This is a genomic window from Brachybacterium atlanticum, from assembly GCF_025669985.1.
Classification (GTDB): Bacteria; Actinomycetota; Actinomycetes; order Actinomycetales; family Dermabacteraceae; genus Brachybacterium; species Brachybacterium conglomeratum.
The window spans coordinates 1-42,366 of sequence record NZ_JAKJJW010000032.1 but is presented as its reverse complement, the minus strand read 5'-3'; the positions used below and the strand labels follow the sequence as shown (position 1 = coordinate 42,366).

At 73.0% G+C, this 42,366-nt stretch carries 38 protein-coding genes; 16 read left to right on the top strand and 22 right to left on the bottom strand.

Translation table 11 applies throughout. The annotated features are described in order from the left end of the window. Positions 1 to 193 precede the first annotated feature (193 nt). The 9 genes from L3K22_RS13660 to L3K22_RS13620 form a co-directional block, all read right to left on the bottom strand. Complete coding sequence (locus L3K22_RS13660) at positions 194 to 1,333, bottom strand: sialidase family protein (protein WP_263311868.1); 1,140 nt, start codon at positions 1,331 to 1,333, stop codon at positions 194 to 196. Beyond that, on the bottom strand, positions 1,330 to 2,562 hold the full coding sequence (locus L3K22_RS13655) for a sialidase family protein (protein WP_263311867.1): 1,233 nt from the start codon (positions 2,560 to 2,562) through the stop codon (positions 1,330 to 1,332). The genes L3K22_RS13660 and L3K22_RS13655 overlap by 4 nt, the downstream gene beginning before the upstream one ends. A gap of 99 nt (positions 2,563 to 2,661) precedes the next feature. Next, positions 2,662 to 3,357 (bottom strand): N-acetylmannosamine-6-phosphate 2-epimerase, encoded by a 696-nt coding sequence (locus tag L3K22_RS13650; protein ID WP_263311866.1) that lies wholly within the window; start codon positions 3,355 to 3,357, stop codon positions 2,662 to 2,664. Positions 3,358 to 3,472: 115 nt separating this feature from the next. Beyond that, a complete protein-coding gene (locus L3K22_RS13645) occupies positions 3,473 to 4,453 on the bottom strand; it encodes an ROK family protein (protein ID WP_263311865.1) in 981 nt (326 codons plus the stop codon). Further along, on the bottom strand, positions 4,446 to 5,393 hold the full coding sequence (locus L3K22_RS13640) for a dihydrodipicolinate synthase family protein (protein WP_263311864.1): 948 nt from the start codon (positions 5,391 to 5,393) through the stop codon (positions 4,446 to 4,448). Before L3K22_RS13640 ends, L3K22_RS13645 begins: the two co-directional genes overlap by 8 nt. A gap of 137 nt (positions 5,394 to 5,530) precedes the next feature. After that, complete coding sequence (locus L3K22_RS13635) at positions 5,531 to 6,355, bottom strand: ABC transporter ATP-binding protein (RefSeq protein ID WP_263311863.1); 825 nt, start codon at positions 6,353 to 6,355, stop codon at positions 5,531 to 5,533. Further along, complete coding sequence (locus L3K22_RS13630; protein ID WP_263311862.1) at positions 6,352 to 8,466, bottom strand: dipeptide/oligopeptide/nickel ABC transporter permease/ATP-binding protein; 2,115 nt, start codon at positions 8,464 to 8,466, stop codon at positions 6,352 to 6,354. The genes L3K22_RS13635 and L3K22_RS13630 overlap by 4 nt, the downstream gene beginning before the upstream one ends. A 1-nt stretch (position 8,467) precedes the next feature. Beyond that, positions 8,468 to 9,433: an ABC transporter permease gene (locus L3K22_RS13625; protein ID WP_263311861.1), complete on the bottom strand. Its 966-nt coding sequence runs from the start codon at positions 9,431 to 9,433 to the stop codon at positions 8,468 to 8,470. Positions 9,434 to 9,633: 200 nt separating this feature from the next. After that, positions 9,634 to 11,268, bottom strand: coding sequence for an ABC transporter substrate-binding protein (locus L3K22_RS13620; protein ID WP_263311860.1), 1,635 nt, complete (start codon positions 11,266 to 11,268; stop codon positions 9,634 to 9,636). 371 nt (positions 11,269 to 11,639) lie between these two features. Between L3K22_RS13620 and L3K22_RS13615 the strand changes: the two genes are divergently transcribed. Then, positions 11,640 to 12,362, top strand: coding sequence for a FadR/GntR family transcriptional regulator (locus L3K22_RS13615; protein WP_308445946.1), 723 nt, complete (start codon positions 11,640 to 11,642; stop codon positions 12,360 to 12,362). Between the two features lie 40 nt (positions 12,363 to 12,402). Here the strand turns inward: L3K22_RS13615 and L3K22_RS13610 are convergent, their stop codons facing one another. Then, the gene (locus L3K22_RS13610) at positions 12,403 to 12,993 is read right to left on the bottom strand and encodes an LURP-one-related/scramblase family protein (RefSeq protein ID WP_263311859.1); all 591 of its coding nucleotides are present in this window, start codon (positions 12,991 to 12,993) and stop codon (positions 12,403 to 12,405) included. A gap of 84 nt (positions 12,994 to 13,077) precedes the next feature. On the opposite strand from L3K22_RS13610, the gene L3K22_RS13605 reads away from it, so the two are divergent. Next, the gene (locus L3K22_RS13605) at positions 13,078 to 13,587 is read left to right on the top strand and encodes an arsenic metallochaperone ArsD family protein (protein WP_263311858.1); all 510 of its coding nucleotides are present in this window, start codon (positions 13,078 to 13,080) and stop codon (positions 13,585 to 13,587) included. A 142-nt stretch (positions 13,588 to 13,729) separates the two neighbouring features. Here L3K22_RS13605 and msrA read toward each other — a convergent pair whose 3' ends face one another. Further along, complete coding sequence (gene msrA / locus L3K22_RS13600; protein WP_263311857.1) at positions 13,730 to 14,422, bottom strand: peptide-methionine (S)-S-oxide reductase MsrA; 693 nt, start codon at positions 14,420 to 14,422, stop codon at positions 13,730 to 13,732. Between the two features lie 387 nt (positions 14,423 to 14,809). Here msrA and L3K22_RS13595 point away from each other — a divergent pair, with 387 nt between their 5' ends. After that, a complete protein-coding gene (locus L3K22_RS13595; RefSeq protein ID WP_263311856.1) occupies positions 14,810 to 16,279 on the top strand; it encodes an HNH endonuclease in 1,470 nt (489 codons plus the stop codon). A gap of 53 nt (positions 16,280 to 16,332) precedes the next feature. On the opposite strand, the gene L3K22_RS13590 is transcribed toward L3K22_RS13595, so the two are convergent. The 7 genes from L3K22_RS13590 to L3K22_RS13560 all read right to left on the bottom strand — a co-directional run bounded on the left by L3K22_RS13590 (position 16,333) and on the right by L3K22_RS13560 (position 23,081). Further along, the gene (locus tag L3K22_RS13590; protein ID WP_263311855.1) at positions 16,333 to 16,887 is read right to left on the bottom strand and encodes a hypothetical protein; all 555 of its coding nucleotides are present in this window, start codon (positions 16,885 to 16,887) and stop codon (positions 16,333 to 16,335) included. Next, positions 16,887 to 18,146, bottom strand: coding sequence for a DUF58 domain-containing protein (locus L3K22_RS13585; RefSeq protein WP_263311854.1), 1,260 nt, complete (start codon positions 18,144 to 18,146; stop codon positions 16,887 to 16,889). The genes L3K22_RS13590 and L3K22_RS13585 overlap by 1 nt, the downstream gene beginning before the upstream one ends. Positions 18,147 to 18,376: 230 nt before the next feature. Continuing rightward, positions 18,377 to 19,384, bottom strand: a complete 1,008-nt coding sequence (locus tag L3K22_RS13580) for an AAA family ATPase (protein ID WP_263311853.1) — start codon at positions 19,382 to 19,384, stop codon at positions 18,377 to 18,379. Beyond that, positions 19,381 to 19,884: a hypothetical protein gene (locus L3K22_RS13575; RefSeq protein WP_263311852.1), complete on the bottom strand. Its 504-nt coding sequence runs from the start codon at positions 19,882 to 19,884 to the stop codon at positions 19,381 to 19,383. Before L3K22_RS13575 ends, L3K22_RS13580 begins: the two co-directional genes overlap by 4 nt. Continuing rightward, the gene (locus L3K22_RS13570; RefSeq protein ID WP_263311851.1) at positions 19,881 to 20,765 is read right to left on the bottom strand and encodes a DUF4129 domain-containing protein; all 885 of its coding nucleotides are present in this window, start codon (positions 20,763 to 20,765) and stop codon (positions 19,881 to 19,883) included. Before L3K22_RS13570 ends, L3K22_RS13575 begins: the two co-directional genes overlap by 4 nt. Further along, positions 20,762 to 22,039 (bottom strand): class I SAM-dependent methyltransferase, encoded by a 1,278-nt coding sequence (locus tag L3K22_RS13565; protein ID WP_263311850.1) that lies wholly within the window; start codon positions 22,037 to 22,039, stop codon positions 20,762 to 20,764. The genes L3K22_RS13570 and L3K22_RS13565 overlap by 4 nt, the downstream gene beginning before the upstream one ends. A gap of 55 nt (positions 22,040 to 22,094) precedes the next feature. Further along, entirely contained in the window at positions 22,095 to 23,081 is a 987-nt protein-coding gene (locus L3K22_RS13560; protein WP_263311849.1) for an NADP-dependent oxidoreductase, read from the bottom strand. Between the two features lie 206 nt (positions 23,082 to 23,287). On the opposite strand from L3K22_RS13560, the gene L3K22_RS13555 reads away from it, so the two are divergent. After that, entirely contained in the window at positions 23,288 to 24,598 is a 1,311-nt protein-coding gene (locus tag L3K22_RS13555; RefSeq protein WP_263311848.1) for a molybdopterin molybdotransferase MoeA, read from the top strand. A 14-nt stretch (positions 24,599 to 24,612) separates the two neighbouring features. Here the strand turns inward: L3K22_RS13555 and L3K22_RS13550 are convergent, their stop codons facing one another. Next, positions 24,613 to 24,930, bottom strand: a complete 318-nt coding sequence (locus L3K22_RS13550) for a hypothetical protein (RefSeq protein WP_263311847.1) — start codon at positions 24,928 to 24,930, stop codon at positions 24,613 to 24,615. Positions 24,931 to 25,197: 267 nt separating this feature from the next. Here L3K22_RS13550 and L3K22_RS13545 point away from each other — a divergent pair, with 267 nt between their 5' ends. From L3K22_RS13545 to L3K22_RS13525, 5 genes are all read left to right on the top strand, one after another. Then, entirely contained in the window at positions 25,198 to 26,190 is a 993-nt protein-coding gene (locus L3K22_RS13545; protein WP_263311846.1) for an ABC transporter permease, read from the top strand. Positions 26,191 to 26,194: 4 nt separating this feature from the next. Further along, entirely contained in the window at positions 26,195 to 27,211 is a 1,017-nt protein-coding gene (locus L3K22_RS13540) for an ABC transporter permease (protein WP_263311845.1), read from the top strand. A 10-nt stretch (positions 27,212 to 27,221) separates the two neighbouring features. Then, complete coding sequence (locus L3K22_RS13535) at positions 27,222 to 28,985, top strand: ABC transporter ATP-binding protein (protein WP_263311844.1); 1,764 nt, start codon at positions 27,222 to 27,224, stop codon at positions 28,983 to 28,985. Between the two features lie 359 nt (positions 28,986 to 29,344). After that, positions 29,345 to 31,084, top strand: coding sequence for an ABC transporter family substrate-binding protein (locus L3K22_RS13530; RefSeq protein WP_263311843.1), 1,740 nt, complete (start codon positions 29,345 to 29,347; stop codon positions 31,082 to 31,084). 198 nt (positions 31,085 to 31,282) lie between these two features. Further along, positions 31,283 to 32,458 carry a ThiF family adenylyltransferase gene (locus L3K22_RS13525; RefSeq protein WP_263311842.1) on the top strand — a complete coding sequence of 392 codons (1,176 nt, stop codon included), beginning with the start codon at positions 31,283 to 31,285 and terminating at the stop codon, positions 32,456 to 32,458. 94 nt (positions 32,459 to 32,552) lie between these two features. Here L3K22_RS13525 and L3K22_RS13520 read toward each other — a convergent pair whose 3' ends face one another. Beyond that, positions 32,553 to 32,948, bottom strand: a complete 396-nt coding sequence (locus tag L3K22_RS13520) for a MoaD/ThiS family protein (protein WP_263311841.1) — start codon at positions 32,946 to 32,948, stop codon at positions 32,553 to 32,555. Positions 32,949 to 32,958: 10 nt separating this feature from the next. Continuing rightward, positions 32,959 to 34,059 carry a GTP 3',8-cyclase MoaA gene (moaA, locus tag L3K22_RS13515; protein ID WP_263311840.1) on the bottom strand — a complete coding sequence of 367 codons (1,101 nt, stop codon included), beginning with the start codon at positions 34,057 to 34,059 and terminating at the stop codon, positions 32,959 to 32,961. 251 nt (positions 34,060 to 34,310) lie between these two features. On the opposite strand from moaA, the gene L3K22_RS13510 reads away from it, so the two are divergent. The 4 genes from L3K22_RS13510 (at position 34,311) to L3K22_RS13495 (ending at position 38,369) form a co-directional block, all read left to right on the top strand. Then, the gene (locus L3K22_RS13510; RefSeq protein ID WP_263311839.1) at positions 34,311 to 35,624 is read left to right on the top strand and encodes a molybdopterin molybdotransferase MoeA; all 1,314 of its coding nucleotides are present in this window, start codon (positions 34,311 to 34,313) and stop codon (positions 35,622 to 35,624) included. Further along, on the top strand, positions 35,621 to 36,139 hold the full coding sequence (gene moaC / locus L3K22_RS13505) for a cyclic pyranopterin monophosphate synthase MoaC (RefSeq protein WP_263311838.1): 519 nt from the start codon (positions 35,621 to 35,623) through the stop codon (positions 36,137 to 36,139). Before L3K22_RS13510 ends, moaC begins: the two co-directional genes overlap by 4 nt. A 116-nt stretch (positions 36,140 to 36,255) precedes the next feature. Next, positions 36,256 to 37,461, top strand: a complete 1,206-nt coding sequence (locus tag L3K22_RS13500) for a molybdenum cofactor biosynthesis protein MoaE (protein ID WP_263311837.1) — start codon at positions 36,256 to 36,258, stop codon at positions 37,459 to 37,461. A 53-nt stretch (positions 37,462 to 37,514) separates the two neighbouring features. After that, a complete protein-coding gene (locus L3K22_RS13495; protein WP_263311836.1) occupies positions 37,515 to 38,369 on the top strand; it encodes a metallophosphoesterase family protein in 855 nt (284 codons plus the stop codon). 130 nt (positions 38,370 to 38,499) lie between these two features. Here L3K22_RS13495 and L3K22_RS13490 read toward each other — a convergent pair whose 3' ends face one another. Then, positions 38,500 to 38,664 carry a hypothetical protein gene (locus L3K22_RS13490; protein WP_263311835.1) on the bottom strand — a complete coding sequence of 55 codons (165 nt, stop codon included), beginning with the start codon at positions 38,662 to 38,664 and terminating at the stop codon, positions 38,500 to 38,502. A 629-nt stretch (positions 38,665 to 39,293) separates the two neighbouring features. Here L3K22_RS13490 and groES point away from each other — a divergent pair. The 3 genes from groES to L3K22_RS13475 all read left to right on the top strand — a co-directional run bounded on the left by groES (position 39,294) and on the right by L3K22_RS13475 (position 42,233). Further along, the gene (gene groES / locus L3K22_RS13485; protein ID WP_010551191.1) at positions 39,294 to 39,590 is read left to right on the top strand and encodes a co-chaperone GroES; all 297 of its coding nucleotides are present in this window, start codon (positions 39,294 to 39,296) and stop codon (positions 39,588 to 39,590) included. A 3-nt stretch (positions 39,591 to 39,593) separates the two neighbouring features. Beyond that, positions 39,594 to 41,183, top strand: coding sequence for a chaperonin GroEL (gene groL, locus L3K22_RS13480; protein WP_263311834.1), 1,590 nt, complete (start codon positions 39,594 to 39,596; stop codon positions 41,181 to 41,183). 348 nt (positions 41,184 to 41,531) lie between these two features. Then, positions 41,532 to 42,233 carry a hypothetical protein gene (locus L3K22_RS13475; RefSeq protein WP_263311833.1) on the top strand — a complete coding sequence of 234 codons (702 nt, stop codon included), beginning with the start codon at positions 41,532 to 41,534 and terminating at the stop codon, positions 42,231 to 42,233. The last annotated feature ends 133 nt before the right edge of the window (positions 42,234 to 42,366 follow it).

Genomic DNA, 42,366 nt, shown 5'->3' with positions numbered 1-42,366 from the left:
GGGTGGGGGGGGGGGCCCCGCCCTGGGGCCCCCCGCCCCTCTCCTCGTCGTGCTGGATGGTGGTCTGCGGGATCGTCGTCCTGCCGGACCGGCTGCCCTCGGGCCTGCTGCCGTCGTGTTGGTCGATCCCGGGCCGGTCCTCGTCCAGCCGGCCGCTGTCGAACCGGCCCCGACGAGCAGTCGGCCCCCGCGCTCACGCGTCGGGCAGGTCCTCCGCCTCCAGCCGGGTGAAGCGGATCTCGCGCGCCTCGACCTCCCACAGGATCCCGATCGCCCCGTCGCCCAGGCCCTGGACGACGGAGTAGTCGAGGTTCCCCGGCTCGAAGACGCCGATCGGCTCCCAGGCCGCCCCGTCGTCGAGCGAGCGCGAGAGAGTGCCGAGCCGACGCGCGAAGGGGTCGCGGCTGTTGGTGAACAGCAGCTCCTCGGACCGGGGATTCCCGGGCTCTGCCTCGGGGAACCGCCGCGCGAGCTGCGCATTGTTCCCGGGGTCCACGAACTGCTCGTCGATCCCGAGGTCCTCCCAGCTCTCGCCGCCGTCGGCGGAGACCGCGATGCGCCGGTGCCCGCCGCGGGCGTGATCGCGGGAGTTCAGCAGGATCCGTCCGTCGGAGAGCTCGACGATCGTGGTCTCGTCCATGTCCTCGCCCACAGGCTCGCCGCGATGCCAGCTCTCCCCGTGATCGTCGGAGTAGAGCACGTAGGAGCGCACCACTTCGCCGTCGGCCGACCCCTTTCCGGCGAGGAACCAGCCCGCGTACGGCTGCACCAGTCGACCCGCCCGCGGGCCCTGCCGCAGCCGGATCCCCGTCCCCGAGGTGGGGAAGGCGGTGCGGATCAGCTCCGGCGGCGCGGCGATCGCGGTCACCGAGCGGTGGGTCCAGGTGCGGCCGCCGTCGGTGCTGGTCGAGACCGCCGAGCCCATCACGTCCCGGTCCGCGTCATTAGTGCCGGGCGCCGCTTCCCACACCCCGCGATCCTTCGCGTGGGTGTGGAAGACGTGCACCCGCCCGGCGGGCTCGTCCACGAGGAAGCTTGGGTCGCAGTACCAGTGGCGGCCCTCTCGGTCCGCGTCCCGCAGCGGCTCGAGCGGGCCCCAGGTGAAGCCGCCGTCGAGCGAGCGGCGCTGGACCAGGCCCGTCGGATCGGGGACGTCCTGCCCGGTCTCGCGGCCGTCGAAGGCGGTGAGCAGCTCGCCCGCGCCGAGGTGGGCGAGGCCGACGATGCGGTACCGCGGCCACGGCCCCTCCCCGGCGCGGGCGAGGACCGTGGACGCGCCGGTCAGCACCGGCAGGTCGGGAGCGGGGGAGGGGTCGTGACCGAGGCGGATCATCGCGACAGGATCCAGTCCATGTCCAGGCGGGCGATCTTGATCGTCTCCTGCTCGCCCTCGTAGGCCAGCAGGAACTCGTCCCGGCCCACGGGGATGATCACCGAGTACTGGCAGGCGCCGGGCGCGAAGACGCGCTTGCGCTCCCAGGTCGCGCCGTCGTCGGTGGAGATCTCCACGGTGCCGTTCACGCGGTCGTTCGGGACGTGGTCGGCGTGCGAGAACAGCAGCATCTTCGCCTTCGCGGAGCCCTGCGGGGCGTCCGGGTGGGCGCGGGAGAGCTGGGCGTTGTTGCCCGGGTCGACGAGGGAGGGGTCGCGGTGGAGGTCCTCCCAGGTCGCGCCGCCGTCGTGGCTGTAGGCGACCCAGCGCCGGCCGGTGCGCACGTGCTCGCGGGAGTTCAACATCACCGTGCCGTCGGAGAGCTCGGCGACCTTGTTCTCGTCCATCTCGGTGCCGACGGGGGTGCCCATCTGCCAGGTCTCGCCGTGGTCGTCGGAGTAGACGGAGTAGGCGGAGACGTCCTCGCCGCCGGCGTCGTTGCGGAAGAAGCCCGCGTACTGCTGGATCAGGCGGCCCTTGTGCGCGCCGTAGCGCAGCTGGATCCCGGCGCCGGAGGAGGCGAACATGGCGCGGCAGTCCTCGGGCTTGACCACCTCGGTGAGCGAGCGGTGCTCCCAGGTGAGGCCCGAGTCGTGGCTGACGGAGAGGTTCGCGCTCATGATGCGGCGGTCCTCGTCGTCGTTGCCGTACTCGCCGTCCCACACGCCCACGTCCTTCGAGAAGACGCAGAACAGGAAGATCTCTCCGGTCTCGACGTCGACCACGTAGGACGGGTCGGAGTAGCCGAGCTTCTCCCCGGGAACGGTGGACTCGAAGCCCGCACGGACCACCTCGGGCTCGCCCCAGGTGCGGCCGCCGTCGGTCGAGCGGCGCTGCCAGATCGAGTTCGGGGCGGGAGAGTCGCCGTGCACGGGGCGCTTGTCGAAGGCGGCGAGCAGGTCTCCGTTCGGGGCGACCGCGAGGGCGGGGATGCGGAAGTTCTTCACTCCCCAGTCGCCGGGGGCGGCGAGGACCTGCTCCTCGTAGCTGCCCTGGCGGCGGCCGCGGTCCTTCACGGGCGGGAGAGCGGCGCCGGCCGGTGCGGCGGCTGCGCCCGCGGCTCCCGCGCCGAGGGCGGTGAGCGCGGCGGCGGTGCCGAGCATCCCGCGTCGAGTCATGTGTGCATCCATCGGGTGTTCTCCTTCGTGTGATCCTGCACGGGGCAGGCATAGGGGTCCTTCAGGACTCGCCGCCTCCTCAGGGGGCGAGGGCATCGGCCGCGGGCGCGGTCAGGCGCCGGTGACGGCGTCGTGGAACCAGCGGGTGATGCTGGTGGGGTGCGTGATGGCGGTGCCGACGACGACGGCACCGGCGCCGGCGTTCTTCGCGGCGGCGGCCTGCTCGAGGGTGTGGACGCGGCCCTCGGCCACGAGCATCGACGTGCCCGTCAGGGTGCCGGCGAGCTCCTCGAGCAGCGCGAGGTCGGGGCCGACGGTCTTCGCGCGGGCGGGGGTGTAGCCGGCGAGGGTGGTGCCGATGATCTCGATGCCGAGCTCGGCGGCTCGACGGGCGGAGTCCGCGCTGTCGCAGTCGGCCATGAGCGGGATGTCGGTGCGCGTGCGGATCGCCTCGACGGTCCCGGCGAGGCTGCGGCCGTCGGGACGGGGCCGGTCCGTGGCGTCGAGGGCGAGGACGTCGGCGCCCGCGTCGATCACGGCCAGGGCGTGGTCGAGGGTGGGGGTGATGAACACGCCCTGCTCGCCGTCCTTCCAGATGCCGATGACGGGGACGTCGACGGCCTCCCTGACTTGACGGATGTCCTCGAGGCCCTGGGCACGGACGGCGGAGGCGCCGCCCTCGGCGACGGCCGCGGCGACCTGCGCCATGGTGCGCGGATCGCGCATCGGCTCGCCGGGATAGGCCTGGCAGGAGACGATCAGGGTGCCCTCGAGCGCGGCGACGAGAGGCGGGAGCGGGGAGGTCATGGACGGGATCCTTCCGAGGACGAGCGGCGGACGACGGGGACGAGCGGCGGGGACGAACGTCGGACGACGAGGGGCGGGGCGAGCACGCGGACCGCGGTGCCGGGCGTAGGAGCGGCTAGCGGACAGGAACCTCCACCGCGCGGACGGCGGCGCCGAGCAGCGCGGCCTGGGAGCCGGCGCTCGCGGGCAGCACCGGCGTCGCGGCGACCACGTCCATCGCCTCCTCGGCGATGCCCGCGGCCAGTGCCTCGAGCCAGACGGTCACACCCGCGTCGGCGACCCCGCCGGTGAGTGCGACGACATCGGGGTCCAGGACGTTCAGCAGTGCGCCGAGCACCCGGCCGGTCGCGCGGCCGGCGAGGCGGTAGGCCTCGAGAGCGGCACGGTCCCCGCGGACGGCCGCGGCGGCGAGCTCCCGGCCGTCCCGGGGCGCGGCCGACGGGTCGGGGGAGGAGGCGCCGCTTGCAGGGTCCGCCGTCCTCAGCCGCGCGGCCAGGCGCACGACGCCCGGCCCGGAGGCGAGGCCCTCGAGATGCCCGGTGCGGCCGCAGGGACAGGGGACGCCCTCGGCCTCCGGCACGGGCACATGGCCGACGTGCCCGGCGGCGCCGCGCGCGCCGACCACCACCGTGCCGCCCTGCACCTGGCAGCCGCCGATCCCGGTGCCGACGGCCATCAGCAGCAGCGAGCCGCGACCGCGACCGGTCCCGAAGCGGGCCTCGCCCAGTCCGTGCGCGTGCACGTCGTTCAGCGCCGCGACCGGCACGCCGAAGCGTTCCATGAAGGGAGTGGTCACAGCGGTGCCGGCCCAGCCGGTGAGGGAGTCGGTGGCGTGGGTGATGCGGCCGTCCTCGACGTCGACGACCCCGGCCGAGGAGATCCCGACCGCCTGCACCGCCGTCCCCTCGCACACCCGCTCGGCGAGGTCGAGGGCGGCGCCGAGGATCGCTGCGGCGCCCTCGGCCGCGGGCGTCGGCACCTCGGCGACGTGCTCGAGCCGGGGTGCTGTCTCCACCTCGACAGCATCGAGCCCGTGGACCAGGGCGGCACGGATCTTCGTGCCGCCCAGGTCGAGGGCGAGGACCGGATCAGGCACCAGCGCCCGCTCCGTACAGCAGGCCGACGTCGGCGAGGATCGCGCGGATGCGGTCCACCGCCTCGCCCTCGATCGGGGTCATCGGAGTGGCCATGTTGTTGGTCGAGAAGACGCCGAGCTCGCGCAGAGCCGTCTTGAACGCGCCGACGCCGCCGGCCGGCCCCACCTTGTCGGTGGGCTGGAAGACGATCTCGAACAGCCGCGCGAGGCGGTCCTGCTCGGCGCGCACCCGCTCCCAGTCGCCGGCCTGCGCGGCGCGGTGCATGCGCACGTAGCCGGCCGGGTCCACGTTCCCGAGGCCCGGCACGGAGCCGTCGGCCCCGGCGAGATAGGCGCCGTCGACGACGACCTCGTGGCCGGTCAGGAGGGTCAGCGGGGAGCCCGCGGCGCGGTTGGCCGCGGCGAGGCGGCGGAAGGAGACGTCGTCGCCGCTGGAGTCCTTCACCCCGGTGATCACGCCGTCCTGCCCGAGCTTCAGCAGCTGGGCGGGGGAGAGCTTGGTGTGCACGCAGACGGGGATGTCGTAGGCCCACACCGGACGCTCGGTCGCCGCGGCGACGGCGCGGAAGTGCGCCTCGATCTCCTCAGGGCCGGTGATCGCGTAGAACGGGGCGGTGACCACGTAGCCGGCGAGGTCGAAGCGCTCCGCGGCGCGGACGTGCTGGATCACCCGGTCGGTCTGCATGTCGATCGCGCCCGCGATCACGGGCACCTGCCCGGCGACGGTGCCGGTGACGGCCTCGAGCACCGCCTCGCGGCGTGCGTCGTCCCAGAAGGCGACCTCTCCGGAGGAGCCGAGGGCGAAGATCGCGTCGACCCCGCCCTCGAGCAGGCGGCCGACGAGCCGCTCGAGCGAGGGCAGGTCGATCTCGCCGTCGGCGGTCAGGGGGGTCAGCAGCGGGGGGACGACGCCGGTCAGGGCGCGGGGATCGGTGCTCATGGTGAGGCTCCTTGGTGCATCTGTGGGGTGCGTGGTCGAGAGGCGGCGACGAGCGGGGTCGGTATCGCGGTCGGGGTGGATGCGGTCTGTCGCGCCGGTCCTGCCGCGGCGGTCCGTCGGCGGCGTCGCGGGCGGGGTCAGAGCAGCGAGGGCGCGGCGGCGAGCAGGCTGCGGGTGTACTCGTCCTCGGCCCCGGCGAAGATCCGATCGGTGGTGTCGTGCTCGACCACCTTCCCGTGGTTCATGACGCTGATCGAGTCGGAGATGAAGCGCACGGTGCTCATGTCGTGGGAGATGAACACCAGGCCCAGGCCGAGCTCCTGTTTGAGGTCGGTGAGCAGGTTCAGCACCTGGGCGCGCACGGACACGTCCAAAGCGCTGGTCGGCTCGTCGGCGACGATGATCTCCGGCTCCAGCGCGAGGGCGCGGGCGATCGCGACGCGCTGTCGCTGACCGCCGGAGAGCTGCCTCGGCAGCACCTCGAGCGCCGACTGGGGCAGGCCCACCAGGTGCAGCAGCTCCCGCACCCGCGCCAGACGGGAGGCGTCGTCGCCGATGCCGTGCACCCGCAGCGGGTCCACCAGCGTCTCCCGCACCGGCAGGCGCGGGTTCAGCGCGGTCGAGGGGTCCTGGAAGACGACCGACACCTTCCGTCCCAGCTTCCGACGGGCGGCCCGGCCGTGCCGCAGCGGCGTCCCGTCGAAGAGGACCTCGCCCTCGGTGACCGGCTGCAGACCGGTCATCACCCGGGCGAGCGTGGACTTGCCCGAGCCGGACTCGCCGACGATGCCGAGCACCTCGCCGCGGCGGACGGAGACGCTGACCCCGTCGACCGCGCGCAGGGTGTCCCGGCGGAAGATGCCGCCGGAGCGCAGCCGGTGCACCACGTGCACGTCGCGCAGCTCGATCGTGGGCGTCGCGCGTCCGGCGCCGTCGTTCCGGGCAGGGGTGGTGTCGCTCATCGCGATGCTCCTTCGAGAGGTCCGGGCACCTCGCCCGTCGTGGACACGAGATGGTCGTCGGCCCCGGTGGTGACCAGGCGCGGCCGGGCCGTCGGGTCGGCCGACGGGTCCAGCGAGCGCGGGGCGAAGCGGTCGCCGACGGCGAAGTCCCGCGGCGAGGGGACCGTGCCCTGGACCTGGTGGAGCCGTTCGGCCCCCGCCTCGATCGAGAGCACCGAGCCCAGCAGCCCGCGGGTGTACTCGTGGCGGGGATCGACGAGGATCTCGTGAGTGCTGCCCTGCTCCATGACCTGGCCGGCGTACATCACGGTGATGCTGTCGGCGAGCTGGGAGACGAGCGCCAGGTCGTGGCTGACGAACACCATCGCGAAGCCGAGCTCGTCCTTCAGCCGGTTCAGCAGGTCCACGACCTGCTTCTGCACGGTGACGTCGAGGGCGGTGGTGGGCTCGTCGGCGATCACCAGCTTCGGGTCGCGGGTCAGCGCCATCGCGATCAGCACGCGCTGGCGCTGGCCGCCGGAGAGCTCGTGCGGGTAGGAGTTCAGCATCCGCTGCGGCTCCAGCCCCACCAGTTCCAGCAGCTCCTCGGCCGAGCGGGTGCCGCCGCGCCGGGTCAGCTGCGCCATCTGCGAGCGGATCAGCATCGAAGGGTTCAGCGAGCTCAGCGCGTCCTGGTAGATCATCGCGATCTCGTGGCCGCGCAGGGCGTTGACCTGCTTGGGGGCGAGGGAGAGGAGGTCCTGGCCGTTCAGCAGCACCTTCCCGCTGATCCGGGCGGTGCGGGGCAGCAGCCCCATGATCGCCAGGCTCGCCACCGACTTGCCGGAGCCGGACTCGCCGACCAGGCCCATGGTCTCCCCGGGCCGTACCCGGAAGGAGATGCCGTCGAGGATGTCCACCTCGCCGTGCGCCTCGGGGAAGGCGACCCGCAGGTCCTGCACCTCCAGCAGCGGCGGCACGTCCTGATCCACGGTCCCGCGCTCGGGGCGTGCGAGCTCGGCGCTGCGCAGCGCGGCGAGGGACTCGTGCAGCAGGCGCTGGGTGGTCTCCTCGTCGATCGCACCGAGCACGTCGTGGTGAACGTCGAACTGCTCGTCGTGCTGCTCGTCGGCCGCGCCGGGCCCGTCGGCCGTGCTGGCCCCGTCGACCGCGCCGGCCGAGCCGGCGCGACCGGCGGCGACAGACGCGGAGGTCTCCTCCGCCTGCTCCTCGAGCGCCTTCTCGTCGGCCTCGACGTCGACCTTCGCCTTCACGCGCGGGCTCGCCATCGCGTCGGTGAGCCCCTCGGAGAGGATGTTCAGCGCGAGGGTGGTCAGCAGGATCATCAGGCCCGGGAAGAAGGTGGGCCACCAGTAGCCCGACAGCAGCAGCTGCTTGCCGTCGGAGAGGATGTTGCCCCACGACGGGTTCGGCGGCTGCACGCCCGCGTTGATGAAGGACAGCGAGGCCTCCAGCACGATCGCGTCGGCCACCAGCACGGTCGCGAACACCATGATCGGGGCGATGCAGTTGCGGGCCACGTGCTTGGCGAGGATCCAGGCGGTGGAGGCGCCCATGACCTGCGAGGCGGCGACGTAGTCCTCGCCGAACTGAGCCAGCACGTTGGCGCGCACCACGCGCGCCAGCTGCGGCACGTAGAGGAACCCGATCGCGAAGATCAGCACCGGCAGCGAGTTGCCGAACACGGCCACGAACACGGCCGCGAGCGCGATGCCCGGGAAGGACATGACCACGTCCAGCACGCGCATGACGACCTCGGCGAGGAGCTTCGCGCCGGTCGCGGCGATCGAGCCGATCACCGCAGCGGCCACCAGCGCGGCGCCGGTCGCCGCCAGGCCGATTAGCAGCGAGGAGCGGGCGCCGTGGGCGACGCGGGAGAAGATGTCCCGCCCGATCGCGTCGGTGCCCATCCAGTGCTCGCCGCTGGGCGGCTGCACCGGCGTGCCGGTGGTGAGCGGGCCGTGCGGGGCGATCACCGGCGCGAGCACGGCCAGGACCGCGAGCAGCACGAGGAACGCCACCGCGAGGCGGGAGGCCCAGGGGAGGGCGGTGAAGGGGGCCAGCGGGCTGCCGCTGACGGACTGGAGGCGGGATCCGAGCTTCGGTCGCATGTCAGATGCTCCTGATCCGGGGGTTGACGACGACGTAGAGGAGGTCGACCAGGATGTTCACCACGATGAAGGCGATCGCGACGACGAGCGTCACGCCCTGCACGAGGAAGACGTCGTTGCGGGTGACGCCGTCGAGGATGAGCTGGCCCATGGCCTGGATGTTGAAGATGATCTCGATGATCACCGCGCCGCCCATGAGGTAGCCGACGCGCAGGCCCAGCACCGTGATCGGGGTGATCAGCGCATTGCGCAGCACGTTGCGGGAGACGACGACGGGATAGGGGATGCCGGCGCCGACGGCGGTGCGCACGTAGTCGCGGTCCAGCTCCTCGACCATCGCGGTGCGGACCACGCGGGTGAGGGAGCCGGCGACCGGGATCGCGAGCGCGATCGCGGGCAGGGCGACATTGCGCAGATAGGCGGCGGGGTCCTCGAAGACCCCGACCCAGCGGGTCACCAGCGCCGGGAACGCGCCCCAGCCGCCGGGGACCTCGCCGAGCCACTGGATCATCAGGATCGCCAGCCAGAACGACGGGGTGGCGAGCGCGGCGATGGTCAGCACGCGGATCACCTGGTCGACCCAGCGGTCTCGGAACAGGGCGGCGAGCACGCCGAGGATCGCGGAGAGCACGATCGCGATGGCGAGGCCGAGGAAGGTCAGCTGCAGCGTGATCGGGAAGGCGCTCGCGACCACCTCGGTCACCGGGACGTTGCCGCTGGTGGTGCCGAGGTCGCCGCGCAGCATGCCGCCGAGGAAGCTGAAGTAGCGCAGCCAGATCGGGTCGTTCAGGCCGTTGTTCTCCCGGTACAGCTCCAGCGCCTCGGTGGAGGCGGACTCCCCGAGCGCGAGCCGGGCGGGATCCGACGGTGAGAACGACATTATGACGAAGACGAGCAGGGTGACGCCGAGGATCATCAACGGCAGGGCGAGAAGTCGTCGCCCTATCAGGCGGACGAGGTGGGACACGCGGTCCTCCGTGGAAGTGCGAGGGGCAGGGGCGGCGGCCGGGCGGAGCGCGGGCCGGTGGCCGCGCAGCAGACCGGGCGCGAGGCGGGGCGCGGGGCGGAGAGCGAGGCCGGGCGCAGGGTCGGGCGCGGGGCCGACGGGGGAGCGGCCCCCGGGGCCGACGAGCGGGCCGTCGGCCCCGGCGGGGGCTCAGGAACGGGTCACGGGGCCTTCGTCGTGGCGACGTCGACGAAGCTCAGACCCGTCAGGGAGATCGGCTGGAAGTCGACCAGCGAGGTGCCGTCCCAGGCCGTCGGGGACTTGCGGTGGAAGAGCGGGTACAGCGGGACCTCCTCGGAGAGCAGGTCGAACAGCTCGCCCCAGGTCGCCTCCTGCGCGGCGGTGTCCGTGGTCTCCAGCCCCTCGGCCAGCAGCGACTGGACCTCCTCGTAGGACTCCTGGCCCTTCCAGTGCATGCGGGTGTCGGTCCAGACGTCACCGCCGTACCACCAGCGCATGAGCAGGTCGGGGTCGTTGCCGAAGACGGAGGGATCGCCGGGGGCGATGACCACGTCGTAGGCGTCGGGCGACCCGTCGATCGTGGTGTACACGTCGGCGGACTGCTTCTGCTCGAAGGCGACCTCGACGCCGGCCGCGGCGAGGGACTCCTGGATGATCGGGGTGCACTGGGCGACCCAGTCGTGATCGGTGCACAGCATCCGGAAAGAGGTCAGGCCCGTCTCGGCGAAGAGGGACTTCGCCTTGTCGGCGTCGAGCGAGTAGACGGTCGAGGCCTCCTTGTAGTTCGGGTGCTCCTTCTGCACGAAGCAGCTCGCCGCCTCGGCCTGACCCGACAGGCCCGTCTCAATGACCTTGTCCATGTCGATCGCGTAGAGGAAGGCCTGGCGGTTCTTCACGTCGTGGAAGGGGTTGTCCTCGCTGTTGTTGAACATCGCGAAGAGCAGCCCGAAGCCGCCGACGGACTCGACCTCGCCGCTCGCCTTCAGCTGGTCGATCGAAAGATAGGGGACCGAGTCGATGGCCTGCACGGTCTGCGACTGCAGCGCATTGGTGCGGGTGGACGGGTCGGGGATGACCTGCCAGCTCATCGTCTTCGCCTTGGCGGGCATGGGGCCGGTGTAGTCGTCGAAGCGCTCGAACTCGACGATCTTCGAGGCCGCGGAGTTGTCGGTCATCGTCCACGGGCCCGAGCCGACGGGGTTCGAGTCGAAGGCGTCGGGGTCCGCCTCGACAGCGGCCTTCGGGACGATCTTCACCGTCGAGAGTCGCTCGGCGAGCACCGCGGTGGGGTGGGCGAGCGTGATGGTGACGGTGGTGTCGTCCTTCTTCTCGACGGAGTCGATGAAGGGGATGAACTGCGCGTACAGCGAGGCGTTGGCGGGGTCCTGGACGCGCTCGAAGGAGAACACGACGTCCTCGGGGGTGACGGGGGTGCCGTCGTGGAAGACGGCGCCCTCGCGCAGCGCGACGTCGACGCTGGTCCCGTCGGCGGAGGGGACCTCGGCCGCCAGCGCCGCGTAGACCTCGCGGGTCACCGGGTGCAGCTCGGTGAGGCCCTCGAGGGTGTGCCAGTTGACCGCGACGGTCAGCGCCGCCGACGTGGTCATCGGGTCGTAGCCGTTGGTGCCGAGCTCGTAGCTGATCGCCGCGTCGATGTGGCCGTCGGGGTTCGCCTCGCCGGCCGGCGCGCCGCCCGCGTCGGAGGAGCCGCCGGAGCCGCTCTCGCGCGGAGCGCAGGCGCCGATCCCGGCGACGATGCCGGCGGCGCCGGCGAGGGCGGCAGTGCCGCGGAGGAAGCCGCGTCGGCCGAGACGGCCGGAGGGGTTGGTGATCACCGTTGATGCATCCCTTCTGTGGGGTATCCCCGGTGCCCGCGGCGCCGGGGGTCGAGCGGAGCCCGTCCTCGCGAGTCGGCGGAACTCTCGCCTCCCTGCGAAGATCAGACGTATGATGTCTGATGACTGGGGACAGTACATCACAGTCGGTGTGGTCGCCACCACCCGGTGGTGCGGCCGTGACCGACCGGTGACCCGGTCGAGGACCGCCACCCGCGCTGCCGAACGCTCGGGGGCTGCGTGCGGTCCGAGCAGGCGCAGTGCCCTCCGGCCCGGACCTCGGGCGGAGCGGACATCGCAGACAGCAGTCGACATGCAGGCATGATGGTGCCCGTCCGTCACCGACGGCGGGCACGGGGAGGAGGCGCATCGTGCGCAGCAAGGGGACCGGCGGCACCGCCGTCGACCGCATCCAGGAGCTGATCCTGGCCGAGGGCCTCGCGCCCGGCGACCCGATGCCCACCGAAGCCGCGCTCTGCGAGCGGCTGGGGATCTCCCGCTCCTCGGTGCGCGAGGCCATGCGCACCCTCGCCTCTCTCGACATCGTCGAGGTGCGCCACGGGCACGGCACCTTCGTCGGCACCCTCTCGCTCGCCCCGCTCGTGGACGGGCTCCTGTTCCGCGCCCGGCTCGACGACGGCAACGACCTGGGCGCGCTGCGCGAGGTGGTCGAGCTGCGGATCGCGCTGGACCTCGCGGTCGCCGAGCAGCTGGTGGAGATCTACCGCGGCACCGAGAACCCCGAGCTGGAGGGCCATGTGGAGACGATGCGCGAGCTCGCCTCGGCGGGGGAGCCCTTCCCCGAGGCCGACGCCGCCTTCCACACCGTCCTGTTCTCCCGTCTGCCCAACAGCCTCCTGCGCCAGCTCGCCCAGGCGTTCTGGGAGGTGCACACCACCGCCGTGCCGCTGCTGGGGATCGCCCCGGCCCAGGACATCCTCGAGACCGTCGAGGCGCATCGCGCGATGCTCACCGCGCTTGAGGCGGGGGACGCGGCGGCCTACCGTGAGGCAGTCCACCAGCACTACCGGCCGCTGGGCCGGGTGCTCGACGCCGCCGGGACCGTCGAGGAGCGCTGCGCGGGCGCGGGCTGAGCGCCGGCTCCTGCTGGCCCGGCCGCCGCTCGCCGGCGGCTCAGCCGCTGCTGCGCGACCTCTTCGCCCGGATCAGGTCCAGCACGATGCAGCCGCCGACGATCGCCAGGCGCAGCGGCGGCGGCACCGTGGGGTCGAATGCGAGCACGTACCTGCTGTGTCCGAGGAAGCCTCGGCTGAAGCCGGCCCACTCCCTGGCCGCCCGCGCGGCGACGGCCTCTCCGTAGCGGAACTCGTAGTCGAGCCCCAGCATGTCGCCGTGCAGCTCGGGCTCCGCGCCGACGGCGAGGGTCATGCTCACCTTCGTCGAAAAGACGGAGAAGCGGCCGCGCAGCTCGGCGACCGGGGTGCCGTCGGGTGCTGAGAGCTCGAAGCGGTCGACGCCGATCCCGGGCGGGTCCTCGACACGGAGCAGCGGCGTGCCGTCCGCGTCGGCGACGCGGAGCGAGCGGGCGCCCGAGAAGAACCGGGCGACGCCGCTGCCGGTGGTCGTCACGTGGCCCACGGCGTGCTCGCCGGCGCCGTCGAGGATGTCGAAGTCGTTGGACATGAAGCCGGTGACCTGCTGCATCACCAGGGTATCGTGGGAGCGGAGGTCCGCGGGGCGGGGGCTGTCGGCTGTGGAATCCATTCGCGCCCCCTAATAAGGCCGCACCGTGCCGCAGTGGTTGGGCGACCGCACGGTCGTGATCCCGAGCCGCGTTACCGTAGGTGCATGACCGCCTCCGACGACGCCCCGCAGCTCGCGGGGCTGGACATCTTCCTGCCGTCCCCGCCGCCCGACGTGGAGCGGCAGGAGGCCTTCCTCGACGAGGCCGCGGCGCTCGCCCTGGACGGCCAGCCGATCACGGTCTATCTCCAGGACGAGGACGCCTGGGCCTTCGAGGAGTGCGAGCCGGTCCGCGCCCTGATGGAGTCCGCGGGGGATGCCGTGCTGCCGGTGACCCTGTTGGGCCTCGACATCGTGGTCAGCGGCACCTATCCGACCACCTCTCAGATGCAGCGCTTCGCGCAGGCGGGCGCGGCGAAGAAGCCGAAGCCGTCGGCGGCTGCCGCAGCCTGCGGGCCCGGCGGCGCCGCGCCGCTGCCGCGCGAGGCCGGCGGGTTCGCCGCGCAGCTCATGGGCGCCGTCCCCGCGACGCCGCGGCCGACGGGCGGGCCCGACATCGGCGCACGCCGCAACCTCATGGGCGGCGACACCGGGGATGGTCTGCCCGGGCGCTGACGGCTCGGGCGTCCGACGCGCCCTCGGAGTCGCTACCTCTCGCGGCCATGTCAGAAGTGGTGGGCTCGGCCCGTCGGCCCGTCGGCCCGTCGGCCCGTCGGCCCGTCGGCCCGTCGGCCCGTCGGCCCGTCGGCCCGTCGGCTCAGAGCGAGCAGGCGACCCCGTTGAAGCCGTGGTTGCAGTAGCCGGTGGGGTTCTTCTCGAGGTACTGCTGGTGCTCGGGCTCGGCGGTGTAGTAGACGCCGTTTCCGACCTCGGCCAGCGGCGCGAGCTCGGTGGTGATCGCGCCGCGACCGGCGGCGTCCAGCGCCTCCTGGTAGCGGGTGGCGGAGTCGCGCACGATCTCGCCCTGCTCCTCGGTGGTCCAGTACACGGCGCTGCGGTACTCGGTGCCCACGTCGTTGCCCTGGCGGTTGGCGGTGGTCGGATCGTGCTGCTGCCAGAACTCGGTCAGGAGCGCTCGCAGGGTGTCCTCGCCGCCGGTGTAGATCACGCGCACGGCCTCGGCGTGGCCGGTGCGGGCGGAGAACACCTCTTCATAGGTGGGGTGGGGCGTGTACCCGCCCGCGTAGCCGGCCGAGGTGGTGTGCACGCCGGGGATCTGCCAGGCGATCCGCTCGATGCCCCAGAAGCAGCCGCCGGCGAGGATCAGCTCCTCGGAGCCCTCCGGCCACGGGTGCGGGTCGCGGGGCGCGTCGGGTCCGAGCATGTCGGTGCCGAGCACGAGGTGCTCGCGCTCGAGGGGGTAGGGGTAGGCGTCGCGGCCGGGCAGGGCGTCCTCCGGCGCGACCATGTCCTTCTTGTGCGCGTACAGGAGATCCATCATCTGCCACATGCTCAGCACGGTAGCCCCGGTCGGTGCCGAGCGGGAAGGGTGAGCGACGCCGGTCACTCCAGTTCCGCCGAGGGCGTGACGGAAGGTCGCAGGGTGGTCATGGCGCTTCGCCGTTCGGGTCCGTGCTCGTCCACAACCACGAGGCTTCGGCGAGGTGTGTGCACTGCCCGGTGGCTCACGGGCGCCGTCGGCTTCTCATAGCGGAAACGGTGCGCCCAACTCGAGGCTTCTCGGTTCTCGCCGCCTCTCGGTTCCTCCACATGCCCTGCCGCTCCACATTCCCGCGCTGAGGCTGGCGCGTCGTCGCCGAGGCGACGACGCTGGTCATACCAGGTCGTACCGCTCTCCGGGCCGCCGCGACCATCGCCGAGCGAGGGGAGAAGAGCCATGCCGGAATCCGCACTGGACTGGGCCGGTCAGCTGTCCCGTCTTCTCGACCATGCCCCGCCGGCCGAGGCGCTCGCCGCAGAGGACGACGCTGCACTGATCAATCTGATCGCCGCGACGGAGCGCGCCAAAGGACGGCTCGCCGCCGCACAGGCCCGGGCAGAGGCCGCCTTCTGGGATGCGCAGATCCGCGAGCAGCAGAGACAGGGAGTGCCCAGGGGACAGCGGGGCCGCGGCATCGCCGACCAGGTCGCCCTCGCCCGTCGCATCACCCCGAAGCAGGCGTCGGACGAGGTCGCTCTGCACCGGGTGCTGCTCGGGTCTCTGCCGCGCACCAGCGAGCTGCTCGAGGCGGGGGAGATCAGCGAGTACGCCGCCCGCAGGGTCGCCGAGAACGTGCTGGTGCTCGAGGAGGAGGACCGGGCCCGCGTCGATGTCGACCTCGCCGACCAGCTGCCATCGGTCACCGCGCGCCGGGCCGGGGACCTCGCCCGCGCCCGGGCGCAGGAGCTCGACGCCGACGCCGCGGTGCACCGGCACCAGCGCGCGGTCGCCGATCGACGGGTCTCGCTCCAGCCGGCCGTCGACGGCATGTCGATCCTCCGCGCCACGCTCCCCGTGAAGGACGGCGTCGCGGTGCTGAAGGTGCTGACCGAGGCGGCGCGATCGGCGAAGGCCACCGGGGACCCGCGCACCAAGGGCCAGATCATGGCCGACACCCTGACAGCGCGCGCCTGCGGACTCGGGAGCCCCGACGACATCCCCGTCGAGATCCAGCTGCTCATGACCGATATGACCCTCCTCGCCGACGAGGAGGCGACGGCATGGATCGACGGCCATCCGCTTCCCGGACGCGTCGCCCGTGACCTCGCGCTCGGTGTGCCGACGCTCCCGTCCCCAGCACACGTGGCCGCAGATGCTCCCGCACCCCCGCCGGAGATCAGCAGCGCGGCGCGGTGGATCCGTCGCCTCTACGCCGATGACAGGACCGGAGATCTGACCGAGGTCGACCCCAGGCGACGACTCTTCCGAGCACAGGTCCGCCGATTCATCCTGCTGCGCGATCAGCGCTGCCGCACGCCATGGTGCGATGCGCCGATCCACGACATCGACCACGCCCATCGCTTCGCCGACGGCGGCAGCACCGACGCCGACAACGGCGTCGGCCACTGCCAGCGCTTCAACCTCGTCAAGGAGATGCCGGGATGGGAGTCGACGGTCGACCCCTCGAGCGATGACCGACCGCACCGCCTCACGATCAGGACCCCCACCGGGCACACCTATCAGTCGACCTCCCCGCTGCTGAGGCGTCTCCTGGACGGGGAGGACGGGGCCCGCGCTGAGATCCTCGCGGACGAGCCCGTCGACCTCGACGACGGCTCGGATCCTGATCGGCGGTCGAGCCCGACCACCGCGGACGACGACCGGCCGTCGGATCCCGAGGGCCTGCCGGAAGCGCGCACGGGCTGATCAGCACGGGTCGACACGCGTCGGCCCGCACCGCGGCCCGGGCACCCCTGACCTCACCGGCCTCGCGGCATCACGGCGATCCACAGCGCGACGACGGCGACCGCGGCGACCACCACGGCCCACGGCCCGAGCTGGACCTGCGCGAGCAGCACGACGAGCACCCCGCCCACCAGCGTCAGCACGAGCACCCCGGTGAGCGCACGCAGAGCGAGACGCAGAGCGTCGCGGTCGAGGGCCCCGTGCGCGGGCATGACGGCCGCGAGCGCGAAGGCGGCATGACCCGCGAGCAGCAGCAGACCCGTCGACCCGGCGAGCACGACGTCCAGATCGGCCCGCACCGCCAGCGCGATCACCACCGCCGTCGGCGCCAGCATCCCGAGGTCCGTGTCGGGATCGAGCCACTGGGCGGCGAGGGCCGTGAGACAGACGAGCCCCACCAGCACGACGCCCAGGTGCATCGCCGCGAGTCCCGGGCCGGACAGCGCGAGCGCCGCCGCGGCGACCGTCGCCGCGGTACCGGTGCCGCGCAGCGCCCACTGCACCGGACTGATTCCGCGCAGCGCGAGCAGCGCGTCGGCGATCGGGTCGAGCAAGGACGTCAGCCGCATCAGGACCTCCTCCGTCGCGGTGCGCCGCGCGCGGCGGACAGGGACAGGAGCACCGGAGCCAGCGAGGCGGGCCCCTCCCACGCGGTGACCGGGACGCCCGCCTCCCGCAGCTCGCGCACCGTCCGCTCCCGCTCGAGCCTCCGCAGCGCCCACGCCTCGGGCCAGAAGCGCTCGGAGACCCGGCCGTCGAGCCGCAGCGGCCGCCCGCGCAGCACGGAGGTGTCCCCGACGCTCGGCGGGAGCGTGTCCACGACGATCACGTCCGCGCCCTGGGCGACGAGCTCCCCGATCCTGGTGATCACCTCGGGGCGGAGCAGGGGCGAGCACACCACCGTCAGCGTGCCGGTCCGCACCGCGGGCAGGCGGGGGAGGGGGCGGAGCGCGCCCGGGTCCCGGGCCGCGCGGGACAGCGCATCGGTGAGCACCCGCAGTTGACGGGGGCCGGAGCCGGGCGGCACCGCGCCTATCAGCCGCCCGATGTCGAGCAGCGCGACTCGGTCGCCGACGCCGAGATAGTGGCGCGCCACGGCGGTCGTGGCCCGGATCGTCATGTCCAGGCTGGTGGGCGCGTCCTCGCCGGCCCAGGGGGCGGGGGAGACGTCCGCGGTGGTGTCGGTGACGACGAGGACCTCGGTGTCCTGCTCGGTGAAGGTCGCATTGGTGTGCAGCTGCCCGGTGCGACTCGTGACCCGCCAGTTGATCCGGTGCAGTCGGTCCCCGGACCGGAAGGCGCGCACCTCCGACAGCGCGGTGCCGTCACCGCGGCGCCGCGAGAGGTGCGCGCCGCTCACCCCGATCGGGGTGGGAACGTCCACAGGGGCATCGAGCACCACGGAGGAGGGGACCACCTGGAGCGAGACCGGGGGCAGGTCTACCTGCGCCCGGAAGGCGCCGAGCGGATCCGCGACCAGCACGTGCACCGGCCCCACCTCGATCCGGCCCCAGCGCCGGGCGCCGATGCGCAGCGCCGCCCCGCCGTCGCCGGTGAGGGAGCCGTGGCGCGGGGCGAGATCCGCATGTGGCGGCCTCGGGACGCTCGCCGTGGTCAGCAGGCCGGGGCTCGTGGTCACCGTGGCGCGCGCCGCACCGTCCTCGTCGATCCGCCGACGGTTCAGGCGCAGGGACGGGGCGGGGTAGGAGCGCTCCTCGCCGCGGGCCGTGCGGCGGGCGACGGCCAGCAGAGACCAGGCCAGCAGGGGCAGCCCGGCGAGGACCAGCGCAGGCTCACCGCGCAGCAGCGCCAGGGCCAGGGCGAGCACGCCCACCGCGGAGGCGCGGACGAGCGCAGCGGTGGGACGGGGGCGGAGCGAGGGGACGGGCGGCAGCGTGCGACCCGGCGTCCCCGTGGTCCCTGCTGTTCTCTGAGCATCCGCCGTACCGGAGGTCGTCCTCGCCGTCCCGGCCCTCGGTGCTCCCGAGTCTCCTGTCGCTCCTTCGGTCCCCGGTGCCCCCGAGGCCCTTTCCGCTGCGCCGTCTCCCGCGGCCGGTCTCATGACGGGGACCGGGCCGGCTGCGGGGAGGCGACCGGCACCGGCACCTGCTCGAGGACCGCGTCGACGACGCCGGCGCCGGTCGCGTTCTGCAGCCACAGCTCGGGCCGGACGGTCACGCGATGGTCCAGCGCCGGATGCGCGAGCTCCTTGACGTCCTCCGGCACCACGTAGCCGCGGCCGCGGATCACCGCGAGGGCGCGGGCGCAGGTGATCAGGGCGAGGGTCCCGCGCGGCGAGGCGCCGACCAGGGCGTTCTGGTGACGCCTGGTCGCGGCGACGAGGTCCACGGCGTAGCGGCCCACGGCGTCCTCGACGTGCACCTCCTCGACCGCCGCCTGCAGGGCGAGCAGCTGCTCCGCGTCGAGCACCTGCGCGACGGTCTGCTCCTCGCGCCGGCGGTCGATCCGTCGGGAGACCACCTCCCATTCCTGCTCGGCGCTCGGATAGCCGAAGGACAGCCGCAGCAGGAAGCGGTCCAGCTGCGCCTCGGGCAGCGGATAGGTGCCCTCGTGCTCGATGGGGTTGGCGGTGGCGAGCACATGGAAGGGGACGGGCAGCGGCCGGGTGGTGCCCTCGACGGAGACCTGTCGCTCCTGCATCGCCTCGAGCAGCGCCGACTGGGTCTTCGGCGGGGTGCGGTTGATCTCGTCGGCCAGCAGAAGGCCGGTGAACACGGGGCCGGGGCGGAACACGAACTCGCCGGTGCGCTGATCGAACACCTCGGCGCCGGTGAGATCGGCGGGCAGCAGGTCGGGGGTGAACTGGGCGCGGGCGAAGGGCAGGCCGAGCGCCTGGGCGAAGGAGCGGGCGGAGAGGGTCTTGCCCAGCCCGGGCAGATCCTCGAGGAGGACGTGGCCGCCGGCGAGGAGTCCCGTGAGCACCAGCTCGAGGGACTGCCGCTTGCCGACGACGGCCGTCTCGACGGTGTCGAGCACCCGCCGTGCGGCGTCGGTCGCGGCGGTGGTGCTGAGCGGGGTGGTGCTGAGGGCGGGGGTGGTGGTCATCGTGGCCTCTCCTCGCGCGGGGCGAGCTCGTCGAGATAGCGGTGCAGGGCTCTGCGGTCGATCGGCGGGAAGGGCTGCTGGGAGCCCTCCGCGGCGCGGGCGGCGCGGAGGAGCTCGGAGAGCTCCGGGCCGAGCGGCGGAGCGTCCGGGTCGCGAGCCCGTTCGTCGGCGATGTCGGCCAGGACCAGAGCGAGGCCGCGGCCGGTCATGCGGCGGTGCGGCTGCGCGCCGTGGATCAGGTCCTCCAGTCGACGCACCCGCACGTCCTGGGCATGGGGGAGGGCGTAGTCGGCGTCGAGATCGAGGCGCGGGGCACGCGAGGGCTCGGCCCGGTCGGCGCCGACGTGGAGGAACCACCACGCGGCCCCTGCGAGGAGGCCCAGCGCGATCGGCAGCGGCAGCGGGAGCACCAGGCCCATCAGCGCGAGGGCGAGGGTGAGCAGGACCGCGGCCGCCGTGGCCACGACGGTCCGCCACATCAGGCCCAGGAGGCTGCTCATGCGCCTGCGCTCCCGTCATCGTCGCGAATGCGCGCACCGCCGGCGGACCCGAGGTCGCGGGCGCGCTCGCCGGTCGGGGGCCTGTCGTCGCGGGGACGGGCGCCGACCATGGGCCCGACATCGCGGCCGTGCCCACCGTCGGCGGCGCCGTTGTCGCAGGCGCGGGCGTCGGACATGCGCGCCGCCGCCGTGGCCTCGAGCGCCGCCGTGAGGCGGTCCAGGCTCGTCATCGCGACGGCGCGGTCCTCCTCCGTGAGCGGCTCCGGATCGAACAGCGCCCGACGGTAGAGGGCGGCGAGGTCGTCGAGGGCGGCGCGGTCCAGGTCGAGCGCGGCCAGCACCTCCACGACGAACTCGAAGGTGGTGCGGGAGGGGTGCCGGGTGACTCCCGCCGCGGCGAGGGAGCGCTCCAGCGCCGTCCACGCCGCGATCACCGCGTCCTGCGCGTCGACCAGGCGGGCGAGCGGGTCCCGGGCCTCGGCGAGCGCGGTCCGGGCCTGCGCGGCGGTGAGCTCGTCCTCGGAGGCGGCGGTCGCCGGGGCCGGGGCGGGTCGGGCCAGCGCCCTCATCCGCACCGCGAGCCACACCGCGAGGACCGCGAGCGCCAGGCCGAGGAGGGTGAGCAGGACGAGCAGCGGGGCGGCGCCGAGCTCGGCCCGGGGCGGCCGGCCCGGGGCTTCCGGGGTGCTCCAGCCGGGGTCCGACCAGCCCTCGGCGGTCGGCGCAGGGGACGGCTCCTCCCGCTCCCTCGATTCGCCCGAGCTCGTGATCGGAGCACGCTCGGCGCCGGCGCCGAGGGCGACCACGCCGAGTCCTCCCAGCGCGGCGAGGAGCAGCAGCAGGGCGATGACGCGACGCTGCGTCCCCCGGGCGGTGCTCACGGCCGATCGGGCTCCTCGCCGGGCGGTGCGGCGTGCGGCGAGGCGACCACGACGGACTGCTCCCCGTCGATGCGGGTGAGGATCAGCGTGGCGCGCTCCTCGCCGAAGCGGCGGGGCCGCAGCTTGCGACGCAGCTCGTCGGGCTCGACCGCAGTGCCGCGCTTCTTGATCTCGAGCACCCCGAGCCGGTGCTCGCGCAGGTAGGAGGTGAGGCGCTTGAGGCCGAAGGGCATCACGTCGCGCACCGCGTAGCCCTTCGCGAAGGGGGTGGTGACGCGGCGCTCGGAGGTCAGGTACGCGATCGTCGGATCGAGGGTGCGGCCGCCGATCCGGGCGGCGAGCTCTCCGATCAGCCCGGCGCGGATCACGGCGCCGTCGGGCTCGTAGAGGTGGTCGGCGAGCGAGCCGACGGCGGGGTCGCCGGCGGAGTCCGCGCCGCGGTCCAGGCGGTGCGCGCCGTCGCGGCCGATCAGCACCGCGGAGGAGGTGACGCCCTCCCGGGCGAGCGGCCCGCACCAGGCGGTCGCCTCGAGCACCTGACCGTGGAAGGACAGCCACTGCACCTCGACGTCCTCCGGCAGGGCGTCGCGGTCGATGCCGGGGCCGAGCTTCGCGCCGAGCGGACCGGCGGCGCCGTCGCGGCCGAGGCGTCGGGCGAGGTCGAGCACGGCCGAGAGCGGCGGCTCGTACTCCTCGGGGTCGTGGAGGCGGCGGGAGCCGCCGCGGGCGGGGGCGCGCCGGGCGGGGTCCAGCCAGATCCCCTCGGTGTCGCGGGGGTCGTGGCCCTCCGCGCGGCCCAGGCGCGCGCTCGCGTTCGGGAAGGAACGCAGGTTCACGGTGGCGACGGCGACGGTGACCGGATCGCGGTCCACCCCCTGGACGTCCAGGCCCAGCGCGGCCATCGCCATCGAGTCCCCGCCGATGCCGCAGCCGAGATCTGCGACGGAGGAGACGCGGGCGCGCTGGAAGCGCTCGGCGTGCAGTGCGGCGACCGGCAGGCGCGTGGCCTGCTCGAGGCCGTGCGGGGTGAACAGCATGGTGCTCGCGAACTCCCCGAACTTCTCCGTCGCGCGGGCGCGCAGACGGGACTGGGTGAGCACCGCGGAGACGAGCTCGGGGGAGTGGCCTGCCTCGCGCAGACGGGTCGAGACCCGCAGCGCCTCCTTCTCCTCGTAGGGCGGAAGGGCATTCAGCAGCGCCCACCCGGAGGGCTGCAGCACGGGCTCGATCCCGCGCATCGCGGCAGCGGCGTCATCGGAGGTGGGGGCGACCATCGTGCCAGCGTACCGCCCATGCCGCGGCGGCGACCGTTGCGGCACGGGCCGTCGCTCAGGCGCGCACGTCCAGGACCAGCTTGCCGCGGGTGTGGCCCTCCTCGAGCCGGCGGTGCGCCTCGGCGATCTGCGCCAGTGGCAGCACCTCGGAGACCTCCAGCGGGTAGCGGCCCGAGCGGATGCCCTGCGCGAGGCGATCCAGCCGGTCCCGTCCCGGCACGATCGACGGCACCCGCGCCTCGATACCGCGCTCGAGGGCGGGGGAGAGGTCGGCGAGGCTGGGCAGGGCGACGATGCGGCCGCCGTCGGCGAGCTGGTCCAGGCTCGGCAGGAAGGTCGAGTGGTAGTGGGTGTCCAGCACGACGTCGACGCCGCGCCCGTCGGTGAGGCGCTGGACCTCCTCGCCCCAGTCGCTCGTGTCGTAGGGGATCGGGGTCGCGCCCAGCTCCCGGATCCGCTCGGCGTTCGCGGCGCGGCCGGTGGCGAGCACCTGGGAGGCCCCGGCCTCGAGCGCCATCGGGATCAGCAGCTGGCCCACGCCGCCGGTGCCGCCGTGGATCAGCACCGTCTCGTGCTCGGCGATCCGGGCGGTGTCCTGCACGACGGCGATCGCGGTGAGGCCGACGAGCGCGAGCCCGGCCCAGCGGGGCAGGTCCTCCTCGGCGGTCTCGCCGGGGATCGGGGCGAGGTCGTCGGCCGAGATCGCGATGACCTCGGCGGCGACGCCGCGGGAGTCGCTCGGGCCGCGCATGCCGAACACGCGTGTGCCGACGGTGAGGCCGCGCGAGCCGAGCTCCGCCTCGTCCAGGCCCGAGCCCGCGCCGATCACGGTGCCGGCCATCTCACGGCCGGTCCCCGCGGGCAGCGTGAGGTCCTTCGCCCGGCCCGAGGAGCCGTCGCGGATCTTGTAGTCCAGCGGGTTCAGCCCCACGAAGCCGACCTGGACGAGGACCTCCTCGGGTCCCGGCTCGGGCACCGGGGCGTCGTGGTGGAGGGTCAGGACCTCGGGGCCCCCGAAGCTGTCGAATCGGATCTCGCGCATGCCCACCATGATGCACCTGCCGCGCCGCTCGTGGCCATGGCTTTGGACGGGGTCGGCGACGAAGCGGGCCGGCAGCCGCGATCAGCCCGCCGGGAGCCGGCGACGGTCCCGTCCGCCGCGGCCGGGCATGGGGGATCATGGAGCCTCGCCCGCGGCGACATCGGCCCGCCGCGACCTGCGCCTCGACCCGCCGCTGAAGGAGGACCATGAGCGTCGAGAGACTCTCGCCCTGGCAGTGGCGCGAGGAGATCCTCACCGCGGTCACGCCGCCGCGCTCCGTCGACACCGTCCCGCTCGAGCAGGCCTTCGACCGGGTGCTCGCCGCCGCGGTGCGCAGCCCGGCGCAGGTCCCGGCGCTGCCGATCGCGGCGATGGACGGCTTCGCCGTACGGAGGGCGGATCTCACCGCGCCCGGCACCACCGTGCTCCCGGTCGCGGCCGAGCTTCCGGCTCGCCCCGGCGAGGTCCCCGACCTGCCCTCGGGCAGCGCCGCCCGGATCATGACCGGCGCCCCCGTGCCCCGCGGCGCCGACGCCGTCGTCGAGGTGGAGGCGACCGACTCCGACCCCTTCGGTCCCGCTCCTGCCGTCGTCGCCCTCGACCTCGAGAGCCTTCCTGTCCCCGGCCGGCACGTGCGCGGGGCGGGGGAGGAGATCCCGCTGGACGCGCCGCTGGCCCAGGCCGGGGACCGCGTCGGCGCGGGGCTCGTCGGACTCGCCCGGACGCTCGGGATCGACGCCCTTGAGGTGCTCCGCCCGCTGCGCGTCGCCGTGGTGGTCACGGGCGACGAGCTCACCGCGGACAGCTCCTCCGACCGACTCGGCGCGGACCCCCTGCCGGGTGCGGTGCGCGAGTCCAACGGGACGATGCTCGCCGCCGCCCTCGCCGCCGCCGGCGCGCACGCGCTCCCGCCCCGGCACAGCGGCGACGACCCGGCTGACCTGCGGGAGACGCTCGACGTCGCGGCCCGGGAGGCCGACCTCGTGCTCACCACCGGCGGGATCGGCCACGGCGCCTACGACGTGGTGAAGCTGCTGCTCGGCGAGCGAGGAGCGGGGACCTCCCGCTTCGCGCACCTCGCCCTGCGCCCCGGTGGTCCCCAGGGCCACGGCACGCTGCCCGGCGGCGTCCCCGTCGTGCACCTGCCGGGCACGCCCGTCGGCGCGCTGGTGGGCTACCACCTGTTCGTGCGCCCGCTGCTGGACCGTGACGGCGCCGCGCCCCGACGGATGCTCCTGTGCGGGGAGGGGGACGGGCCCCGGCGCGGTCCCGCCGGCACCGTGCACGCCCTGCCCGGACGGCGGGAGATCGCGGCCGACGGCCGTGAGGTCGTGCGCCTCGTGCCGGGTCGGCGGCTCGCCCCCTACGGGCGGGCGGACGCGATGGTGCTCCTGGAGTCAGAGGGGCCCGCCGGCGGGGCGGACGACGGCGGGGCGGGGCCCGACGGCGGCGCGGCGCCGAGGAGCGGCGAGTCCGCCGGCGCGCCGGAGCGGAGCGTGCTCGTCCTGCCGCTGTGACGCTCCTGCGTCCCTCAGCGACGCGAGGTGCCGGACTCCTCCAGCTGGCTGCGTCGAGCGTCCTGGGACCGCCGCGCCTGCTCGCGCCGGGCATGCCGGCGTCGGACGATGTCGCGGGTCCAGGAGGCCGTCATCGAGATCGCCGCCCCGAGGGCGAGACCGAGGGACAGGGCGGCGAGCCAGGGGCTGTAGAGGAGCCCGGCGCCGAGGGCCAGGGCGAGGGCGCCGAGCCCGATGGGCCACGCGCCGACTCCCCGATGTCCGATAAGATCGCTCAGCGCGATCGCGGCGACGATGCCGAGCGCGAGCACGAGCAGGTGCAGAAAGGTCACGATTCGAGCATAGCTTCGCCGCACCCCCGTACCCGTGGGTCAGTTTCGTCAAGCCGCGTCCATCGCAGGCGTTATGGTGTGCCGTGCCCGCCGAGAGACCTGGGCCACAGCCGGGTCCCGGTCGTGCATGGCCGCCGGGTCGCCTCGACGTGACCGAGCGCAGCGCCGCCTCGGTGGGACGGGGCGCGCCCACGGCGAGCCGACGACGAGACGGATGACGCAGGGAAGGGACCCGACGGATGAGCAACAGCGTGTCGAGGGGGAAGCGTGATTAGATTCGTCTCCCTCAGGGTGCTGACCTACGTGATCCTGGCGTTCGTCGCCACGAGCTTCGCCTATCTCCTGTCCGCCTCGCTCATGCATCCCGAAGAGGTGCTGTACCCGCCGATCGCGACGGAGCCGGTTCCGGCGGCGACCGCCCAGCACTACCTCGACGTGCGCAACGTCGATCCCGACACCCCGCTGTTCGAGCGGTACGCCAACTGGCTCGGCGGCCTGGTGCGCGGCGACCTCGGCGTGACCACCGGCACGAACAAGTCGATGGTGCCGGTGATCGACGAGCTGGCCACCCGGATCCCGATCAGCCTGCGCCTGGTCGTCATCGGCACCGCGATCGGCACCGTGCTCGGCATCGTGCTGGGCATGCTCGCCGCGGTGCGCCGCGGCTCGATCGGCGACCGCCTCTCGACGCTGCTCGCCTTCTTCATCCTCTCCCTGCCCACGCCGGTGATCATCCTGATCGTCCAGCAGGTCAACCAGGGGATCATGGACCTCTCCGGCTGGGGGCTCCCGGCCATCAACCCGATCAACCCGCTGCTCGAGCCGGGCTCCTGGGAGTCCATCAAGTACCAGGCCAAGGCTCTGGTCATGCCCACGATCGTGCTGGCCGTCACCGCCGCCGCCTCCTACTCGCGGTACATGAAGGTGACGACCCTGGACGTGCTGGGCAGCGACTACCTCCGCACCGCTCGGGCCAAGGGCCTCACCCGCGGACGGGCGATGAACCGACACGGCCTGCGGATGGCGCTGATCCCCATGGGCCAGTACTTCGCCTTCGCCGTCGGCGGCGCGTTCTCCGGCTCGCTGTTCGTCGAGCTGATGTTCAACTGGCAGGGCATCGGCCGCTTCGCGATCTCCGCGATCCAGATGGCCGACGTCAACGGCACCGCCGGCGTGGTCCTGTACACGGCGATCCTGACCCTGCTCTCCGCCACCTTCGCAGACATCCTGCAGGGTGCGCTCGATCCGAGGATCCGGTGACACGATGACGAACCCCAACGACATCCGCGGCATCGACGACGCGTCCGCGCTGCGCCGGACCACCGACCCCGAGGCGAACCCGGTCATCGGCTCGGCGGTCGACGACCCCGACCTGCGCGACGCCGAGGTCGACGAGAAGGCCGGACCGGCGATCGAGTCGCTCAGCCGCGGCGAGCTGCTGCGGCGACGGTTCCTGCGGAACCCGAGCGCGTGGATCGGCATGATCATCTTCGCCGTGCTCGTGCTGATGGCGGTCATCGGCCCGATGGTCTACCAGTACGGGCCCTTCGAGCGGGACCTGCGCAACGCCCTGAGCGGCCCGAGCCCCTACCACTGGTTCGGCGTGAACGAGAACGGGCTGGACATCTTCGCCCGGACCATGCAGGGCCTGCGCATCTCCCTCGTGATCGGCATCGGCACGGCGGTCCTGACGACCTCCCTCGCACTCCTCGTCGGCATCGTCGCCGGGTATGTGAGCCACAAGGGGAGGTGGGGCGCGTTCGTCGACGGCGCTCTGGTGAACCTCATCAACCTGTTCCTGGTGATCCCCTCGATCCTGCTGCTGATGCTGTTCAGCCCTGCGCTGCAGCAGGCGAGCTGGCTGTGGATGATCCCGCTGCTGGCGGGCTTCGCCTGGATGCTCACCTCCCGTGTGCTGCGCGCGATGACCCAGCAGCTGGTGCGCACCGAGTACGTCGAGGCGGCCCGGTTCATGGGCGTGAACCCGATCGTCACCATGACGCGGCACATCATCCCGAACATTGCCAGCTGGATCATCATCGACACCACGCTGGGTGTGAGCGCCGCGATCCTCGGCGAGACCGGTCTGTCGTTCATCGGATTCGGCATCCAGTACCCGCAGGTGTCCCTCGGCACCGTCCTCCAGGACTACAACATCTCCGCGCCCTACACCTGGATCCCGCCCGCGGTGGTGCTGGCCGCCCTGGTCATCTCCGTCAACCTGATGGGCGAAGCGCTGCGCGACGCCCTCGACCCGACCAGCGGCTCCAGCCGGATCTGAGGAAGAAAGAATGTCCGAACCGATCCTTTCCGTGCGGGACCTGAGCGTCTCCTTCCCCTCCGAGTACGGGACCGTCCACGCCGTCCAGGACCTCAGCTACGAGGTGCACAAGGGCGAGGCCCTCGCCATCGTCGGCGAGTCCGGCTCCGGCAAGTCCGTCAGCTCCCTGGCCGTGATGGGCCTGCTGCCGCGCACGGCCACCATCAGCGGCGAGGTCGAGATGCTCGGCCACAGGATGTTCGAGCTGAACGACAAGCAGCTCTCGCGCCTGCGCGGCGACACGATCTCGATGGTCTTCCAGGACCCGCTCTCCGCGCTCACCCCGGTGTACCGGGTGGGGGACCAGATCTCCGAGGTGGTGCGGATCCATCATCCCGAGATCTCCAAGACCCGGGCCCGTCAGCGGGCCGAGGAGCTGCTGGACGCGGTGGGCATCCCCGAGCCCGGCCGTCGTGCGAGCCAGTATCCCCACGAGTTCTCCGGCGGCATGCGCCAGCGCGCGATGATCGCGATGGCGATCGCGAACGAGCCCGAGCTGATCATCGCCGACGAGCCCACCACCGCCCTGGACGTGACGATCCAGGCGCAGGTGATGGACCTGCTGAAGTCCGCGCAGGAGCTCATCGGTGCCGCGACGGTGCTGATCACCCATGACATGGGCGTGGTCGCGGGCTTCGCCGACCGGGTGCTGGTCATGAAGGAGTCACGGATGGTCGAGCTCGGCACCGTCGACGAGATCTTCTACAGCCCCCGCGAGAAGTACACGCAGGACCTGCTGGCCGCCGTCCCGCGGGTCGACGCCGGCGAGGCGGGCGCCTCCCGAAGCGTCGCCGGCTCCGCGATGGAGAGGATCGCCGACCTCGGCGAGGACCGGCCGCCGCGCGAGGAGCTGCCGACGGTGCTCGAGGTCGAGGACCTGGCGAAGGTCTTCCCGATCACCAAGGGCGCGATCGTGCGGCGGAAGATCGGCGAGCAGCGCGCCGTGGACGGCATCTCCTTCGACATCCGCGAGGGGGAGTGCCTGGCGCTGGTCGGCGAGTCCGGCAGCGGGAAGACCACCACGCTGATGGAGATCATGCAGCTGCGCACCCCGCAGGAGGGGGTGATCCGCATCGGCGGGAAGGAGACCGGTTCCCTGACCCGCAAGGAGCGGGCGACGCTGCGCTCCGACATCACGGTGGTCTTCCAGGACCCGATGGCCTCCCTCGACCCCAGGATGCCGATCGCGGACATCATCAAGGAGCCGATGCGCGTCCAGGGGTACAGCAAGGAGCGCATGGACGAGCGGGTGGACTGGCTGCTGAAGATGGTGGGCCTGCTGCCCGAGCATGCTGCGCGCTTCCCCACCGAGTTCTCCGGCGGCCAGCGCCAGCGCGTCGGCGTGGCCCGCGCGCTGGCCTGCGATCCGAAGCTGATCATCCTCGATGAGCCCACCTCGGCACTGGACGTGACCGTCCAGGCCGGCGTGCTCGCGATGCTGGCCGACCTCCGGGCACGGCTCGGGGTGAGCTTCCTGTTCGTCTCCCACGACCTCTCCGTGGTCCGCCACATCTCCGACCGCATCGCCGTGATGCAGAAGGGGAGGATCGTCGAGCTCGGCGACACCGAGGAGGTCTTCACGAAGCCCCAGCACCCCTACAGCCGGGAGCTGCTCTCCGCGGTGCCGATCCCGGACCCCGAGGTGGCTCGCTCGCGTCGGCGCGAGGCCATCGACCGCGCAGCGTTCGAGGGCACCCTCGGCGGTGTCCTGCCGGGCTCGAAGGATTCCCAGTGACCCTCCGCTGACCGGGGAGGACGCCCGAAGCGACGGGCGGTGCGAGAGGAGCGGACGCCCGAAGCGACGGGCGGTGCGAGAGGAGCGGACGCCCGAAGCGACGGGCGGTGCGAGAGGAGCGCCGCCCGTCGTCGGTGTGCCTGGGAGGGGGCTCTTCCCAGGAGGCCGCGGACAGATGATCGGCATGTTGCGAACGGGTAACAAGGGGGTTCCCGGTCCGCGACGGGAACTCGCCGGTGACAGACTGCTCACACCGGCGGCGAGGGCGCGACCACGGTGGTCAACGCCGACCGCACCTGCCGGGACAGTGCATCCAGCGGACTCGATGATCTCGGGGACCGTGAGTGAAGGAGATTCATATGCGTGTGACGCGGCGTTCCATCCTGGGGGCGACGGCTCTGACCGTCTCGATGACCGCGCTGGCGGCGTGCAGCCAGGACCCGGGGACCGGCGGCAGCGGCGGCGCCTCCGACGGCGGCGGCGAGGGCGAGCAGATCGCCTCCGACCAGAACGACATCAACCCCAAGGAGCGCGAGGAGATCGGCGAGGGCGGCGTGCTCCGCCTGGCCAACAACGCCTTCCCGGCGAACTGGAACACGTTCCACTCCGATGGCAACGAGCGCAACACCATCGACATGATGGACACGATGTACCCGGTCCTGTACCAGTACAGCGCCGCGGGCGAGGTGACGCCCAATCCGCACTACGCCAAGCGCATCGAGCTCGCCTCCGAGGACCCTCAGGTCATGGAGATCGAGCTCAACGAGGGCATGACCTGGTCCGACGGCACCCCGATCGACTTCAAGTCGATCGAGAACGTCTTCAAGGTCAGGGACGGCTCCCAGGAGGAGTACGCGATCGCGTCCTCCGAGGGCTACAACAAGGTCGAGAAGATCGAGCAGGGTGACAGCGATCTGATCGCGGTCGTCACCTTCAAGGAGAAGTACGCCGACTGGATCGGCCTCGCCGCCGTCATGCCGGACTCGCTCGCCGAGTCCGCCGAGGCGTTCAACACCGGCTGGCAGGCCGAGCCCCTCGTGACCGCCGGGCCGTTCAAGGTCGGCAAGATCGACGCGGCCAACAAGACCGTCCTCGTCGAGCCCGACGAGAACTGGTGGGGTGACAAACCGTTCCTCGAGCAGGTCCTCTTCACCACCATCGAGGACCCGGCCGCGACCGCGACCAGCTTCCAGAACGGGCAGCTTGACGTCATCGAGACCACCGTCCCGGCGACGTACTCGGTGGTCGAGCCTCTGATCGGCAACGGTGCGGTGCTGCGCCAGGCCGCGGGCCCGAACTGGACCCACATCACCCTCAACGGCGCCGAGGGCCGGCCGCTGGCCGACCAGGCCGTGCGGCAGGCGATGTTCCGTGCGATCAACCGCGAGGACGTCTTCCTCTCGGTCAATTCGACCATGCCCTACCCGGAGAACACCGAGCCGCTGAACAACCACCTCCTGATGACCAACCAGGAGGGGTACCAGGAGAACTCCGGCGATCTCGGCAGCTACGATCCCGAGGCCGCGAAGAAGCTGCTCGAGGACGCGGGCTACACCCTGGAGGGCGAGGGCGAGAGCCTCGTCGCCTCCAAGGACGGCACGCCGATCGAGATCACCTACGTCTACAACGACGGCTCCAAGACCAACGAGGCCGTCGTCCCGGTGGTCCAGGAGCAGCTCAAGGCCGTGGGCATCACCATGAAGGTGCAGAAGGTGCCGCCGACGGACCTCTTCTCGAAGTACGTCATCCCCGGCGAGTTCGACCTCGCCCTCTTCGGCTGGGTCGGCAACCCCTTCCTCTCCTCCGGCGACTCCATCTGGAAGTCCGAGGGCGAGCAGAACTTCGGCAAGATCGGCGATCCGGACACGGACGAGCTGATCGACCAGGCCGCCGTCGAGACCGATCATGCCGCGCGCCTCGAGCTGATCAACCAGATCGACGCAAACCTGTGGGAGCTCGCCGGGACGATCCCGCTGTGGCAGTCCTACGACTTCTTCGTCCAGAACGAGGACCTCGCGAACTACGGCGCGTGGGGCTTCCAGAGCAAGGACTGGACCAAGATCGGCTACGTGACGGGCTCCGCCAAGCTCGAGGGCTGAGCGGAGGCACCCTGAGGACGGGGCCCCGGGCGGAGACGCCCCGGGGCCCCGTCACCGTTCGCGGGCCGGGCCTGACCGGCGCGGGCCGGGCCTCGCGGGCCGAGCCTGGAGCGCGGGCGCGCGGTCCCGCGGCGGCGCGCCCGGCGTCCGCGGGACCGAGGTCGCCCCTCGCCGCGGGAGGTGGGGGAGACTGGACGCATGAGCCCCGTCGACCCGCCCGTCCTCGTCCCGCCCCGGATCCGCGACCGTGCCGTGCCGACGGACCGGCCCGCGGCGCAGCGGCACGATCTCAGCCGGTACCTGCGCCAGATGCGGCTGCTGCAGCTGGGCGAGACCGGTCAGCGTCGCCTCGCCGGGGCCCGAGTCGCGGTGATCGGGGCGGGCGGGCTCGGCGCCCCGGCACTGACCTATCTCGCGGCCGCGGGGGTCGGCGAGATCACCCTGTTCGACCCCGACACCGTCGACGCGTCGAACCTGCACCGGCAGGTGCTGTTCACCGAGGCGGATCTCGGCCGGTCGAAGGCCGTCGTCGCCGCCGAGCGCCTGCACGCGCAGTCGCCGCAGGTCTCGGTGCGAGCCGTGGTCGAGACCCTCACCCCCGCGAACGCCCTCGAGCTGATCTCGGGCCACGACCTCGTCCTGGACGGGACCGACAACTTCCCCACCCGCTATCTCACCTCCGACGCCTGCGAGATCCTCGACCTGCCGCTGGTGTGGGGATCGATCCTCGCCTTCTCCGGACAGGTCAGCGTGTTCTGGGGCGCGGGCGGGCGGGGCGTCACCTATCGCGACGTCCACCCCGTCCCGCCGCGGCCCGGCGAGGTGCCCAGCTGCGCGGAGGCCGGGGTGCTGGGGATGCTCTGCGGCGTGATCGGCTCGACCATGGCGATGGAGGCCGTGAAGGTGCTCGCCGGGATGGGCGACGTGCTCTTCGGGCGCCTCGCCCTGTACGACGCGCTGCGCGCCCGGTGGGACGAGCTGCCGCTGGCCCGGGACCCGAAGCGCCTGCCGGTCACGGAGATCGAGGACGTGATGCTCACCTGCGGGCTGCCGGGGCCGACGGGCCCAGCTCGCGACGAGGTCACCGCGGAGGAGCTGCCGGCCCTGCTCGCGGCCGGGGCGCGGGTGATCGACATCCGCGAGGAGCGGGAGCTGGCCGAGGGCGGCATGATCGCCGGCGCCGAGCACCTCCCGATGGGCGAGCTGCTGCACGGTGCCGGTCACGAGGTCGCGGGCGCGGTGCTGTACTGCGCGGCGGGAACGCGGTCGGCGAGCACGCAGAGGGCGCTCGCCGAGCAGGGGATCCGGGTGCGCTCGCTCGCGGGTGGCTTCGACGGGCTGGAGGGGAGCGGGGTCGAGATCCAGCGGCTCTGACACGGCCCGGCGGGGCGCGGAACCTGCCGCCGGGCAGGGCCCGGGCCCAGCTGCCGGGGAGCGCCCGGGCTCGATCGTCGGTCTGAGTGCGGGCTCAGCCGCCGGCGAAGGGCGGCAGCACGTCCACGCGCGAGCCGGGGGCGAGCACGCGGCCATGCTCGGTGCAGGCCACGCCGTCGACCAGGAGACTCGAGCGGCCGATCACCCGGGCCGCCTCCGAGGAGGCCCCCGCGGTGAGGGCTTCGACGAGCTCGCCGACCGTGCCGGCGCGCACAGTCGCCTCATCGGCCCCGAACTCGGCGGCGGCGCCCGCGAACAGGCGCACAGCAATCTCGGGTGCCGCGGTATCGGGCACAGCGGCGGTGGGTGTCGTGGTGCCGGGCGCGGCGGAGTCGCGCCCTGCAGCCTTCGGCGTGGCTGAGTCGGGCGCTGCGGTGCCCGGGCCGACGGAGTCGCCGGGGCGGGCGCTCGCGGTGCGGGTGTCGGTCATGGGGTCCTCCTCATCCGCCGATCGCGCTCATCGGGCGCTCCGGCTGCACGAAATCGGTCCGGTCCATGCCGTGGCCGGCCTTCTTGCCCCACTGGGCGGCGCGCCAGATGTCGGCGATCGCCTCGTCGTCCGCTCCCGAGCGCAGGGCGGTGCGCAGGTCGGTCTCCTCGCGGGAGAACAGGCAGGTGCGCACGCGGCCCTCGGCGGTCAGGCGGGTGCGGCGGCAGTCGGCGCAGAAGGGGCGCGTCACCGACGCGATGATCCCCACCCGGCCCCGGTGCCGGCCGGTGGCGCGGTCGGCGACCTCGTACAGCTCGGCGGGCGCACCGTCGCGCGGCTCGGCGACCGGGGCGAGCGCATAGCGGGGAGCGAGCATCTCGTGCACGTCCCCGGCGGTGATCATCGTCGAGCGCTCCCAGCGGTGGTCCGCGTCCAGCGGCATCTGCTCGATCACCCGCAGCTGCAGGTCCCGCTCGAGACACCAGTCCAGCAGGTCGGGCAGCTCGTGGTCGTTGATCCCGGGCATCAGCACGGCGTTGACCTTGATCGGGTCCAGGCCGGCCGCGCGCGCTCCGTCGATCCCGGCGAGCACACGGTGCAGCAGGGGCCTGCGGGTGAGGCGCTCGAAGGTCTCCGAGACCACCGAGTCGAGCGAGACGTTGATCCGGTCGAGCCCCGCTTCCCGCAGCCGCTCCGCCCGATGGTCCAGGCCGATCGCGTTGGTGGTCAGGGAGATGTCGGGGCGGCGCTCGAGGGAGGCGACCCCCAAGATCATCTCCTCGAGATCGGGCCGGGTCAGCGGCTCCCCACCGGTGAAGCGCACCTGCTCGATGCCGAGCCGCTCCACCCCGATGCGCACCAGGCGCACGATCTCCTCGACCGAGAGCAGCTGGTCCTTCTTGAGGAACGCCATCCCCGACTCGGGCATGCAGTAGGTGCAGCGCAGGTTGCAGAAGTCCGTCAGCGACAGACGCAGATCCGTGGCCTCGCGTCCGAAGCGGTCCGCGAGCGCCGGGGTGTCCGGTCGGTCGGTGGTGTCCGGGAGCGCGCCAGCCGCCTCGTCGGTACGGCGCGGCACCGGGATGCCGAGGGAGACCCGTCGGGACGACATACGCGCACCTCCTGCTCAGCGGCCCGGCAGCTCCGGGGGTCCCTCCAGGATAGGACGTCTCGGCGCGGCGGGGGTGGGACCTCGGGGTGGTACCGGGCACGGTCTCGACACGGACCGGGCGCCGACTGGACACGGACCGGGCGCTGGGGAGGGCTCCTCGCGCACGCGCCCGTCGATCAGCGGCGGTCGCGAGCGCCATACTGGAGGGGACGAGGACAGGCCGATGAGACACAGGAGAGGGGGCCCGAGCGATGACCGGTGCGCAGCGCAGCCCGCTTGCCGACCACGTGGCCGACGCCGTCGCACTGCTCGCCGCCGTGCGGGCGACAGAGCCGGTCGCGCTGGACGGCAGGGCCGTCGGCCGCGTCGCCGTCGCGCCGCTGCGCTCGCACGTGGACGTGCCCGGGGTAGACAACTCGCAGATGGATGGCTTCGCGGTCGCGTCGGCCGATCTCGCGGGCCCCGGTGCCGCGGTGACGCTCCCGCTCGGTCCGACGATCGCCGCCGGCGATGCGCCGGGCCGTCTCGAGCCCGGGCAGGCGCGCCCGATCATGACCGGCGCGCCGCTCCCGGACGGCGCGGACCTCGTGGTCCCGGTCGAGGAGAGCGCCCAGGGCCGCTTCGACTCCGACGGCGCGGGGGCCGAGCGAGGCGGCGCGGGTGGCGAGGGAGCGCACGCCGCGCACGGCACGGACCCGGCGACCGTGACGCTCACGCCGGCCGATGCCGTACCGGGCCGCTTCGTGCGCCGCCGCGGCTCCGACACCCACCGCGGGGACACCGTGCTGCGCGAGGGGCAGATGCTCACCCCCGCGCGGATCGCGCACCTCGCCGCCTGCGGCCTGAGCGAGGTCGAGGTGGGGGTGCCGGTGCGGGTCGTGGTGCTCTCGACCGGTTCCGAGGTGCGCGGCCCCTCGGGCGAGGAGCCCGCTCCCGGCACCCTCCATGACGCGAACGGCCCCGGGCTCGCCGCAGCGCTCACCGAGGCGGGCGCAGAGGTGGTCCACCGCGGCGCCGTGCCCGACGACGCGACGCTGCTGCTGGAGCGACTGCGCGACGAGGTCCTCGCGCACGACGCCGACCTGATCGTCACCAGCGGCGGCGTGAGCATGGGCGCCTTCGAGGTGGTGCGCCACGCCGCCGAGCTGCCCGGGACGACCCTCGCCTTCCCGACCCTCGCGATGCAGCCCGGAGGGCCCCAGGGCATCGGCACCCTCGAGGTGGACGGGCGGCGTGTGCCCTGGCTCGCCTTCCCCGGCAACCCCGTCTCCGCGCTGCTGAGCTGCGAGCTGATCGCCCGCCCCGCCCTCGGCGCGCCGCCGCGCCGGCGGCTGCGCCTGCCCGTCCGCCTCGAGGCCGAGGAGTCCTCGCCCGAGCACCTGGAGCAGTACCGTCGAGCGAGGGTCCTGCCCTCGGGCGCAGTGAGGCTGGTCGGCGGCGCGTCCTCGCACCTGATCGGCGGCTACGCGGCGGCCGATGCGCTCGCGATCGTCCCCGTCGGCACGGCCGTCGTGCGCGACGGCGACCTGCTCGAGACCCTGCTGATCCCTGGAGGAGACTCATGACCACCGCCCCCGACCCCGTCGGTCGGTCGACCGACGCGGGCGAGCTCTCGCACGTGCGGGCCGACGGCACCGCCCACATGGTCGACGTGACCGCCAAGCAGGTCACCTCCCGCGAGGCGACCGCCCGCGCCGTCCTCGTCACCCGCGAGGACGTGGTGGCCCGGATCGCGAGCGGCGACCTGCCCAAGGGCGAGGCGCTCGCCACAGCGCGCCTGGCCGGGATCATGGGCGCCAAGCGCACCGCCGAGCTGATCCCTCTGTGCCACCCGCTGCCGCTGACCGGCATCGAGGTGGACCTCGACCCGCGCGGCGACCGCGTCGAGATCACCGCGAAGGTGCGCACCAAGGGCGTCACCGGTGTGGAGATGGAGGCGCTGACCGCGGCGAGCACCGCGGCGCTGACCCTGTACGACATGATCAAGGCCGTGGACCACCTCGCCGTGATCGAGGAGATCCGGGTGCTCGCGAAGTCCGGCGGCAAGAGCGGGGACTGGCGCCGCGAGGAACCGCGATGACCGCGTGCGACAGGCGAGGACCGCGTATGACGAGTGATGGGCGTGCATGACGAGCGATGGGCGTGCATGACGAGCGATGACTGCGCGCCACGAGCGATGACGCAGGAGGAGGAACGATGAGGCAGATGCCCGCCCAGCGCACCGATGAGGACTGCACGGTGCGCGAGGACCCGGAGGCGCCGCCGTTCCTGCACGGCAGCGCCCGGATCATCATCGCCTCGACGCGCGCGGCCGACGGCACCTACGAGGACCGCACCGGCCCGCGGCTCGAGCGATGGCTGGGCGGGCGGGGCCTGGCCCCCGTCGAGAAGCAGGTCGTGGCCGACGGCCCCGAGGTGGGCCGCGCGCTCGCCGAGGCGATCGCCGACGGCGTCGACGTGGTCATCACCTCCGGCGGCACCGGCATCAGCCCCACGGACGTCACCCCCGAGCAGACCGCGCCGCTGATCGAGCGGGAGATGCCCGGGATCCTCGAGGCCGTGCGCCGCCGGGGCGAGTCGGCGAAGGCCACCGCCCTGCTCAGCCGCGGCGTCGCCGGGATGGCGGGACGGAGCTTCGTGGTGAACCTGCCGGGCTCCCGAGGCGGGGTGAAGGACGGCATCGCCGTGATCGACCCGCTGCTGGACCACCTGCTCGAGCAGCGCGACGGCGGGGACCACGGGCCGGAGGGCGGGGCGGGGGCCGATGGGTCCGGCGACTCGGCCCGCGTCGCCGTGACCACGGCGGTGATGAGCGGGACCGACCCGATCGCGGAGGCGACGGACCCGGGGACCCCGTCGGACCAGGCCGATCCGACTCGCGGGACGAGCACCTTCCCCGCGGGCGGCGTCGACGAGCGCGGCGACGCCGCGGCGCGGGGGCTGCGGATCGCGGGCGACCCCGCGATGGGGGAGGCTCCGCAGCGGGTGCGGCATGCTGCGGTCGGCACCGAGGAGTTCACCGTGGCCGCCATGGCGACGGCCGTGGCTGACCCGCGCTGCGGCGCCGTGGTCACCTTCGACGGCGTGGTGCGCGACCACGACGGCGGGCGCGGCGTGGACCGGCTCGAGTACACGTCCCATCCCTCCGCCCCCGCCGTGATCGCCGAGGTCGCCGCCGAGATCGCGGAGCGCTACCCGGACGTCCTCGTCGCGGTCGCCCATCGCGTCGGACCCCTCGCCATCGGGGACTCCGCCCTCGTGTGCGCGATCGCGGCCCCGCACCGCAAGCAGGCCTTCGTCGCCTGCGACGAGCTCGTGGACACCGTCAAGCAGCGCGTCCCGATCTGGAAGCACCAGGTCTTCGACGACGGCGCGAGCGAATGGGTGGGGGCGCTGGGCTGAACCCGGTCGACTCCGTCACCTGCGCGTCACCTGCGGTCGCTACCGTTCCCGGCATGCGCATCCTGCACCTGACCGACACGCATCTCTACGGCGATCCGTTCGCCCGCCACTACGACCGTATCGACACCGCCGCCGCCCTGCGCGGACTCCTCGCCCGCCTGGAGGGCCTCAAGGGCATCGACGCCGTGGTCCACACCGGCGACGCCTCCGAGGACGGCACCGCCGAGAGCTATCGCCTGCTCCACGAGATCCTCGACCCCTTCGCCGCCGCTCTCGACGCGCCGCTGGCGATCGTCATGGGCAACCACGACGTCTCCGCCGTCTACGGCGAGGCGGTCGCCCCGGGCGAGCGGACCGCGCCGAGCCAGGACCGGGTCGTGCCGCTCGCCGGAGGGGCCCGCGTGGTCGTGCTCGACTCGAGCGTCCCCGGCGCCGGCTACGGGCACCTCGATCCCGAGCAGCTGGACTGGCTGCGCGGAGTCCTCGCCGAGCCCGCGCCCGGCGGGACCGTGCTCGCGATCCACCACCCGCCGCTCGTCGCGGCGACCCCGCTGCTGCGCGGCCTCGACCTCGACGGGCTCGACGAGCTCGCCGCCGTGCTCGACGGCTCCGACGTGCGGATCGTGCTCTCGGGCCACTACCACCACGAGATGACCGGCGAGATCGCCGGGATCCCGGTGCACGTCGCCCCCGGGATCACCAACGTGGTCGACCCCGCCGGGGCGGGCGCGGACGAGCAGTCGCTCGCCCTGTCGGGCGTGAGTCTGGTGGAACTGGGGGAGGGGGCGCCGCGCGTGGTCAGCTCGGTGTTGCCGAACGCCGGCGACACCCTCGCCGATGCGGAGCGCCCGGTCTACCGCTTCACCCCCGAGCAGGTCGCTCAGATCCTCGAGGCCGCCGGGCGGTGAGCGGCGGGACCTCGCCCGGCCGCTCCGGGGCCGGACACGGAGCGTCCTGGCGGCCGCGCCTTGCACGACGCCCCTGCAGGCACTGCCTGCAGGGGCGTCGTCGGCGGCGCTGGGGGCGCGCCTGAGGAGATCAGTAGCCGAAGCCGTAGGGGCGGATGCCCTGGGAGCCGTGACGGGCGACGGAGGCGGTGGCATCGTCGCGATGGTCGCGGTGCGTGCCCGTCTCGACGATCTCCTGCGCGAGCTGGTCGTCGCGGCGACGGAGGGCGGAGCGGAGGGTGCGGATGAAGGCCATGGAGGATCTCCTCGGGTTCGGAGGGGTGTGAGCGTTGCGGACGGGCCCTGGATCGCAGGTGCGCCGTCGGTCTCGACATCCCCAGTCCTATCGCGCGCGGGGCGTGGCGTCACGCCTTCGGGGACGACAAGTTATCGGGTTCACAAGAAGGGTGTGACCTGGGCATCCCACGAGCCTTTCGGGGTCCGGGGGGCGGGCGAAGCAGGGGTTGTGGCCTGCGGGCTCGGAGCCTCGACGCCGACCCCGAGGGGGCGGCGCAGCCCAAGGGAGAAGGGGCGGAACGGGAGGGGCGGCAATCGGGTCGTCGCGAACTCGATCGCCGCGCTCTCCGGAGTCGCGGAGCGGGCGGAGTCGGGTGTACGGCGTGCACGCGCGTGGCTTTCTCCGGGTTCGTTGCCTGCGGCGACGCGTGCAGCGCGACGCATTGACCACATCCAGCCCAGATCTAGCACTCGCCTTGCGTGAGTGCCAGCCGTCGTCCTAGAGTGAGCGCCGTTGGCAGTCGATGGCCGAGAGTGCCAGAAGCTGCGACGAGGGACCCGTCCCGGTCGGCACCGCGACGACGATCGGACCCGGGCCCCGACCCCGAACTCACACAGAGTCCATCTCTTCATGAAGGAGTGAGCCGCATGTCGGTCTCCATCAAGCCCCTCGAGGACCGCGTCGTCGTCAAGCCGCTCGAGGCGGAGCAGACCACCGCCTCCGGCCTGGTCATCCCGGACACCGCGAAGGAGAAGCCCCAGGAGGGCGAGGTCGTCGCCGTCGGCGCCGGTCGCTTCGACGACAAGGGCGAGCGCGTCCCCATGGACGTCAAGGTCGGCGACAAGGTCGTCTTCTCCAAGTACGGCGGCACCGAGCTCAAGTACGGCAACGAGGAGTTCCTGGTCCTCGGCGCGCGCGACATCCTCGCGATCATCGAGGCCTGAGCCATGGCCAAGGAGATCCTGTACAACGAGGACGCGCGCCGCGCGCTCGAGCGGGGCGTGGACAAGCTCGCCAACACCGTCAAGGTGACGCTCGGGCCCAAGGGCCGCAACGTCGTCCTCGACAAGAAGTGGGGCGCCCCCACCATCACGAACGACGGCGTGACCATCGCCCGTGAGATCGAGCTCGAGGATCCCTACGAGAACCTCGGCGCTCAGCTCACCAAGGAGGTCGCGACCAAGACCAACGACGTGGCCGGCGATGGCACCACCACCGCCACCGTCCTCGCCCAGGCCATCGTGCACGAGGGTCTGCGCAACGTCGCCTCCGGCGCGGCGCCCGCCGCCCTCAAGCGCGGCATCGAGAAGGCCGTCGAGGCCCTCTCCGAGAAGCTCGGGGAGATCTCGACCCCGGTCGACGGCAAGGCCCAGATCGCGTCGGTCGCCTCGGTCTCCAGCCAGGACCGCGAGATCGGCGACCTGCTCGCCGAGGCCTTCGACAAGGTCGGCAAGGACGGCGTCATCACGGTGGAGGAGTCCTCCACCACCGCGATGGAGCTCGACTTCACCGAGGGAATGCAGTTCGACAAGGGCTTCATCTCCCCGCACTTCGTCACCGATGCGGACCGCCAGGAGGTCGTCCTCGAGGACGCGCAGGTGCTGCTGCACCAGGGCAAGATCTCGGCCGTGGCCGACATCCTCCCGCTGCTCGAGAAGGTGGTGGAGAGCGGCAAGCCGCTGTTCATCATCGCCGAGGACGTCGACGGCGAGGCCCTGTCCACGCTGGTCGTCAACAAGATCCGCGGCGCCTTCAAGGGCGCGGCCGTCAAGGCTCCCGCCTTCGGCGACCGCCGCAAGGCCATGCTCCAGGACATCGCCGTGCTCACCGGCGCCCAGGTCGTCACGTCCGACCTCGGCCTGGACCTCAAGACCGTCGACACCGACGTGCTCGGCCACGCCGGCCGCGTCGTCGTCACCAAGGACTCCACCACCATCGTGGGCGGGGCCGGCGACGATCAGGCCGTGGCCGATCGCGTCGCGCAGATCCGTGCCGAGATCGAGAACACCGACTCCGACTGGGATCGCGAGAAGCTCCAGGAGCGCCTCGCGAAGCTGGCCGGCGGCGTGTCCGTGATCAAGGTCGGGGCTCACACCGAGGTGGAGCTCAAGGAGAAGAAGATGCGCATCGAGGACGCGGTCTCCGCGACCCGCGCCGCCATCGAGGAGGGGATCGTCGCCGGCGGTGGCTCCGCCATCGTGCAGGCGTCCTCCGTGCTGGTCGACGACCTCGGCCTGACCGGTGACGAGGCCGTGGGCGTGCGCGCCGTGGCCCGTGCGGTCGTCGAGCCGCTGCGCTGGATCTCCGAGAACGCGGGCCTCGAGGGCTACGTCGTCGTGGAGAAGGTCAAGGAGGCTCAGGTCGGCACCGGCCTGAACGCCGCGACCGGCGAGTACGTCGACCTGGTCTCCGCCGGCATCATCGACCCGGTCAAGGTCACCCGCTCCGCCCTGCGGAACGCGGCCTCGATCGCAGGCCTGGTGCTGACCACCGAGACCCTGGTCATCGAGAAGAAGGACGAGGACGAGGAGGACTGATCCTCCGAGTCGACGATCGGCGTCCGTCGATCGCGTCCGACCCGACGGGGCGGGCGGTGCGGCGAGACCCGCGCCGCCCGCCCCGTCGTCTTGCGCGCCGGGCCGCGACCTTCGACCGGCCCGCGCCCCCGGAGACCGACCTGCCCGTGACCGGCGGGAGGAGCGCGAGGAGGACCCGGCCGCACGGCCTCCTCATGACGTGCCCGTCGACCCTGGTCCCACCAGGGTCGGCGGGCACGTCCGTTCCTCGGGTCGATGCGCTCGCCGGTCCTGTGCGAGTCCTAAGATGAGCGGACCCGCCCGGGATGCGCCGGGACCGTCCTGGGAACGAGAGTCGGAGGAGCAGTGGTGACGAGCACGCCGGACACGCTGCCCGCGGCCGCCGGAGGGGACCTCCCCACGCGGACCTACGGGCCGCCCGCCGCCGTGGTGATCGGGGCGCTGATCATCGGCCTAGTGTTCGCGGTCGTGCTCGAGTTCCTCGTGATCATCAGCTTCGTCGGGCAGCGGCTCTGGCGGCATCCGGAGCTCATGCACGATCCCCTGTTCACCCTCCCGCTGGTGCTGTGGGTGCTGGTCGCGGTCGTCTCTGGCGTGATGACCCTGCGGGTGGTGACCCTGTGGCTGCAGCTGGACGAGGACGGCTTCGAGCTGCGCAGCCTCTTCCGGCCCACGCGCAGGGCCCGCTGGACCGAGGTCGGCTCCGTGATCGCGGTGCGGGACATCGCCCGCGACTCCGGTTCCGCGGAGGCGCTCGACCCGCCGGAGACCGCCTACGACGGCGTCTACGTGCTGGACCACCAGGGCCGACGGCTTCTCGCCGTCTCGAGCCGCTTCTTCGGCGAGAGGGCACAGCGGATGGCGCTGCAGCGGGCCCGCGAGGCGGGGATCCGCATCGAGCACATCGATGCGATCACCCCCGCCGAGCTGCGACGCGAGGCCCCGCAGGCTCTGACCTTCGTGGACCGCCACCCCACGCTGCTGCTGTTCGCGCTGCTGGCGTTCTACATCGGGCACAACGTGCTGACCTTCGCCGTGTGGGGGCTGTGACGCCGCAGGGCCCTTCGTCGACCGGGCGGTCGGCGGCCGGCCCGCCGAAGGAGGACCCATCGGGCGCGGCGCCGACGGGCGAGGCGCCGGCGGGCGCAGGGCCAGCGGGCGGGACGCGGACGGGCGGATCGGA

Excerpts from the sequence above, each read along its gene's own strand:
- L3K22_RS13490 (WP_263311835.1), bottom strand. The coding sequence starts at position 38,664 with ATGGCCTTCATCCGCACCCTCCGCTCCGCCCTCCGTCGCCGCGACGAC.
- L3K22_RS13630 (WP_263311862.1), bottom strand. The coding sequence starts at position 8,466 with ATGCGACCGAAGCTCGGATCCCGCCTCCAGTCCGTCAGCGGCAGCCCG.
- moaC (WP_263311838.1), top strand. The coding sequence starts at position 35,621 with ATGACCACCGCCCCCGACCCCGTCGGTCGGTCGACCGACGCGGGCGAG.
- L3K22_RS13530 (WP_263311843.1), top strand. The coding sequence starts at position 29,345 with ATGCGTGTGACGCGGCGTTCCATCCTGGGGGCGACGGCTCTGACCGTC.
- L3K22_RS13495 (WP_263311836.1), top strand. The coding sequence starts at position 37,515 with ATGCGCATCCTGCACCTGACCGACACGCATCTCTACGGCGATCCGTTC.
- L3K22_RS13540 (WP_263311845.1), top strand. The coding sequence starts at position 26,195 with ATGACGAACCCCAACGACATCCGCGGCATCGACGACGCGTCCGCGCTG.
- L3K22_RS13655 (WP_263311867.1), bottom strand. The coding sequence starts at position 2,562 with ATGGATGCACACATGACTCGACGCGGGATGCTCGGCACCGCCGCCGCG.
- L3K22_RS13580 (WP_263311853.1), bottom strand. The coding sequence starts at position 19,384 with ATGACCACCACCCCCGCCCTCAGCACCACCCCGCTCAGCACCACCGCC.
- L3K22_RS13500 (WP_263311837.1), top strand. The coding sequence starts at position 36,256 with ATGAGGCAGATGCCCGCCCAGCGCACCGATGAGGACTGCACGGTGCGC.
- L3K22_RS13525 (WP_263311842.1), top strand. The coding sequence starts at position 31,283 with ATGAGCCCCGTCGACCCGCCCGTCCTCGTCCCGCCCCGGATCCGCGAC.
- L3K22_RS13660 (WP_263311868.1), bottom strand. The coding sequence starts at position 1,333 with ATGATCCGCCTCGGTCACGACCCCTCCCCCGCTCCCGACCTGCCGGTG.
- L3K22_RS13595 (WP_263311856.1), top strand. The coding sequence starts at position 14,810 with ATGCCGGAATCCGCACTGGACTGGGCCGGTCAGCTGTCCCGTCTTCTC.
- L3K22_RS13510 (WP_263311839.1), top strand. The coding sequence starts at position 34,311 with ATGACCGGTGCGCAGCGCAGCCCGCTTGCCGACCACGTGGCCGACGCC.
- L3K22_RS13560 (WP_263311849.1), bottom strand. The coding sequence starts at position 23,081 with ATGCGCGAGATCCGATTCGACAGCTTCGGGGGCCCCGAGGTCCTGACC.
- L3K22_RS13650 (WP_263311866.1), bottom strand. The coding sequence starts at position 3,357 with ATGACCTCCCCGCTCCCGCCTCTCGTCGCCGCGCTCGAGGGCACCCTG.
- L3K22_RS13610 (WP_263311859.1), bottom strand. The coding sequence starts at position 12,993 with ATGGATTCCACAGCCGACAGCCCCCGCCCCGCGGACCTCCGCTCCCAC.
- L3K22_RS13555 (WP_263311848.1), top strand. The coding sequence starts at position 23,288 with ATGAGCGTCGAGAGACTCTCGCCCTGGCAGTGGCGCGAGGAGATCCTC.
- L3K22_RS13575 (WP_263311852.1), bottom strand. The coding sequence starts at position 19,884 with ATGAGCAGCCTCCTGGGCCTGATGTGGCGGACCGTCGTGGCCACGGCG.
- groES (WP_010551191.1), top strand. The coding sequence starts at position 39,294 with ATGTCGGTCTCCATCAAGCCCCTCGAGGACCGCGTCGTCGTCAAGCCG.
- L3K22_RS13520 (WP_263311841.1), bottom strand. The coding sequence starts at position 32,948 with ATGACCGACACCCGCACCGCGAGCGCCCGCCCCGGCGACTCCGTCGGC.
- groL (WP_263311834.1), top strand. The coding sequence starts at position 39,594 with ATGGCCAAGGAGATCCTGTACAACGAGGACGCGCGCCGCGCGCTCGAG.
- L3K22_RS13535 (WP_263311844.1), top strand. The coding sequence starts at position 27,222 with ATGTCCGAACCGATCCTTTCCGTGCGGGACCTGAGCGTCTCCTTCCCC.
- msrA (WP_263311857.1), bottom strand. The coding sequence starts at position 14,422 with ATGTGGCAGATGATGGATCTCCTGTACGCGCACAAGAAGGACATGGTC.
- L3K22_RS13590 (WP_263311855.1), bottom strand. The coding sequence starts at position 16,887 with ATGCGGCTGACGTCCTTGCTCGACCCGATCGCCGACGCGCTGCTCGCG.
- L3K22_RS13605 (WP_263311858.1), top strand. The coding sequence starts at position 13,078 with ATGACCGCCTCCGACGACGCCCCGCAGCTCGCGGGGCTGGACATCTTC.
- L3K22_RS13640 (WP_263311864.1), bottom strand. The coding sequence starts at position 5,393 with ATGAGCACCGATCCCCGCGCCCTGACCGGCGTCGTCCCCCCGCTGCTG.
- L3K22_RS13565 (WP_263311850.1), bottom strand. The coding sequence starts at position 22,039 with ATGGTCGCCCCCACCTCCGATGACGCCGCTGCCGCGATGCGCGGGATC.
- moaA (WP_263311840.1), bottom strand. The coding sequence starts at position 34,059 with ATGTCGTCCCGACGGGTCTCCCTCGGCATCCCGGTGCCGCGCCGTACC.
- L3K22_RS13635 (WP_263311863.1), bottom strand. The coding sequence starts at position 6,355 with ATGAGCGACACCACCCCTGCCCGGAACGACGGCGCCGGACGCGCGACG.